The sequence below is a fragment of the Arthrobacter sp. MYb224 genome (assembly GCF_002975455.1).
Taxonomy (GTDB): domain Bacteria; phylum Actinomycetota; class Actinomycetes; order Actinomycetales; family Micrococcaceae; genus Glutamicibacter.
Window position 1 is genome coordinate 87,647 of the sequence record NZ_PCPU01000010.1, and the last position, 40,542, is coordinate 128,188.

37 protein-coding genes, 1 pseudogene and 1 riboswitch (1 of these 39 running past the window's edge) are annotated in these 40,542 nt (G+C 61.5%); of the genes and pseudogenes, 25 read left to right on the forward strand and 13 right to left on the reverse strand.

Going from position 1 to position 40,542, the window contains the following annotated elements:
- The 3 genes from CQ017_RS17945 to CQ017_RS15960 all read left to right on the forward strand — a co-directional run.
- Positions 1–421 carry the end of a choice-of-anchor G family protein gene (locus tag CQ017_RS17945; RefSeq protein ID WP_181150573.1) on the forward strand. 2,066 nt of this gene lie to the left of the window's left edge, so the window shows 421 of its 2,487 coding nt (coding positions 2,067–2,487); the start codon falls outside the window, past its left edge; it ends in the stop codon at positions 419–421.
- A 343-nt stretch (positions 422–764) separates the two neighbouring features.
- A complete protein-coding gene (locus CQ017_RS15955) occupies positions 765–1,511 on the forward strand; it encodes a DUF5819 family protein (RefSeq protein ID WP_105554523.1) in 747 nt (248 codons plus the stop codon).
- Positions 1,512–1,514: 3 nt separating this feature from the next.
- Positions 1,515–2,498 (forward strand): HTTM domain-containing protein, encoded by a 984-nt coding sequence (locus tag CQ017_RS15960; protein ID WP_105554524.1) that lies wholly within the window; start codon positions 1,515–1,517, stop codon positions 2,496–2,498.
- An 80-nt stretch (positions 2,499–2,578) separates the two neighbouring features.
- Here the strand turns inward: CQ017_RS15960 and CQ017_RS15965 are convergent, their stop codons facing one another.
- Positions 2,579–3,961 (reverse strand): NAD-dependent succinate-semialdehyde dehydrogenase, encoded by a 1,383-nt coding sequence (locus tag CQ017_RS15965; protein WP_105554525.1) that lies wholly within the window; start codon positions 3,959–3,961, stop codon positions 2,579–2,581.
- A 269-nt stretch (positions 3,962–4,230) separates the two neighbouring features.
- Positions 4,231–5,292: an aldo/keto reductase gene (locus CQ017_RS15970; RefSeq protein ID WP_105554526.1), complete on the reverse strand. Its 1,062-nt coding sequence runs from the start codon at positions 5,290–5,292 to the stop codon at positions 4,231–4,233.
- 257 nt (positions 5,293–5,549) lie between these two features.
- Here CQ017_RS15970 and CQ017_RS15975 point away from each other — a divergent pair, with 257 nt between their 5' ends.
- Complete coding sequence (locus tag CQ017_RS15975) at positions 5,550–7,139, forward strand: hypothetical protein (protein ID WP_146112514.1); 1,590 nt, start codon at positions 5,550–5,552, stop codon at positions 7,137–7,139.
- A gap of 154 nt (positions 7,140–7,293) precedes the next feature.
- On the opposite strand, the gene CQ017_RS18195 is transcribed toward CQ017_RS15975, so the two are convergent.
- Entirely contained in the window at positions 7,294–7,437 is a 144-nt protein-coding gene (locus CQ017_RS18195; protein ID WP_176484320.1) for a hypothetical protein, read from the reverse strand.
- Positions 7,438–7,609: 172 nt separating this feature from the next.
- Here CQ017_RS18195 and CQ017_RS15980 point away from each other — a divergent pair, with 172 nt between their 5' ends.
- Together CQ017_RS15980 and hrpB are read left to right on the forward strand one after the other, a co-directional pair.
- Positions 7,610–8,395: an alpha/beta fold hydrolase gene (locus CQ017_RS15980; RefSeq protein ID WP_105554559.1), complete on the forward strand. Its 786-nt coding sequence runs from the start codon at positions 7,610–7,612 to the stop codon at positions 8,393–8,395.
- A complete protein-coding gene (gene hrpB / locus CQ017_RS15985; protein ID WP_105554528.1) occupies positions 8,392–10,947 on the forward strand; it encodes an ATP-dependent helicase HrpB in 2,556 nt (851 codons plus the stop codon). The genes CQ017_RS15980 and hrpB overlap by 4 nt, the downstream gene beginning before the upstream one ends.
- A gap of 74 nt (positions 10,948–11,021) precedes the next feature.
- Here hrpB and CQ017_RS15990 read toward each other — a convergent pair whose 3' ends face one another.
- Complete coding sequence (locus CQ017_RS15990) at positions 11,022–12,254, reverse strand: acyl-CoA dehydrogenase family protein (RefSeq protein ID WP_105554529.1); 1,233 nt, start codon at positions 12,252–12,254, stop codon at positions 11,022–11,024.
- 83 nt (positions 12,255–12,337) lie between these two features.
- Positions 12,338–13,024, reverse strand: a complete 687-nt coding sequence (locus CQ017_RS15995; RefSeq protein WP_181150574.1) for a TetR/AcrR family transcriptional regulator — start codon at positions 13,022–13,024, stop codon at positions 12,338–12,340.
- Positions 13,025–13,174: 150 nt separating this feature from the next.
- On the opposite strand from CQ017_RS15995, the gene CQ017_RS16000 reads away from it, so the two are divergent.
- Positions 13,175–13,606, forward strand: coding sequence for a hypothetical protein (locus CQ017_RS16000; RefSeq protein ID WP_096289286.1), 432 nt, complete (start codon positions 13,175–13,177; stop codon positions 13,604–13,606).
- 102 nt (positions 13,607–13,708) lie between these two features.
- Positions 13,709–13,915 carry a hypothetical protein gene (locus CQ017_RS16005; protein ID WP_181150575.1) on the forward strand — a complete coding sequence of 69 codons (207 nt, stop codon included), beginning with the start codon at positions 13,709–13,711 and terminating at the stop codon, positions 13,913–13,915.
- A 76-nt stretch (positions 13,916–13,991) separates the two neighbouring features.
- Here CQ017_RS16005 and CQ017_RS16010 read toward each other — a convergent pair whose 3' ends face one another.
- From CQ017_RS16010 to CQ017_RS16020, 3 genes are all read right to left on the reverse strand, one after another.
- Positions 13,992–15,446, reverse strand: coding sequence for a DHA2 family efflux MFS transporter permease subunit (locus CQ017_RS16010; RefSeq protein WP_105554531.1), 1,455 nt, complete (start codon positions 15,444–15,446; stop codon positions 13,992–13,994).
- A gap of 60 nt (positions 15,447–15,506) precedes the next feature.
- Positions 15,507–16,505, reverse strand: a complete 999-nt coding sequence (locus tag CQ017_RS16015) for a PhzF family phenazine biosynthesis protein (RefSeq protein ID WP_105554532.1) — start codon at positions 16,503–16,505, stop codon at positions 15,507–15,509.
- Positions 16,506–16,594: 89 nt separating this feature from the next.
- Positions 16,595–16,972, reverse strand: coding sequence for a hypothetical protein (locus CQ017_RS16020; RefSeq protein WP_258133762.1), 378 nt, complete (start codon positions 16,970–16,972; stop codon positions 16,595–16,597).
- 368 nt (positions 16,973–17,340) lie between these two features.
- Between CQ017_RS16020 and CQ017_RS16025 the strand changes: the two genes are divergently transcribed.
- The gene (locus CQ017_RS16025; RefSeq protein ID WP_105554534.1) at positions 17,341–18,435 is read left to right on the forward strand and encodes a mechanosensitive ion channel family protein; all 1,095 of its coding nucleotides are present in this window, start codon (positions 17,341–17,343) and stop codon (positions 18,433–18,435) included.
- 13 nt (positions 18,436–18,448) lie between these two features.
- On the opposite strand, the gene CQ017_RS16030 is transcribed toward CQ017_RS16025, so the two are convergent.
- Positions 18,449–19,093: a YqaJ viral recombinase family protein gene (locus tag CQ017_RS16030; protein ID WP_258133763.1), complete on the reverse strand. Its 645-nt coding sequence runs from the start codon at positions 19,091–19,093 to the stop codon at positions 18,449–18,451.
- A gap of 64 nt (positions 19,094–19,157) precedes the next feature.
- Entirely contained in the window at positions 19,158–19,418 is a 261-nt protein-coding gene (locus CQ017_RS16035) for a thioredoxin family protein (protein ID WP_105554536.1), read from the reverse strand.
- 129 nt (positions 19,419–19,547) lie between these two features.
- Between CQ017_RS16035 and CQ017_RS16040 the strand changes: the two genes are divergently transcribed.
- The 3 genes from CQ017_RS16040 to CQ017_RS16050 all read left to right on the forward strand — a co-directional run bounded on the left by CQ017_RS16040 (position 19,548) and on the right by CQ017_RS16050 (position 22,822).
- A complete protein-coding gene (locus CQ017_RS16040) occupies positions 19,548–20,276 on the forward strand; it encodes an ABC transporter ATP-binding protein (protein WP_105554537.1) in 729 nt (242 codons plus the stop codon).
- The gene (locus tag CQ017_RS16045; RefSeq protein ID WP_105554538.1) at positions 20,273–21,604 is read left to right on the forward strand and encodes an FtsX-like permease family protein; all 1,332 of its coding nucleotides are present in this window, start codon (positions 20,273–20,275) and stop codon (positions 21,602–21,604) included. The genes CQ017_RS16040 and CQ017_RS16045 overlap by 4 nt, the downstream gene beginning before the upstream one ends.
- A gap of 174 nt (positions 21,605–21,778) precedes the next feature.
- On the forward strand, positions 21,779–22,822 hold the full coding sequence (locus tag CQ017_RS16050) for an ABC transporter substrate-binding protein (RefSeq protein ID WP_105554539.1): 1,044 nt from the start codon (positions 21,779–21,781) through the stop codon (positions 22,820–22,822).
- Between the two features lie 3 nt (positions 22,823–22,825).
- Here the strand turns inward: CQ017_RS16050 and CQ017_RS16055 are convergent, their stop codons facing one another.
- Complete coding sequence (locus CQ017_RS16055; RefSeq protein ID WP_105554540.1) at positions 22,826–23,626, reverse strand: MBL fold metallo-hydrolase; 801 nt, start codon at positions 23,624–23,626, stop codon at positions 22,826–22,828.
- A gap of 20 nt (positions 23,627–23,646) precedes the next feature.
- Here CQ017_RS16055 and CQ017_RS16060 point away from each other — a divergent pair, with 20 nt between their 5' ends.
- Genes CQ017_RS16060 through CQ017_RS16070 form a run of 3 tightly spaced genes read left to right on the forward strand, consistent with a single transcriptional unit; the run spans position 23,647 to position 27,617 of the window.
- On the forward strand, positions 23,647–24,690 hold the full coding sequence (locus CQ017_RS16060; RefSeq protein ID WP_105554541.1) for an iron ABC transporter permease: 1,044 nt from the start codon (positions 23,647–23,649) through the stop codon (positions 24,688–24,690).
- Positions 24,690–25,715, forward strand: a complete 1,026-nt coding sequence (locus tag CQ017_RS16065) for an iron chelate uptake ABC transporter family permease subunit (protein WP_105554542.1) — start codon at positions 24,690–24,692, stop codon at positions 25,713–25,715. The genes CQ017_RS16060 and CQ017_RS16065 overlap by 1 nt, the downstream gene beginning before the upstream one ends.
- A gap of 3 nt (positions 25,716–25,718) precedes the next feature.
- Positions 25,719–27,617 (forward strand): SIP domain-containing protein, encoded by a 1,899-nt coding sequence (locus tag CQ017_RS16070; protein ID WP_105554543.1) that lies wholly within the window; start codon positions 25,719–25,721, stop codon positions 27,615–27,617.
- A gap of 83 nt (positions 27,618–27,700) precedes the next feature.
- Here CQ017_RS16070 and CQ017_RS16075 read toward each other — a convergent pair whose 3' ends face one another.
- Complete coding sequence (locus CQ017_RS16075) at positions 27,701–28,150, reverse strand: MarR family winged helix-turn-helix transcriptional regulator (RefSeq protein WP_105554544.1); 450 nt, start codon at positions 28,148–28,150, stop codon at positions 27,701–27,703.
- Between the two features lie 105 nt (positions 28,151–28,255).
- Between CQ017_RS16075 and CQ017_RS16080 the strand changes: the two genes are divergently transcribed.
- Positions 28,256–30,088 carry an ABC transporter ATP-binding protein gene (locus CQ017_RS16080; protein ID WP_105554545.1) on the forward strand — a complete coding sequence of 611 codons (1,833 nt, stop codon included), beginning with the start codon at positions 28,256–28,258 and terminating at the stop codon, positions 30,086–30,088.
- Here the strand turns inward: CQ017_RS16080 and CQ017_RS16085 are convergent.
- Positions 30,085–30,573 carry a MarR family winged helix-turn-helix transcriptional regulator gene (locus tag CQ017_RS16085; RefSeq protein ID WP_105554546.1) on the reverse strand — a complete coding sequence of 163 codons (489 nt, stop codon included), beginning with the start codon at positions 30,571–30,573 and terminating at the stop codon, positions 30,085–30,087. The two genes, CQ017_RS16080 and CQ017_RS16085, sit on opposite strands and share 4 nt — an antisense overlap.
- A 151-nt stretch (positions 30,574–30,724) precedes the next feature.
- Here CQ017_RS16085 and CQ017_RS16090 point away from each other — a divergent pair, with 151 nt between their 5' ends.
- The 9 genes and pseudogenes from CQ017_RS16090 to CQ017_RS16130 all read left to right on the forward strand — a co-directional run.
- Entirely contained in the window at positions 30,725–31,300 is a 576-nt protein-coding gene (locus CQ017_RS16090; protein ID WP_105554547.1) for an NADPH-dependent FMN reductase, read from the forward strand.
- 141 nt (positions 31,301–31,441) lie between these two features.
- Positions 31,442–32,551 carry a glutathione S-transferase family protein gene (locus CQ017_RS16095; RefSeq protein ID WP_105554548.1) on the forward strand — a complete coding sequence of 370 codons (1,110 nt, stop codon included), beginning with the start codon at positions 31,442–31,444 and terminating at the stop codon, positions 32,549–32,551.
- Positions 32,552–32,711: 160 nt separating this feature from the next.
- On the forward strand, positions 32,712–33,608 hold the full coding sequence (locus tag CQ017_RS16100) for a ribonuclease HI family protein (protein ID WP_105554549.1): 897 nt from the start codon (positions 32,712–32,714) through the stop codon (positions 33,606–33,608).
- 58 nt (positions 33,609–33,666) lie between these two features.
- A complete protein-coding gene (locus CQ017_RS16105) occupies positions 33,667–34,815 on the forward strand; it encodes a serine hydrolase domain-containing protein (protein WP_105554550.1) in 1,149 nt (382 codons plus the stop codon).
- A complete protein-coding gene (locus tag CQ017_RS16110) occupies positions 34,812–35,603 on the forward strand; it encodes an SGNH/GDSL hydrolase family protein (protein ID WP_096283233.1) in 792 nt (263 codons plus the stop codon). Before CQ017_RS16105 ends, CQ017_RS16110 begins: the two co-directional genes overlap by 4 nt.
- 97 nt (positions 35,604–35,700) lie before the next feature.
- A riboswitch (glycine riboswitch) is annotated at positions 35,701–35,798 on the forward strand.
- Positions 35,799–35,963: 165 nt separating this feature from the next.
- Complete coding sequence (gene gcvP, locus CQ017_RS16115; protein WP_105554551.1) at positions 35,964–38,810, forward strand: aminomethyl-transferring glycine dehydrogenase; 2,847 nt, start codon at positions 35,964–35,966, stop codon at positions 38,808–38,810.
- A 9-nt stretch (positions 38,811–38,819) separates the two neighbouring features.
- Complete coding sequence (gene gcvT / locus CQ017_RS16120) at positions 38,820–39,947, forward strand: glycine cleavage system aminomethyltransferase GcvT (RefSeq protein ID WP_105554552.1); 1,128 nt, start codon at positions 38,820–38,822, stop codon at positions 39,945–39,947.
- 60 nt (positions 39,948–40,007) lie between these two features.
- Complete coding sequence (gcvH, locus tag CQ017_RS16125) at positions 40,008–40,388, forward strand: glycine cleavage system protein GcvH (protein ID WP_096283236.1); 381 nt, start codon at positions 40,008–40,010, stop codon at positions 40,386–40,388.
- Positions 40,388–40,542: pseudogene (locus tag CQ017_RS16130) on the forward strand (serine hydroxymethyltransferase); the annotation flags it as partial. The gene gcvH and the pseudogene CQ017_RS16130, both read left to right, overlap by 1 nt.

Genomic DNA, 40,542 nt, shown 5'->3' on the forward strand with positions numbered 1-40,542 from the left:
GATGCAACTGATGCTGACGCTACCGATGCTGATGCAACTGATGCTGACGCTACCGATGCTGATGCAACTGATGCTGACGCTACCGATGCTGATGCAACTGATGCTGACGCTACCGATGCTGATGCAACTGATGCTGACGCTACCGATGCTGATGCAACTGATGCTGACGCTACCGATGCTGATGCAACTGATGCTGATGCAACTGATGCTGATGCAACTGATGCTGACGCTACCGATGCTGATGCAACTGATGCTGATGCTGACGCTACCGATGCTGATGGCACCGATGGCACCGACGCTGATGGTTCGGATAACTCCAAGGACAACAATGACAAGAAGAACAATGACAAGAAGGATGGCCTGGCTAACACCGGCGCCAGCGCCCCACTGGTCATTGGTGGACTTGCACTGTTGCTCGTAATTGCAGGTGGAGCTATTACAGTAATCCGCCGCAAGAAGGCCTAATTGGCCATAAAGTAACACCGTAGTCTTGAGCTGGGCAACAGATACTTGTTGCCCAGCTCAAGACTTTTTATTTTCACGAGATTTGAATTCCACGAACTCCGTTAAGTTCAATTAACATAAAATAAGTACATAAAAGTAAGAGAAATGCTGCTGGCTGCGCAGAAGACTAAAATCCATTTTCGTGGACAGGAGCAGCAATCTCGACAGAGATACGATGTCGACATTTTTGCAGTCATGACCGGTGAGATTCCCGGCTGGGCCCGTACTCGGTCAGGGAATGATCGGGCGTTCGAGAGGTAATGATGGCCAAACAAGGTCAGAAGAAACGATTTATAGCAGTTCTCACGGCGTTGGTGATGGTGCTTGGTTACACAACCGTCGCACTATCGATGTCTGTCGAAGCGTCGAGCCCGATCAAAAGCACACTTTCGCCGTACTTCAGTCAGAAATGGAACGTCTTCGCACCTAATATTCAGAAAAAGGATTACTTTCTCGAGGTAAGAAGTCGAACTGTTAATGACGACGGGAAGACTATCGAGACCGACTGGATTCCAGTGACTGCCATTGAACGCAGAGGAAACAAGGGACAGCTGGCACCCTCACGTATTCAGAAACTCAGCCAGAACGTTTCGACTTCATACTTATCCAGGTATCACAAGCTGACATCTGATCAACGTGAGCAGGCACGAGAAGATTTCGTAACCAGATCAAATGGCAAGCGGAACGTCATGGATGACTCTGAAATCGTCAGTTCAATTAAAGGAAAACAAAAAAACTCGTCTTCCGTCGTACGCTTCGTGCGTATGGACTACATGCTAGTTAGATACGCAACTGTGTTTGCCGAAGCGCATTCAGGTAATCCAGCAAGCGAAGTCCAATGGCGTGTGGTCCGCAAACAGAACAATGACTTCGAGCATCGGTTCATGGAATCGGACCAGTTTAAAGACCGCATCACAACCTTCGGGTGGAGGGCCTCCGATGCCGGAGCCTATGAACCAGCAGTTGAGCACCTTGAACAAATGATTGATCGTCAGGAAGGTCACTAAACTATGATTTCAGTGACGAATAAGTTTGGAAGTTGGCTTCTTGAGTCCAAGCATTCTCTGATCAGCTTCTCCCTGTTGCGTATCATTTACGGCATCGGGATGCTGACGGTCCTAGTCCCGAGCTTCACTGATCGTTCACTTCTCTGGGGACCTGCTTCTTGGTGGGTAGATCCTGAGGCGAAGCGTCGCGGCTACTGGACTTTCGATACGGTTTTGAGCAAAAGTAATGAACTGTTTTTTGATATTGGATACGTTGCATTCATCGTGCTTGTCCTCATCTTCATTGCGGGTTGGAAGACTCGGTACATTACGCCGCTCATTCTCCTGATGCTAGTAGCGCTCCAATCCAACAACTCGTACCTCACCAACGGTGGGGATACATTGGGACGAATCACGTTGCTGTTCCTGATATTCGCGAATCTCAGCGAGTATTTCTCGGTGGATTCATGGCTCAGGCGACGTAAGACAACGATCCGCAGTAAGCCGAAGAGCAATGAGCTTTGGAACTTGTTGCACAACATTGCCCTTTTGCTATGCATGACGCAGATCGTAATCGTTTATTTGATCTCCAGTTATCTGAAGCTGATCGGAGAAAACTGGATTGACGGTACGGGCTTCTTCTACGCCATGAACCTACAGGCGTATCAGATCTACCCAATGATCAACGAGCTACTTTGGCAGTCGAGCCTATTTATCAAGATCTCCTCCTGGCTAACGCTCATTGCTCAGGGTGGTTTCGTATTCTTCGTTATCTGGCGCAAAACGCGGCCATGGGCTGTCGCAGTGCTGTTCACCATGCACGTAGGAATTGCGGCGCTTCTCGCCGGGCTATGGCAGTTCTCTTTGGTAATGATCGCACTCGACCTGCTGTTTATTTCAAACCGCGAGTGGGTGTCAATCAGGGGCTTCATCAATACGAAAGTCCTTCGTAAAGAAGCAATCGAACCCGAGGTAACTGTTCCTGACAAGGAGCTCACCAACGCTTGAGTGTCATTGCACTCAACATGATTAAACGCTAATGGTCCAGAGGAACTCCCCAGTTCCTCTGGACCATTAGCGTTATGTGTTTAGTCGCCGATGTAGAACAGGCGCTTGTTCACAAATTCTTCCATGCCCAGCGGCCCGAGTTCGCGGCCGAAACCCGAGCGCTTCACGCCACCAAACGGCATTTCTGCACCCTCGGCAGCAGCAATGTTCACGTTCGCCATTCCGGACTGCAACCCCATAGCGACCTTCGCGGCGCGGGCCTCGTCGGTGGAGTGCACCGAACCGCCCAGGCCGTAGATGGTGTCGTTGGCGAGCTCCAGCGCTTCGTCGTCGCTGGTGACCTTGTACACGACGGCTACCGGGCCGAAGAGCTCTTCATAGTAGGCGCGCATGTCCTTGGTGACACCGCTGAGTACCGCGGGGGAGTAGTAGGCGGTTGGCCCCTCGTGTAGCACGCCACCGGCGTGCAAGGTGGCACCCTTGGACACCGCGTCCTGCACCTGGGCGTCAAGGTCTTCGGCGGCCTTGCGTGAGGAGAGCGGGGCGAAGGTGCCTTCAAGTTCGGCCAGCGGGTCACCGGGGGTGAGCCCGTCGGCGCGCTTGGTCAGTTCGGCGACGAAACCGTCAAAGATATCGTCCATGACGATCATGCGCTTATTCGAGTTGCAGGCCTGACCGGTGTTGTCGATGCGGAAACCCCACGCGGTTTCGGCGATGCCGGCCACGTCATCGGAGTCGAGGACGACGAACGGATCCGAGCCGCCCAGTTCCAGCACGGCTTTCTTCAGGTTGCGTCCGGCCTGCTCGCCAATGATTGCGCCGGCGCGTTCGGAGCCGGTCAGCGATACGCCCTGAATGCGCGGGTCGGCGATGATCGTGGAGATCTGATCATGGGTGGCGAAGACGTTGTTGTAGACGCCTGTGGGCACGCCTGCCTCGTCCATGATTTCTTGGAGGGCCAATGCCGAACGCGGGCAGGACTCGGCGTGCTTGAGCACGATGGTGTTGCCCAGCATCAGGTTGGGGGCGGCGAAGCGGGCCACCTGGTAGAGCGGGAAGTTCCACGGCATGATGCCAAGCAGCGGGCCGACCGGGCGGCGCTGGACGACTGCCCGGCCTCCGGAGAAGGACTTGATCTCCTGATCTGCGGCCAAGGTTGGACCTTCGGTCGCAAAGTATTCGAAGATCTCCTTGCAGTATTCTGCCTCGCCCACGGCTTCGGACAGCGGCTTGCCCATTTCAATGGTCATGATCTTGCCAAGTTCATCTGCACGATCAGCGAAGAGCTGCGCGACCCGGTTGACGATCTTCGCGCGTTCGTTGATGTCGACGTTCTGCCACGATTCAAAGGCCGATTGCGCCGACGTGAGCGCCTGCTCGACCTGCTCATCTGTAGCTGCCGGGAATTCTTCAACGATCTGACCGGTCGCTGGGTTAAGTACCTTATAGGTCGGGGCGCTCATGATGCTCCTGTCTAGTCTGAGTTGAGGTCTGGTGTGGGTATGTGGATTCCACGATACGCACCACGTCCGTAAAATGAATGTGAATCACTTCACGAAGCGTCTTATTCGAGCATATCCTCAGTTCAAAAATTCAGCCACACGCAGATCCGTTGAAACGTCTGGAATTTATGACTGATTCCTCGCGAATGTCTCCCGTTCGCCGTGGAAAGCAAAACACCCACAAGATGTTCCGAGCAACGTCTTGTGGGTGTATTGGCCGAACGCAGGATTTAGCTGATCGCGGAGTTCTTCCACCAGTCGATTCCGGCGTCGCCCTGGGCGATCTCAGAGATCTCCTTGAGCTCGGACTCGGTGAACTGAAGGTTGTTCAACGCGCCCAGGTTCTCATCGAGCTGCTTGGTAGAGGAAGCTCCGATCAGCACCGAAGTTGCCGCGCCCTCGCGCAGCAGCCAGGCCAAGGACATCTGCGCCAGCGACTGGCCGCGGCGTTGCGCGATGTCGTTGAGCTTGTGGATCTTGGCCAGGTTCCCCTCGGTCAGTTGGGCTTCGAGGGAGCGGCGCCCGCCCTGGCGTTGCACTTCGGTGCCCTTGAGGTACTTATCCGTCAGCAGACCCTGCGCTAGCGGGGTGAACGCGATGGCTCCCATATCTTCCTTTTCCAAGGTAGCCAGCAAGCCATGCTCAACCCAAGGGTTCAAGATGTTGTAGGACGGCTGGTGGATTACCAGCGGGGTGCCCAGCTCGACTGCGATCGCCTTGGCCTGCGCGGTGCGTTCGGCCGAATAGGAGGAGATGCCCACATAGGTGGCCTTGCCCTGGCGCACCAGGGTATCGAGCGCGCCGATGGTCTCCTCCAGGGGAGTCTTCGGATCGTAGCGGTGCGAATAGAAGATATCCACGTAGTCCAGGTTCATCGCCTTCAGCGACGCTTCTGCCGACGCCAGCAAGTACTTGCGTGAACCGTAGGTGCCGAAAGGCCCGGCCCACATCTCGTAGCCGGCCTTCGAGGAGATGATCAGCTCATCGCGGTACGGCATGAAATCCTTGCGCATCATGCGCCCAAAGTTCTCTTCCGCCGAGCCGGCCGGAGGTCCGTAGTTATTCGCCAGGTCGAAGTGGTTGATGCCATGGTCAAACGCGTGGCGTAGGACTTCGCGCTGGGTTGCGAAGGGGCGGTTGTCGCCGAAGTTCCACCACAGGCCCAAAGACAGCGGAGGCAGCACGAGGCCGGAATCACCGACGCGACGGTAGCCGAAGTTCTCATAGCGGCTAGCTGCAGCGACATAGGGGCGGTGGCTGTCTGGATGCGGATTAACGAGTTCGTACTCCACGTAGAACCTTTCTGTAGAAAGACCTGTTGCTATCTGTGCACAACTCTATGGCAGAACTACCGGTTCATCACCGATTTAACGGCCGCGAATAAAAGTGAACCCGAGATCCAGGGGAGGGGCAGCCGAAAACTGCAGGGCATTTATTGGTATGCATCGCGGTTTCTTGTGCGGCGCAGAAGAAGTCACGTCAGCAGAGAATAAGCGCTCCCGCGATAGGGTGAAGTTTGGATATGCTGCAAATAACTGTGAGGACCTTCGTGATTTCCAAAGCGACAAAATCCCTTGCCGCCATGTTGATCTGCGGCCTGCTAGCCGGCTGCTCCTCGGGCGGGTCGGGGCAGAATCAGCAAGAACCCAACGCCTCAAATTCGGCTGTAGCTTCTCCGCCCAAGCCCACACCCGAGCCGCTGCCCGAGTTCGCGCAGGAGTTCAACAAGCGTTCCGATGGCAAGGCGGCCACCCTCACGGTGGGAGCCTCGAATCTCGGAACCAGCCTGAGCGATGACAATATCGGTGTGTCCTTCGAAGCAACCGAACTCAGCGACCCACGCTGGGACCCTGCAGCGGGCAATCTCGATGAAATGCTCATCGGGTTGGGGCAACCCGGATTGCGCTTCGGCGGCAATGTCCTGGATCGGGAAATGTTCTGGACCTCCACCGGTGAAAAAGCTCCCAAGGGCAAGACCCTGGTCACTCCACAAGACCTTGAGCGCGTGATGAAAACCGTCAAGAAGATCGACGCGAAGGTGACCATCGGCATCCCCCTTGGCACCTACGACCCGAAGCGCGGGGCCGATATGGCTAAGCACGCGGCAGAGATTTTCGGTGATCACCTGGTGGGAATCTCCATTGGCAACGAACCCAACGGCTATACCAATGATGCCCGCCCGGGACTCCGGATACGCGAACCTTCCCAGTGGAATGAGAAGAAGTTTGTCACCCAGGTGCGAGCCTATGCCAAGGCAATTGACCAGGAGACCGGGAGCGAGGTTCCGCTCGTTGGTCCCGGAGTCTTTGACGGTTCGTGGATGAGCGCATTTCTCGACGCAAAACTCCCCAACACCACCGCGCTGACCCAGCATTACTACGCGACCTACGATTGTTCCTCGGAGAAAATTCCCGGCCGCGGCCCCGAGTGGCAGAACCTCTTGGACCCGGTGGTGAGCAATAGCGCCAAGAAGATGATTGGCATCGGTTTGGACAAGGCCGAGGCGAAGAAGCTGCCGCTGTGGGTGGAAGAGACCGGTTCAACCAGCTGCCCGGGCACAAACAACACCTCCCGCACGCACGCGAGCGCGCTGTGGACGGTGGACCATATCTTTGACTCCGCACGTTTGGGCGTGGAGCGCATGAACATGCACTCGATGCTCGGAGCCTGCCGCGGAGGCGCGCCGATGTCTGTCGTTTGCTCCGCCGAAGGCACCGGGGAACTGGGCGCAGGGCAGGTGCTGGCCCAGCCGAACTATCTCGCCATGCGCTTGGCGCGCTTGAGCGTCGGTAGCCAGTTCATGAAGACGACGCTCTCCGGAGACAAAAACCTCCAGGCCTACGCCGTCAAGGCGAAAAACAGCCGAGTGCTGGTCACCGTAGTGAACAAGAACGATGCGGCGAAAATATCGAAGAACCCGGTCACGGTGAATGTTCCGCAGGGATACAAGGCCACACGGGCGGCACAGATCCATGCCCCAGAAAACGGTGCCATAAAAGCCACCGAGCTGACGGCCATAGCGCCATTCGCCGCCAAAGGCAGCGGCGTGGCCAAGAATGCCTCAGGGAAGCTGCAACTGGATGTGGCGGCAAGCAGCGCCACCACCATCGAGTTCACCAAGCAGCGCGCGGAGGATTAAAATGAAGAACCGATCCGCGGGGTCAAGGAGGTAACGTCCGCGCGGACCGGTTCTTCTAATTCACTCGCACCCTTGAGAAGGTAATAACCACTCTAGGAGGAGATCCTTACCGCCAGCTGGGTGCCAAGTTAACGCTTCCTAGGATTTAGCGTGCCTAGTAGTTTGATGGTGGGTCGGAGGCAGGGAATGATTCGTCTTCCCATTCCTCCACCATCTCCTCGTCATGATCGTGCTTCACGTGAGCTTTGGCTTGTTCTTGAGTCTCGGCGCCGACTTCTTCGTCTGGATGATTGCTCATGATGCTCCTTCCCTCGCAGGTCTAGGTGTCTGGGCGGTCAAACCGCCGACCACATACCTTCAGTGTCATACTTTTGCCGGTCAATGTCGATAGAAAACCGGCAGCGCCGCCCGCGCCGCGCGGACGTAAATTGCCCGCTGGCCCCCGACAGGATTTAATCGCTTATATGCCAATGATCAATAACCCCGCAGATAATTCCGAGATCTTCTTTGATGACGACGGTGCCGCGGGCGAGCCGATTCTTTTCCTGCACGGGTCGGCGCTATCTCGCTCGATCTGGCGCGGGCTGGGATACACCAAGGCGCTGGGCGGCAACCGCCGCACCATTCGCATGGACCTGCGCGGCCACGGCAAATCGGTGAAATCCCACCGGGCCGCCGATTACACCATGGAGAAAATCGCCGGCGATATCCATGCGGTGCTCGATCACCTAGGTATTGCTGCCGCACATGTCATCGGCTATTCCTTTGGCGCTCGCAGCGGGCTGCAGGTGGCGATGCAGAGCCCCGAGCGCGTGCTGTCCTTGACCATGCTCGGCGGCACCTTTGAGATCACCGACGGGGAAATCGGCAAGCTCTTCTTCCCCGGCTACCTCGACGTGCTGCGCCAGGGGGACATCGAAGGGTTTGTGACCGGTCAGGAAACCAGGGGACGGCTGGATCCCGCTACCAGGTTTGCGTTCCTTTCCAATGATCCGCTGGCCCTGGCCGCCTACTATGAGGCAGCGGAAACGGTGCAGAATATCGCGCTGAACCAGCTGGCTGAGATCACGGTTCCCACCTTGCTGCTCATCGGCACGCGCGACCAGCCGCGCTTCGAGCAGAATAAGATCATGGCTCGCGCCATGCCCAACGCCCGCATGGTGGCTCTGGCCGGGCGGACCCACGGCAGCACGCTCTACCCCATCGAACCGGTGGTGAGTGCGATCGAAAATTTCTGGACGGTACCGCGAGCATGAGCCGGGCAGCCTTCAACCTGGAACGCATCGCCGCGGGGTTGGCGTTCGGTCCCAGCCGCGCGGAACTGCACGCCGCGTTGTGTGCCCATCCAAGCCAGCCGCTGGTGATTCAGGCGCCACCGGGCTCGGGCAAAACCACCATCGTTCCACCAACGGTGGCCGAAGCGCTGGCGGCACAAGGACTCACCGGAAAAATTATCGTCACCCAGCCACGCCGGGTGGCGGCACGCGCCGCGGCCCGGCGCCTGGCCCAGCTCGATGGCTCGGCCCTGGGGGACCGGGTAGGTTTTGCGGTACGCGGGGAACGCCAAAGCTCCGCGAACACCCAGATTGAATTCGTCACCGCCGGCTTGATGCTCCGCCGGCTGCTGGGGGACCCCGACCTGGCGGGGGTCAGCGCGGTCATCATCGACGAGGTCCACGAACGGTCCATCGACACGGACCTGTTGCTGGCCATGGTCAACCAGGTCAGCGAACTGCGTGAGGATCTCAGCCTGATCGTCATGAGCGCCACCCTGCAAGCCCGAGAGCTGTCGCAGCTGCTGGCCCGGCAGACCCCGGCCCCGGTGCTCACCGCCAACACCGCGCAATTCGAGGTGGCCGAGCTCTTCGACAGCTTTTCCGGTAGGCGCAACTCCGAGCGCGGGTTGAGCGACGAGTACCTGCGCCATGTCGCTCAGGTGGCGGTGAAGCATTCGCGCCAGCAAAACCACGGTATCAAGGCAACGGTAGATACCTTGGTCTTCGTTCCCGGAGCACGCGAGGTCGACCGGGTCTGTGCCCAGATCGGCGCCTCGGGCATCCAAGCCTTTGCACTGCATTCGCAGATCCCCACCAAGGCCCAAGACGAGGTGCTCAGCGAGCCTTCGGCTGCACAGGGACCGCGAATTATCGTTTCCACCTCGATCGCCGAATCCTCGCTGACCGTACCGCGCGTCCACCTGGTGATCGATGCCGGCTATGCGCGCGAACCACGCAGGGACGCGGCACGTGGCTTTGGCGGCCTGGTGACGGTGGTCGCCAGCCGTGCCGCGGCTACGCAGCGTGCCGGCCGTGCCGGGCGGCTCGGGGCAGGAACCGTGGTGCGCACCCTTGACCCCAAGTCCTTCGCGGCCGCACCGGCTCATTCGGCCCCCGAGATTCAGACCGGAGACCTGGTGCAGGCCGCGCTTTCTCTGGCCGCTTGGGGTACCCCGCGCGGTGAAGGGCTCGCCCTGTGGGAGGAGCCGCCGCCGGGCACGATGCGCACCGACGAAGAGGTGCTGCGCAGCTTGGACGCGGTGGACGAGCAAGGAAAAATCACCGCCCTGGGCGAACGGATGGTGAAGATTCCGGCCGACCCGCGCACCGCCCGCGCCTTGCTGGCCGGTGCCGAGCATTTCGGCTCGCGTCCCACCGCGGAAGCGGTCGCACTGCTGGCGAGCACCGAACGCATCGCCAACGCCGATCTGAACGAGCTGCTGAGCTCCGTTCGCCGGCCTTCGCATCCGGGACACCGGGCCTGGGTGCAAGAAGCCAAACGTCTTGAACGCCTCGCCGGGCAGGTTCCGGCCGTGGATCCTGACGGGGCGCTCGCCGGAGTCTGCGCTCTGGCCTACCCGCAATGGGTGGCGCGCAAGGTCCAGGACAACGAATACCTGCTGGCCTCGGGCACACGCGCTTCGCTGCCCCGCGGAAGCCATCTGGCCCATTATGAATTCTTGGCCATCACCGAGGTGACCCGGGCCGGGACCAGTACCGGAGCGGTGATCCGCCGCGCCGCGGGTATCGAGTGGGAACAAGTGCTCGGACTGCTGGGCCACCTGCACCGGATCACCGAGAGCGCGAAACTGGTGGACGGGAAAATTTCGGCACGCAAGGTCGAATCCTTCGGCGCCATCGAGCTTTCCGCCCACCCGATCAAGGCCACCAAGGAACTCGGCCGACAGGCGGCGGCAACGGCGTTGCGCGAGCAATCGCTGACGCTCTTTGGCGAGCAGCCGGCCTTTGCGGCGCTGCGACGCCGGATGGCGGTGGCCCACCGATTACTGGGTGCGCCTTTTGTGCCGGTAGATGAGCCGACACTGGTGCAGACGGCGCACCAATGGCTGGCCTCCGGCCTAGAGCAGATCGCCGCGGGGAAGCCCGCGACGCAGGTCGACCTCGTCGGCGCGTTGCGCGCCCTGTTGCCGTGGCAGCATGCGCACGAATTTGACGGGTTGGTTCCCGAGCGATTGCAGGTCCCGTCCGGATCGCGGATTCGCATTGGCTATCCGCCGGTGGATGAAACCGGTCCGGCGGTGGTGGCGGTCAAGCTGCAAGAATGCTTCGGGCTCAGCGAATCTCCGCGGTTGGTGCGCGGGAAGCTTCCGGTGCAGTTCCATCTGCTTTCACCGGCCGGCAGTCCGCTGGCGGTGACCGAAGATCTCATCTCTTTCTTCAACGGACCCTATGCGCAGGTACGCGCCGAAATGCGCGGCAAGTATCCGCGGCATCCTTGGCCCGAAGACCCGTGGGAGCATCAGGCGACGGCCTACACCAAGAACCGCCTGCGCCGCGAAAGCTCAAAATAGCAGCTAACACCGCGTTGGCCGGCACCGCCAAAGCGGTGCCGGCCAACGCGGTTCTCGTTTTCCAGGAACGCAGGTTAGGCGAAGGCCGAGATGCCGGTGATGTTGCGGCCCATCAGCAGCGCCTGCACGGTTTCGGTGCCTTCGTAGGTGTGGATGGCCTCGATGTCGGCAAAGTGGCGGGCCACGCGGTTGCTGGTCAGGATGCCGTTGCCGCCGAGCAGGTCGCGTGCATTCGACGCGATCTGGCGCGCTGTACGCGTGGCGGTGTACTTGGCCAGCGAGGCCTGCGGACCGGTCAGTTCGCCGCGGGCTTCGCGTTTCGCGGACTGCACGGCGAGCAATTGGATGGTCGCCAGTTCGGACTGCATCCGAGCCAGGCGTTCCTGCACGATCTGGCTAGCTGCCAGGGGGCGGCCGAATTGGATGCGCTGCTTGGCGTAGAGCACCGCGGATTCGTAGCATGCGGTGGCATGGCCCACGGCCGACCAGGCGACCCCCAGCCGGGTGGCGAACAGCACCCGTGCGGTGTCCTTGAAGCTGTGCGAATCCTCAAGCACCTCCGCGTCGGCCACGAAGACGTTTTCCAAGCGTATATGCGCCTGCCAGATGGCGCGCAGCGAGAGCTTGTGCTTGATGGTCGTCGCGCTGTACCCGGCGGAATCCTGATCGACCAGGAAGCCGCGGACGTTGCCCTCGTCGTCGCGAGCCCAGAGAACGGTGATGCCACCAATGGAGCCGTTGCCGATCCACTTCTTTTCACCGTTGAGCACATAGCCGCCCGCAACCCGATGCGCGCGGGTTTCCAGACCAACCGAGTCCGAGCCGTGGGTTGGCTCGGTCAGCGCGAAGGAGCCGGCAAGCTCCCCGGCGAGCATCGGCAGGCCGTACTTGGCTTTCTGCTCCGGGCTGCCGCAGTACATGATCGAGCGCAGCGCCAGCCCGCCCTGGACGCCCACGATGGTGGCCACCGAGCCATCCCCACGGGCCATTTCCATATTGATCAGTCCGGCGGCCATGGGGCTCATGGCAGGCAGCCCGTCCACGTCCAGGCCATCACGCAGAAGGCCGTAGTCGCCGAGCTTCTTGATCAGATGCACCGGGTAGTCTGCCTTGTCCCAGTATTCGTGAATATCGTCCTTGACCTCTTCGAGGATGAACTTGCGGGCCCTGGCGCGCCAGTCGGCGTCGGCCGGATCGACCTCGGCCAGCACGCCGGTGGGGTCGATATCTACCCCGTCTGCCCAGAGGTCGTACTCGGGCTCCACAACACCGGCGGGAAACTCGAATTCGGTGTGCTGCTGGGTCATTTGGGGGCGCTCCTTTGCGGAAGGTCAAAAACTATTCTTCAACCAGCCTAATGGAACGCAGTGTCATGTCAAGAAACTAGGTGTCATTTTTTGTGTTCACGCAGGGCTTTTGCCACCGCATCGAGCACGGTCTGCTCATCGCTGCCTTCGTCGAGCACCGAGACCACCACCCGTGGCGACCTGGCCGAGGATTTCGGAGCATTGCTCGGATCCAGCAAGTCGACGAATCGGTCCAGGAATAAACGCACATCCCTGGCCAAGCGCTCCCTGTCGGTGGCCGAAGGGTCGCGCAGCCACAACCGCAGGTGGTCATTGTGGATGGCGACTAACCCTGCGCTGATGCCTAGGCAGAGAGCACGATGCGGCGCACTGGCGGCAAGCTCCCGGGCGGACAGGAAGTCGTAGAAGGCCCGCTCGTAGCGATGGGTGGAAACTAGTTCGCGTTCCCGCAGCGAGGGCACCGAAGACAGCAGGCGGTGACGCAGCTGCGCCGCCTCGGGATTCATGGTGTACTGGTCGAAGACCACATGCGCCGCATCGATCAGGGTCTGGGTTGCGCTGACCGAAGAAGCCGCAAGGGTCGTTTTGACGTGGGTGATGATCATTTCCTGATCCGCGAACACCATGTTTTCCTTGGAGCCGAAACGGCGGAAGAACGTGGAGCGCGACATTCCGGCGGTCGCCGCGAGCTCGTCGACACTTGTTGTGTCGAACCCTTGGGTGATGAGGAGGTCCAGGGCTGCTGAAGGTACGGCGGATGAAGAGATCATGATTCTTGAATTTAGCATGTTTCCACTTTTCAGCTCCGGCTCACGGGACTAAATGATTGTGATCATTCCCCGGGGTGACTACGCTGAGGTTCAAGGCCACTCATTTCAGGAGTGTGGCCGCAAAACAACTTGGAAGAGAAGTGAGGGCCCATGGGAATCTCTATCGCAAACGCCGCTCTACGTTTGGTCAGTGGCGCATTCATTCTCAACAGCGGAATCAACAAACTGCGCATCGATGAGGCCAGCGCCGCCGGACTGCAGCAGCTGGCCTCCAACGGCATTCCTCAGCTGGGCGAGTTGGAGCCTGCAGCATTCGGCAAGGCGGTCTCGGTATCCGAAATCGCGCTGGGCAGCGCCTTGCTGTTGCCCATCATTCCCTCGCGCCTGGCCGGCATGGGTCTCGGGGCTTTCTCGGGTGTCCTGCTGTCTTCCTACCTGCGTACTCCGGGAATGACCGAATCCGATGGCATTCGCCCAACGAGCGACGGTACGGCCCTGGCGAAGGATGTCTGGCTTGCCGGCATCGCCGTGGCCTTGATCTTTGGCCGCCGTGCAGTCAAGCAGGCTAAGAAAAAGAAGTAGTACTCTCAAGCTATTGAGCAGAGCATTGGGTTCGACGTAAGTTTGACTTAGGGCTGCAGGTTTTCAGTAGTCACTATCAAGTTCCTAACAAGAGGAGAACCCATGGGTTTCTTGGATAACGCAAAAAAGAAGCTGGGCGAAGCAGCCGAGAACGTCAAGGAATTCGCTGGTGATGCATCCGAGAACGTCAAAGAGTTTGCTGCCGACGCCACGGAGAATGTGAAGGACTTCGCTGCCGACGCGCAGGAAAAGATTGGCGAGACGGTCGAGAAGGCCAAGGGCGAGGATAAGCCGGACCAGTCCGCATAAGTTTCCTCAGGACCTGAACAGGTGCGGCTCCGCGTATAAAACGCGGAGCCGCACCTGTTTTTATTGTCTTGGATGGCTAGCCGGCCGGTTTCTTTTCTGCGGAATTCAAGAACACAACGACCAAGACCGCGGCGATGGCCACCAGGCCGGGCAGCATGAGGGCCTGGCCCAAGCCCACCGCGGTGGCCTCGCCTATCGCGTCGGCGCCCTGGGCCCGGACCTTGAGGATCTGTGCGGAAACGCGCGATTCCATCATCACGGCGATCAACGCCGAACCGAGCACCGAGCCGATCTGCCGGGTGGTGCTATAAATGCCCGAACCGGCTCCGGCGTCGCGCGGGGTCAGATCCTTCGTCGCGGCCAGCGAAAGCGAGGGCCAGATCATCGCGGAGCCAAGGCCCTGCACGGTAGAAGGGATCAGCAAGGTCCACAGCGGTGTCTCGGCATGCATCATGAACGCGTACACCACCGTCGCCCCACCGAGCAGTGCAAAACCGGGAACCGCAAGGGTGCGCGGATTGAGCCTATTAACCGTCTTGCCCAGCACCGGTGCGGCAAAGATCGCCACAATGGCCATCGGCGAGATCATCAAAGCCGACTGCGTGGGGGTCAAACCACGCACATTTTGCAAGAAGAACACCATCGGCAGGCTCATGGTCGCGATGCTCAGGCCCATGCAGCTAATGGCGAGGTTCGCCAAAGAGAAATTGCGAACGGCGAACAGGCGCAGCGGAACCAGGGGTTCCTTGGCCGTTTTCGATTGCCACCAGATGAAGACGCCAAAGAGGACTATGCCCAGAGATATCAGATGCCAGGAGGATAGCGGGCCGATAAACGGTTCCCAATTCGTCGCCTCGCCCTCCTGGATGCCAAAGACCAGCGCAAACATGGCAACCGCCGAAAGCAGCACTCCGACCCAATCGAAGGAGTGCGCCTGCGGTGCCAAGCGGGGCACGTATTTCAGCAGCATGATGAAGCTCAGGACCGCAATGGGCAGGTTGATGAAGAAGATCCATTCCCAGCCGATGGAATCCACCAGCAGCCCGCCGGCAATCGGGCCGACCAAGGTGGCGATACCGGCCACCGCGCCCCATAAGCCCATCGCAGCTCCGCGGTGCTGGTAGGGGAAGAGTCTGGTAATCAGCGTCATTGCCTGGGGTGAGATCAGTGCCGCACCGAAGCCCTGAACCGCTCGGGCAAAGGTCAGCGAGGCCAACGAGGTTGACAGTCCGCACCAGAGGGAGGCGAGCGCGAAAATCAGCAACCCGATCAGGTAGATATTACGCGGACCAAAACGGTCACCCAGGCGGCCGGTGATCAGCAGCGGCACCGCGAAGGTGAGCAGATAGGCACTGTTGATCCACAAGATCCCCGAGATGTCTGCATCCAGGGATTCCATGATCGCGGGCATGGCCGTGGACACGATGGTGGTGTCCAGCAGGATCATGAAAAAACCGATGACCAGAGCCCAGAGGGCGTTCCACGCGGTTTTTCTATCAAAGTCCGATTCGGGGCTCACAATTTTTGGCACTGACCAAGAATAATGCTTGCATGGTGAAACTAAAATAGCTGGGTGGGCTTGGCGTCGGAATCAGTCGAAGCTCACAGTGCCGTCGATACGGGTGGCCACATCGCCACTGACCCAAACCCCATATTCGGTCGCCTCGATATGCAAGATGGCTTCACGGCCCACACGCGTTCCCTGGCGCACCGTGTAGCGCTGCGGGGCAAGGCCGGATTTAGTCAGCCACACGCCAAATCCGGCATTGAGCGAACCGGTCGCCGGGTCCTCTTGTATGGCTTCGCCCGGAACGAAGGCCCGGACCTCGAAGTCTGCCGGAGGCTGCAGCACCACCGAGCCGAAGCGCTCCTCCGAACGCGTCTGATCGGAGTAGTCCAGGGGACGTAATTCTTCGCGGGTTCCGGAGATCCGCGGCAGCACGGTGGCGTGAGGCTGCCAGACACCCTGAGTCACGTTTGACGCGGTGTACGGGCCAATGACTCCGAGCTCCAAGCCGTCCAGGGCCGCGTAGTCCGGTTCGATCCCCAGCACCAGGTCGGCGTCGCGCAGCACCAGCCCTGCATGGTGCGGGCCGTTGACCAGCCACTGGTGCGCGATGACGTCTTCTGCGTTGATCCCTAGCCCGGAGATCGCCCACTGCAGCACGTCGGCTTCCAGCGGTCCGCTGCGAGTCAGCGGGGGAGCGAGAAAGGCGAGGCGGCGTGCGTGGTTCTCGCCGGCCTCGCGTTCGATCCGAACCTGGATCAGCCCTGCATCGCATTGCTGAATCAGATGCCCGTTCGGGCTGGCCTCGCCGCCCGCCTCGATCCAGGCGTGCGCGGCTCCAAGAGTTGGGTGCCCGGCAAAGGGCAGTTCGGTGGTCGGGGTGAAAATGCGTATCGCGTAGTCGGCTTCGGCGTTGCTGGGGGTAACGAAGAAGACGGTCTCGGAAAGGTTCAGCCACTGGGCAAAGCGCTGCATCTGCTCGGAGTCCAAATGATCTGCCTCAAAGACAACGCCGAGCCCATTGCCATTGAAGGCAGTGGGGGCAAAAACGTCAACCTGCTGATAAGCAAATGTGCGATACATATAAGCATCGTGGCACATTATTCAGCAGGTTGACACGGTGTTACGCGGTTGCACCCGTCATGACGGCAGGCTCATAGCGCGAGCACAGGTTAGTACCAATAGTGAGCTACATCGATCACCAATCGCGATCCCTGATCCGGGCCGGAGAGGACGAAGACCCGCATGGGCAGCCTTGCCCGCGTGGACATTCCGACCTTGGTTTGGCCTTCAAAACTTCCCAGCCAAACTTGCTGGCGGAAGGTCTGATAGTTCAGCGTCTTGACGGTGGCGCCCGGGTTGTAGCTCGGGCTGGCGCCGGCCTTCAGCAGAATTTCTAGTCGAGCCCCGCCTGTGGTGCTCACTTCCTTCCCCGATCCAATACCGGTAAGTTCGCTGACGTATTTCACCGAGTAGCCGGCCGGGTTGCCGTTCAGGTCCAGGACCATCCGGTCAAAGCAGGTGTGGCGTCCGGTACGGATATTCGTCATTGACGACGTAGTTGAGCTGGTTGAGGTTTTGGCTAGAGAACCCCAATATACGGTTTCGCAAGCGGTCGCTGGGCTAGCGGCCGGGGCGGCTGCCGCCACGGGTGCCACCGAGAGCATCGTTGCTGCAGTGAGCGCTGTGAGTAATCCGAGTTTGGTGCGGCGCATGTGAACCACCGGCTTTCTATCGATTGCGCCCTGGAGCCCGGTTCGAGCCCTTGAGACTACTAAAACCCCGTCGCCAACGCGGTGCAATAGCCCGAAGCGAACTGGAATTCATCTGGTGCGCTTCTGTAATACGTCTGGGCTCTTCGGGGTTTACTCAAGGTGTCGCACAGCCGTCGGCTAGGGTCTTGTGACATGCTTTAAGGATGTTGCCAAGCCCATCCGCACCAATCGATGACACTGTCGACGAAGTTATTGAAGTCTCCAGCTTCCTACCCGAATCGTTGCAATTTCTGGTGGTTATCGCCGTTGGATTAACCATTGCCGCGATCCTCGCCTTCGTGATCAGCGGGCTGACCCACCGCATTTTCCAACGCACCGGGCTCGGGGAGATCAACGTCAAGGGCGCGCGGATTCCGATATTCGGCACCTTCGCCTCGATCATCCTCAAAACCTCGATCCTTGCCTTCCAGCGGGAAGCCGCTGGCTACAAATTCTGGCAGTTTGCGCTGCTGATCTGCCTGGTCTTCTTCCTCACCTGGCTGATTATCGTGCTGGTGAAGATCGTCGAAGAAGTGGTGCTGGCAAGAATACGAAGCCGCTTCGGCCCGGGCCGCCGGCTGGCCAAGGTGCAGACCCAGGTGGGACTGCTGCGCCGCGTGCTGATAGCGGTCTTGTGCATCATCGCGGTAGCCGCCGTGCTGCTGACAATCGAGCAGGTCAGGGCGTTGGGCGCAGGTATTCTTGCCTCAGCCGGCCTGGCCTCGGTAGTTGTTGGCCTGGCCGTGCAGTCCTCGCTGGCCAACGTGTTCGCCGGGCTGCAGATTGCCTTTACCGATTCGGTTCGCGTGGATGACATCGTGGTGGTGGAAGCCGAACGCGGCACGGTAGAGGAAATCACGCTGACCTATGTGGTGGTGCTCCTGATCGACGGTCGCCGCATGATCCTGCCCTCGACCTACTTCACCACCACGCCATTTGAGAACTGGTCGCGGCGCAGCACCGAAATCGACGGAAATATCACCCTGCAACTGAAGCTCAATGCACCGATCGATTACCTCCGTACCCGCACCACCGAATTGCTTGAATCCTCGGATTGGTGGGACGGCCGAACTAACAGCCTGCTTGTGACCGACACCTACGGCGGGTTGCAAACGGTGACCATTTATTTATCTTCCAGGGACCCGGGGGATCTGTGGAACCTGCGCAATATGCTGCGTGAGAAGCTCTTGAGCGAGCTGGTGCAGGGCTACCCGGAATGCCTGCCGGATCCGCGCACCATGCAAAATCCCAATATGTAGTGCGGGCTCCGGCTCAGAGGCGCAGCGCCGCCGGGCCGTAGTCGAGGTACTGCTGCTCGCGGGAGGTCGACTCGCGCAACGCCTGGATGAGCAGTTCGGCCTTGTCGATGAGGTCCTGGATCATCGTATCGTCGCGTTCGATCCAGATGAACTCGGGGACGGCCTGCACCGGGACGAAGTTATGGTGCTGTTCCCAGACGAATAAGGTCCGCTGCGCGCCGATGACATGCTGCTGCCAGAGCACCTGGCGCAGGTAGTTCTTCGGGATCTTCTTAAACGGCTTATTGGTGGTCTTGATTTCGGCGAGCACCGGAGAACCGTCCTCGTCGAATCCCAAGCCGTCGGGGGTTGCCAGGTGCAGCCTCGAATGCTGCGCATGGAATAGCTGGGAGGAGGGGAAGATGTTGAAGTTCTCCTGCACCCAGGCGGCGATCACCGGTTCGCGGCGCCGTCCGTGGTCGGTGTAGGTATTTCCGGAGAACCCCGAGCCATAGAGCTTGTCCCAGGCCGCATTGCGGATGGACTTCTCCGTGGATAGCTTGGCGACGTCGGTGGCGGTGATGCCCTGTGCCCGTGCCCGCAACCATTCGATGCGGTTGGTGGAATCTGCCAACACTCGTTGGAGGCATTCATGGTCAATCCGAGGCACGCTAGTCACCTGATCCATTGTTCCCCATAAAGGGCCCGAACGCGTGCAGCATCGCTGGCGACGGTGCGTGAGCCTAGTCGCTGACGTGGGCGATGGCCGCTAATAATTGCTGCAGTGTAGGGGTGTCGGTGCCCCGGAACTTCTCTTCGCCGTTGGTGAGCAAACGGATCACCGGTGTTGAAGCCACACCCATTTCCTGGCCGCGGCTGACCTGTTCGACGACATCGATCTCTTCGACGGCCAGCTGCGGAAGCAGCTTCGCGGCGCGCAGGACTACCTGCCGGGTCCGCACACATGGGGCGCAGAAAGGCTGGGTATACAGTTCAAGCTTCATCGCCTTCGAGCCTACTGCGAAATGGCCCCGAATGCGGTGAGCTGGCTCCTACCGCGGGATGAGATCGCCCACCAAGAACTCCATCGGTGCTCCGAGGCACCAAGCGGGAGAACTTGGGAACATTGAAATATGCTTCAGAACTCGAAGGTTTCCAACCCACTTATTTCGGCCAGAGGGCTCACCCGCAGCTATGGCACCACGCACGCGCTGGACGGCATCGATGTTGCTCTGGGACTCGGGACCGCGGTGGCCATCATGGGCCCCTCGGGGTCGGGAAAGTCCACCTTGCTCCATGCTCTGGCCGGCATCGAACTGCCGGACTCAGGCACGGTGACACTCAACCTTCCCGGCCAGGGGCCAATACAGGTCGAGCAGCTCAAGGACGCCGCGCGCACCAAGCTGCGCCGCGAGGCGTTCGGATTCGTCTTTCAGTCGGGTCTGCTGATTCCCGAGCTCACGGCCGAGGAAAACGTGGCCATGGCCCTGATGATCAATGGCGTGCCACGCGGCGCAGCAATCGCGCGCGCCGTGGACGCCTTGCAGCAATTGGGCCTCGCCGGAATGGAGCAACGCCGGATCGGCCAGCTCTCCGGCGGCCAATCCCAGCGCGTGGCGATCGCCCGGGCCCAGGTTACCGGGGCCAGCGTGGTCTTTGCCGACGAACCGACCGGTGCCCTGGATTCGGTCACCGGCGCCGAGGTGCTGGACACCTTGCTGCGCTGCACCGTCGGGGCAGGGAAGACTCTGGTCATGGTCACCCATGACCGGCAGGTCGCCGCGCGTTGCGATCGCGTGCTAACGCTGCACGATGGAAAGATCACCGCAGATGATGCACTGGTTGAGGGGCACCGCTCATGAATATCCTGCATATGGCGTGGCTGCTGGGGCGGCCCACCAGCGCCAGCCGCATCCCGCAGCTGCTCACCGTAGGCGCCTATACGATGGTCAGCGCCATGGTGCTCATCGTGCTCGGCGGGGCCTGGTCCTTCACCAAGCTGGACGGCGAAGCGCAAAGCTTCTATGTGCCGCTGGCGGCGTTCGCCTTGGTGCTGCTGATCGTTCCCTTGCTCGTGCTTGGTTCCTCGGCCGCGAAGCTTTCGGCGCGGGCCCAGGACCGGGCCCTCTCGTCCCTGCGACTGCTGGGGGCCACCGGATTCCAGGTGCGCGCCGTGGCGGTCACCCAGGCGGCCGTGACCGCGCTGGTCGGGGCCCTGGCCGGAGTGCTGCTGTATCTTGCGCTGGCTCCGGCCGTGGCGCTGGTCCCCTTCCAGGGCCAAGCCATCGGCACGGGGATCTTCTTGCCGGCCGGTGCCGCGGCCTTGGCGGTCGTGGCCGTCGTGCTGCTTTCGGTGATCAGCGCGCTGGCCGGACTGCGCAAGCTGGTAATCACCCCGCTCGCCGTGGCGACCCGGCGTGTGGCTCCGGTGCCCAGCTGGCTGCGCGCGGTGATTACGGTGGGCAGCATCGTGGTGCTCTATTCGCTGTTCACCAATGTGGGTTTGCTTCCGGTGGATTTGGGCGTGCTGATCGCGATCATCATCGGTGGATTCGCGCTGGGCTTGCTGGCGCTGAACCTCATCGGACCGTGGCTGGTGGCCAAGGTGGGTAAATCGAAGCTGAACAAGGCAAACAATGCGGAGCAGCTGCTGGCGGCCCGGATGATCCTGGAATCTCCGGTGGCCGCCTGGCGCCAGGTCTCCGGAGTGGCCATGGCCTCCTTCGTGGCGGTGATCGGCGGCACCGGGGCGGCCATGTTCGGCTTCGGCGAAGCCCAGGCGACCGGAACGTGGGAAGACTATCTCGGCACAGATGTGCTCACCGGCGTGCTGGTGACCCTCGGCCTGGCACTGATTTGCGTGGCTATCTCCGCGGCGATCAGCCAGTGCGCCGGTACCTTGGACCGCGAAGAGCTGTATTCCGGGCTGGGCAAGCTGGGAATGGACCTGGCGGTGATCAACGCGGCCCGGGTGAAAAGCCTGATGATCCCGGCGCTCACCGTGGCGATCGGCTTCGCGGTGGCGTCCGTGGTGCTGGTGCTGCCATTCGCCTCGCTGGCGCTGCTGATGAAACCGCTGACGGTGGGCACGGTGCTGGTGGTGCTGGTGGCCGGGCTGCTGATGATCCGGGTGTCGCTTAACATTGCAGACCCCCGCCGATTGTTGCTGGCTGGTTCACGTCGTGACTAATGAACCGGGAAAATGTTAGGTGCCGCTAAAGCGATTCTGCGCCGTGAGGCGTGGATTACATGTCCTTCGTGTTGCGTATTGAATCACAATCAGCGTAATGTTGCATGCGGTTCGCATAGGCTAACCTAAGTAACCGTTATCTCATGACAACTCGCAACGTCTGGATTATGACCCATGAACATTTCGCGCCGTGCTGGCCTGCTGGCAGCATCCTCCGCAATTTTGGCACTCGGCCTCAGCGCCTGTGGCTCAGCTTCTTCTACGGAACCAACCGCCTCTGCGACCGCAGAGACGAGTTACGCACCGGTGAGCATCGAGCACATCTACGGTGAAACCGAGATCACCAAGAAGCCAAGCAAGGTAGCCACCATTTCATGGGTCAACGCAGACGCGCTGCTGGCGCTGGGCACCGTTCCGGTGGGCATGGATATCGACGCCTATGGGCAGAACGCCAACAACTCGACCGACTGGAAGGACGCGAAGCTCGAAGAGCTGGGCGCTTCCATCGGCTCGGAGAAGGCCCCGACCCAGTACGACATCGCCGACGGCGTGAACTTCGACGAGATTGCCCGATCCAAGCCAGACGTGATCTTCGCCGCCTACTCGGGACTGACCCAGGAACAGTACGACAAGCTCTCCAAGATCGCCCCGACCGTGGGACCGCTGAAGGCCAACTACCTCACCAGCTGGCAGGACACCACCGAAGCGGCCGGCGAACTGCTGGGCAAGAGCGAGCAAGCCGAGAAGCTGGTCTCGGATCTGGAAGGCGAACTATCGGCGCAGGCGGAAAAGTTCCCGGCGCTGAAAGACGCGACCTTCGCTTCGGTAGATCTCTCCAGCCCGAAGACCATGTACGTCTACGCCACGGGGGACAACCGCCCGCGTTTCCTGACCTCGCTGGGCATGAAGCAGGCGGAGATCGTCACCAAGAACACCCCCAAGGACGCGTTCTTCTTCGAATGGTCCCCGGAGCGCGCTAACGAGTTGGATGCAGACGTCGTCTTTGCCTCGGCGCTCGCCGGGGACGACCTCGACGACGTGGTCAAGAGCAATAAGCTCTACGGCCAGCTTCCTGCGGCAGCGACCGATTCGGTAGCGATCCTCGGCGACGATCAGGCAGTTCTCTCGGTTTCGGCGGCATCCCCGCTGTCCATCGAATGGGCAATCGACAACGTGGTGCCCACCATCGCCAAGGCCGCAGAGAACGCGGCTAAGTAAGCCTCAAGAATTCACCGCCAAGTAGTGCAATTGCGCTTCCAGGGAGCTGCTAGCCGCGCCGGCCAGGCGCGGATCCAGGTCGGGGTAGACAAGATCCAGCAATTCCGCTGGCTCGGCGTCTGCCCCGGCCTTGCCGAGTTTGGCCAGGGCAACGCGGACCTGCTCCAGACGAGACTCGCGGTGCTCCCGGTAGGCGGTCAGCAATTTATGCGAGCCAGCATGCTGCTCGCCATGGGCCGGGTGCAGCGGCATGTCTGCCAAGGCCGAAAGCCGTGCCAAGGAGTCCAGATAGTCGGCCAGCGTTCCATCGGGATGCTCAAGAATAGTGGTTCCGCGGCCGAGCACGGTATCTCCGGTGAACAACGCACCTTGCTGGCCTTCACGGACAAAGCACACCGAGTCCGAGGTGTGGCCCGGGGTGAACAGCACGCGCAGGGTGGTTGCGCAGAATTCGAGCCGCTCGCCATCGCTCAACGGTGCGGCATTCCGGCAGAATTCCGCGAGCCGGGCCCGCACCGGTGCTCCGGTCAGCTCATGCAGCAGCGGGATCCCTCCGGAATGATCCCCATGGCGGTGCGTCAACAAAATCATTTGGACATCAAAGGCCGCCAACGCGTGCAGATGCGCTGGCATGTCGGGCCCCGGATCCACCACCACAATTTCGGTGTCGTGGCTCAACTGCGTGGTCTGCGGGTCGAAGAGCAGATAGGTATTTGTCCCCTCCAAGGTCATTTCCGAGGGATTATCCGCGCGCAGCACGGCAATACCGGGGGACAAAACGGTGGGAAAAGCAAGATGTTCCATGACAACGAGTGTAGGAAGCAATGACGGCCACCGAAAGCACCAAGCGCAGCAGCGCGCCGAAGATGAAGCTGGGACGTAAGATTGCCGCCTGCCTGGGCCTGCTGGCCGTGCTGGGGATTGCGGTGATCGCCTCGCTGATCTTTGGTGCGCGACCGGTTGCGCTGGGGACCCTCGCGGATTCTTTTACGAACTTTGACGACGGCGTCTCGGACCATGTGGTCGTGCACTCTCGCATTGCCCGGACGGTGGGTGGAATTGTTGTCGGCGCCGCCCTTGGACTCTCCGGTGCCGCCATGCAGGGGTTGACCCGCAACCCGTTGGCAGACTCCGGAATTCTTGGCTTGAATGCCGGCGCGGCCCTAGCGGTCGTTACGGGTATCGCCTTCTTTGGAATGACTTCCCTGACCGGCACCATGATCGCCGCCTTCCTCGGCGCCGCGGTGGTGATGGCCTTGGTGTATGTGGTGGCCAGCGTGGGTCGTGAAGGCGCCACGCCGATCAAGCTTGCCCTATCCGGCGCGGCCCTCTCGGTGGGATTCACCGCGGTGACCAGCGCGGTGCTGATGGTCTCAACGCTGGCCCTGGACGAGTTCCGCTTCTGGCAAATCGGCACGCTGGCGGCCCGAGGCGTGGAAACCTACCTGCTGGTCATCCCGGTCGTTGCCGTCGGTGCGTTGATCGTGCTGGGCACCGCGCGGGTCTCCAACGCGGTGGCCATGGGCGACGATTCGGCGACCGCGCTGGGCTTCCGGCTGGGACGGGCGCGAGTCCTCGGATCGGTGGGCATCGTCTTGCTGGTCGGAACCGCCACCGCGGTGGCCGGGCCCATTGCCTTTGTCGGGCTGATGATTCCGCATGCGGTGCGGCTGCTCGTCGGGTCGGACTATCGTTGGTTGATGCCGGCGAGCATCATCGCCGGGCCGATCCTGCTGCTGGTCGCGGACACCTTGGGGCGGGTGATCAATCCGCCGGGTGAAATCCAGGTCGGCGTGATGTGCGCAATTCTTGGAGCGCCACTGTTCATTATCATGATGCGCAGCGGCATGAAGTCGGTGACCCTGTAATGGCACCAGTACAAAGCGCGCTGCCCGCCCGGCGCAGGCAGCGAGTGCTCTCCAGCGTGCTCTGGCTGACGCTGGCTTTCGTCGCAGCCTCCGTGGCCTATATTTTCTGGGGCCGGGACAGGCTGCCCGCCGAAGAGATCTTCGCGGTCTTTTCCGGTGAAACGGTGCCCGGAACCAGCTTCATCCTGCTAGATGACCGGTTGCCGCGCATTGCGGTGGGCGCCCTTGCCGGGGCCGGGCTGGGAATTTCTGGTTCGCTCTTCCAGCGGTGGCTTGCCAATCCGCTGGCGAGCCCGGACGTGATCGGCGTGGGCTTCGGGGCGGCCACCGGCGCCATCGTGGCGCTGATCTACTTCGGCACCACCGGATGGCAGCTGAATGCCGCCGCGCTGGCCGGCGGCTTGGCCGTGGCGGCCCTGATCTACTGGCTGTCGGCTTCGGGCAAGCGAACCGGTTCCCGGCTCATCCTGGCCGGTCTGGCCATCGGTGCGATGCTGCAGGCAATCATCCAGTATCTGCTCACCCAGGCTCAGCTGAACACCGCCGGAGATGCGATGCGCTGGCTGACCGGGTCGCTCGCGCCGAGCACCTGGGAACGTGCCACGATCCTGCTGGCAAGCCTGGGAATCCTTGCGCTCTGCTTGCTTCCGATTGTGGTGCGGCAGCTGAAGCTGCTGGAGCTCGGCGATGATGCGGCCGCGGCGCTGGGCCTGAACGTGTCCCGGGCGCGCATCTTGCTGGTGTTCGTGGCCGTGGCATTTGGCGCCATCCCCATTGCGGTCACCGGACCGCTGTCTTTTGTTGCGTTTCTCGCCGGCCCGATCACCGCCGCGCTGACTCGCGGGGCGATAAATATTTGGCTCGCCGGGCTGACCGGAGCGGTCATCGTGGTCGTTGCAAACTTTTTCGCCGCAAATCTGTTTTCGGATTTGTCGCTGCCGGTGGGCGTAATCACCGGTGCATTCGGCGCACCATTCCTGATTTGGGTGCTGGTGCGTTCCAACTCAACAGGAAGCGGGGGATAACCCATGGCCCAACTCCAGGCAACCGACCTGACCCTGGCCTATGACAAGGTCACCATCGTGGACGAGCTGTCCCTGGACATCCCCACCGGGCAGGTGAGCATCGTTGTCGGGGCCAACGGCTGCGGCAAGTCCACCTTGCTGCGGGCGCTGTCGCGTCTGATGCGCCCGGCCGGTGGCCAGGTGCTGCTCGACGGGCAGGATATCCACACGCGCCCGGCCAAGGAGGTGGCCCGGACGCTCGGGCTGCTTCCGCAGTCGCCCACCGCGCCGGACGGAATTACCGCTCGCGAGCTCATCAGCCGTGGCCGCTACCCGCATCAGGGGCTGTTCAAGCGCTTCGGACCCGAAGACGAGGCGGCGGTCAACCGCGCCCTGGACCTGACCGGCACCATGGAGCTGGCGGACCGCGCGGTTGACGAGCTCTCCGGCGGACAACGCCAACGCGTGTGGATCGCCATGGCCCTGGCCCAGGAGACCGAGCTGCTGCTGCTCGATGAGCCCACCACCTTCCTGGACGTAGCCCACCAGCTCGAAGTGCTGGACGTGATCAGCGAGCTGAACCGCACCCGTGGGATCACCGTGGTCATTGTGCTCCATGACCTGAACCTCGCCGCGCGCTATGCCGATCACCTCGTGGCCCTGCGCGGGGGAAAGATCTACGCCGCCGGCCACCCCAACGACGTGGTGACCGAACGCACCGTCAAGGACGTGTTCGGCATGCCCAGCCGGGTGATCCCGGACCCGGTAGCCGGCACCCCGCTGGTGCTCCCGATCGGCCGCCACCGCGTGCTGCGCACCGAGAACGTGCTGGCCGCACAGGGGATCGTGCGCTCCGCCGAGAGCGCCCAGGCCCCTAAGCCGGCGGCGCAACCGCCGAAGCCTGCGCAAGCCGAGGCGGAACAGGAGACGCGGATGCGTCCGGGCTCCGAGCATCTGGCAACCCTGGCCTACCAGTGCAGCGTCTTGCGCACCCAGGATCTGGCGCCCTCCTTCCGGCGGATCACCATCGGCGGCGCCGACCTGGCGCACTTCGGAACGAACAGCCACCCGTTGGATATGCGGATCAAGCTGCTGCTGCCGCCTGCCGGCGGTTCGGCATTGACCCCGCAGATCGCGGCTCTGCGTCCACGGTCCCTATCCAGCCCGGCGGAGCAGGAGGGCTGGTACCGTCGCTGGCTGTCGATCGACCCGGCGACTCGCGGATATATGCGCACCTACACGGTGCGCGCCTTCCGGGAGATGGGGCACCGCGACAACCTCGGGGATACCGCCGAGCTGGATATCGACTTTGTGATGCATGGCGAGGTTGTCGATGGCCGCCTGCGCGGCGGCCCGGCGACCGAATTCGCCGATCGCGCGCAGATCGGCGACGAACTGCTGCTGCTGGGGCCGAACCGGGCGTTGAGCGATGAAACCTACGGTGGAATCGAATTCCGTCCGGGAGGCGCAGGCCGCGTGGTGCTGGCCGGCGACGAGACCGCGGCCCCGGCAATTTGTGCGATTCTCGAGGCGCTGCCGTCCAATGTGACCGGCCACGCCCTGATTGAGGTTCCGGAGACCACCGACATTCTGGGCGCCTCCACCCGCTCCGGAGTATCGGTGCAATGGCTGACGCGTGGCACCAGCGAGCATGGGGTGCTGCTTGCGGCGGCGGTGCGCGACGTGGTGGCTATTCCGGCGGCCGGCGCGGTGCATACCGACGCGGATCCCGAAGACATTGACGTGGACGCGCAGATCCTGTGGGAAACCGGCGCCGCAGAATCCGCACCGTTCTATGCCTGGATTGCCGGCGAGGCGGGCATGGTCAAGGACCTGCGCCGCTATCTGGTGCGCGAGGCAGGCATTGACCGAAAGCAGGTGGCCTTCATGGGGTACTGGCGTCGCGGAAAGACCGAAAACTAGGCGAAGCAGTTAGAGATGAGGGCGGTTTCCCGGGACTTTTATCCTGCGGGAAACCGCCCTCTTTTGTGCTCAATGACCTTGGATTAGCACCGCGGACTGCCTGCTGCATCTGCAACGAGCAGCCCCAATATCCGGGTGAGCTCGCTGCGGTCCTCCGCACCGAGGCTCGCGAAGAATTCCTCGTGGCTTTGCTTGCGTTCGGCATGCAGAATTTGCAGCAGCTCGCTGCCCGACGGGGTCAGCGTGATCAAGCTGGCGCGGCGATCGGCGGGATCCGCGGTGCGTGTGGCTAGCTCCTTGGCGACCAGCTGGTCGATGACCTCGGTGGTGGAGCGCGGGGCAATGTGCAGCCTTTCGGCTAATTGCGAGTTGCGCATTCCCTCGGTTCCTTCGCGTCCCAGCAACATCAACGTTCGTACTTGATGCGGGGTGATGCCGTAGGGCGTGAGGGTATGGCGCCACTTGCCGCGAAGCAAACGCGAACTGCGGTTGAACAGGTCGACCAAGTCAGGGCCGGACTCTTGGGTAGGCATGATTAAAGAATAGGGTGTTCTTCCCGACAAACTCAAGATGGAACCACATAGTGAGGTAACCTCTGTTATTCTGGTTTGTGAACATAGAGATAAATGGAGGTGCGCATGATTCCCATGGCAATGGGTGGCCCCGGCGGCGGCGGGCGCCCGGGTGATGCAAAACAGGATAAGGAATGGCTGGCGGAGCATCCGGTCTCGCTGCACCGGGTGGCCGGGCTTTTTCGCCCGCACCTGAGAACCGTCATCGTGGTGATATTGCTGATCGTGGCCTCATCGCTGATTGGGCTGGCGCAACCATTTATCGTCCGTGAACTCATTGACGTGGCTATTCCCGAGCAGGACGTCAAGCTATTGCTGGCGCTTGCTGGCGGGCTGGTCCTCATTGCCTTGATCAACGCGGTGCTCGGCGTGATTCAAACGTGGCGAGCGACTCTGATGGGCCAGAAGGTGATGCATGGATTGCGCACCGGACTGTTCGCCCACCTGCAGAAGCAGTCCCTGGCCTTTTTCACCAATGCTCGCTCGGGGGAGGTGCAGTCTCGGCTGACCAATGACGTCGGCCAGATGCAGTCGGTGATCACCAACTCGGCGACTTCGATCGCTTCAAATCTGACCACCGTGGTGGCCACCGCTTGCGCGATGGTAGCCATTTCCTGGAAGTTGAGCCTGATCTCGCTGGTGGTCCTGCCGCCGGCCATCATCCTGGCCAGGCAAACCGCCAAGCTGCGGCGCAAGATCACCGGAGCGCGGCAGCGGGAAATGTCCACGCTCACCTCGATTATCGAAGAACGCTTGAGCATCTCCGGAGTTCGCCTGGCCAAGGTGATGGGTACCGGCACGCTCGACGCGGAGCAGTTCACCGATTCCAGTTCGAAGCTCATCGATCTGGAGATGCGTAGCGCTTTGGCCGGTCGCTGGCGCATGGCCGCGATGTCGATCATCTTCGCCGCGGTGCCGGCGGTGCTCTACATCGTGGCCGGGCTTCCTGTCACCGGGGAGGGCATGAGCATCGGCACCTTGGTGGCCTTTACCGGACTGCAGGCCGGGATCTTCCGCCCGGTGCTGGGGCTGATGAGCATCTCCATCCAGTGGGTCTCGGCGATGGCGCTATTCAGCCGAGTCTTTGAATACCTCGATGCCGATCAGGCGCTCCCGGTCCCGAAAAACCCGCGCCAGCTCGTGGCCAGCGAGGTGCGCGGAGAACTGGAACTCAAGGATGTGAGCTTCCGCTATCCCGGGGCGCGCACCGATACCTTGCGGGACCTCAACCTCAAGCTAGCGGCCGGTACGATGACTGCAGTCGTGGGCGCCACCGGTTCGGGCAAATCAACGCTGGGCTCATTGCTGCCGCGGCTATTGGATCCGAGCTCTGGCAATGTCACCTTGGACGGCGTGGATCTTCGCGAGGTGAAGCCGCAAGAGATCGCCGCGGTGGTCTCCATGGTGGCGCAGGAAAGCTATCTGCTGCATACCAGTGTGCGCGAGAACCTGCTCTGGGCCGCACCGCACGCCAGCGAGGGAGAATTGTGGGAAGCCTTGGAGGCGGCGCAGATTGCGGAGCTGATTCGCGGGCTGCCCGAGGGGCTGGATACCCGCGTCGGGCAACGCGGCCACCGCTTCTCCGGCGGTGAACAGCAGCGGCTGGCGATCGCACGCACCATGCTGCGCAGGCCCAAGGTCCTCGTCCTGGACGAGGCAACCAGTGCCCTCGATACGGTGACCGAGGCGCTGGTGCAGCAGGCCCTGGATCAATTGGCCGTTGGGCGCACCACGCTGCTGATTGCGCACCGGCTGAGCACGGTGATGCGCGCAGATCAGATCGTGGTGCTCGATGAGGGGCAGATTATTGAGGCCGGGAGCTTTGCGCAACTGGTGGAGCTCGACGGTAAATTTGCCCGCCTAGTGAGCAATAGCGAGTTCGCCCAGCAGTCGGGCTAGTCGCATTGCGGCGTGGTTGGTGCGTGCGGTGCGATTGCGGCTAAAATTTTAGGCAACGCAGTCTCCAGGGCGGCATGTTCCGCTGGCGTGAGCGAATCGAACAGCGTTTGGCGAATGAATTCAACGTGCTTCGGAGCCGCTTCGCGAATCGCCTGCCAGCCGAGTTCGGATAAGCCGATCTGGTGGCCGCGGCGATCCGAGGCATCTGAGCAGCGGGTAATCAGGGACTTGGCCTCCATGCGGCGCAAGAGGTGCGAGAGCCGGGAGCGGTCCCAGCGCAGCTCCTCGGCCATCTCGGCGGGGCGAAGCGAGGACTCTTCGGCCTCGGAAAGTACCGCGAGGACCGAGTATTCTCCGGACTGCATGGCGGAGTCCTGGGTGAGTTGACGATCCATGGCGCTGGGGAACTGCCAGAGGAACTCGCGAATGGTCCGCCAGAGGTCTTGCTCGCGGTCGTTGAGCCAGCGGGTATTTTCGGTTCCCATGTTTTCTATTCTCCTGAAGCGGTAAATGCTGCGGGGCACGCCAGCAAAGTTGTTGACACATCAATTATCTCGTGTAATGTAGTTTTTAGCAAGATTTGATGACGTGTCAACCATAAAGGTTGGGCGTACCACCACTTAGGGGAGCAAAAACATGCTGAAGATCGCTATCATTACCGGTTCCACCCGCCCAGGACGCAATAACGCTGGAGTGGCGCAGTGGGTGCTCGAGCAGGCGCAGCAGCGCAACGACGCAAGCTACGAGCTGGTGGACATCGCCGACTTCAACCTGCCGCTGCTGGACGAGGCCTTCCCGGCCGCGTACCAGAACTACCAGAACGAAGCCACGAAGAACTGGTCGGCAAAGATCGCCGAATTCGACGGATACATCTTCATCACTCCGGAATACAACCACTCGATCGCACCGGCCCTGGCTAACGCACTGTCCTACCTGAACGCGGAATTCTCCAACAAGGCAGCCGGAATTGTCGGCTACGGCTCGGCCATGGGAGCGCGTGCGGTGGAACACCTGCGCGGCATTCTTTCCGAACTGCAGCTGGCCCACGTGCAGAAGACCGGCATGTTCTCGCTGTTCACCGACTTCGAAAACTTCTCCGTCTTCAAGCCGACCGAACAGTCCGCCGCCTCGGTCCAGCCGATGTTCGACCAGCTGATTTCTTGGACGACCGCCATGAACACCGTACGCGCCGGTGCCATGGCCAACGCCTAAGTTTTCATCAAGAGAACCGCGAGAAGCTGGCAATCAAACTTTTCGTGGTTCTGCGCAAATGACTACTCTTAGCCAACCCAGCGAGTTAGCCTGAGAGCTAAGAGCCGCACAGGAACTACGCCAAAAGCTTCAAGGGGAGAAATGACCAAAGAATTTTCGACCAAGGGTGCCTACGTCACCGGAGGCGAATTCAGCCGGGATACCAATTACATCCAGGACCGCATCGTGGCAGATCCGCGCCCCGAAGCTTTTGCCGCTGGTGTGCCCAATAGCTCGATCGGCCACCCGCAGGCCGGACTCGGCGACGGGGCGCAGCTGTGGCCGGTGGAAGCCGGGCGCTACCGCCTCGTGGCCGCACGTGCCTGCCCCTGGGCCAACCGCACGCTGATTGTGCGCCGCCTCCTCGGCCTGGAGGACGCGATATCGGTCGGCCTGCCCGGCCCAACCCATGACTCGCGCAGCTGGACCTTCGACCTAGACGCTGGCGGCAAGGACCCGGTGCTGGGTACCGAGCGTGTGCAGGAAAACTACTTCAAGCGATTCTCGGACTACCCGCGCGGCATCACCGTCCCGGCAATCGTGGATATTCCCACCGGTGCAGTGGTGACCAACGACTACCCGCAAATCACCTGGGACATGTCGACGCAATGGAAGGAATTCCACCGCGAAGGTGCGCCGAATCTGCTGCCCGAAGATCAGCTTGAACAGATGCTGCCCCTGATCAAGCGCATCTTCACCGAGGTGAATAACGGCGTCTACCGCGCCGGATTCGCCGGCGACCAGCAGGCCTACAACGATGCCTATGACCGGCTCTTTGACACCCTGGACTATCTCGAAGAGCGTCTAGCAACCCGCCGTTTCCTCATGGGCGACCACATCACCGAGGCCGACGTGCGCCTGTTCACCACGCTGGCCCGCTTCGACCCGGTCTACCACGGTCACTTCAAGACCAACCGCAACAAGCTGATCGACATGCCTAACTTGTGGGGCTACGCCCGCGACCTGTTCCAGACCCCAGGGTTTGGCGATACCACCGACTTTGAGCAGATCAAGGCGCACTACTACGTGGTTCACGAAGATATCAACCCCACCGGGATCGTGCCGAAGGGGCCGGAGCTGAGCAACTGGCTCGAAGCCCACGGGCGCGAAGAGCTGGCGGATTCCGGACCGTTCCTCGACGGTACCGCACCGGGCGAGGTGCGCGCCGAAGAGCGCGTGGCCGCGGGGCATAACCCGATGTACCCGGCCTGAATGAATCGAAGGCAAACCCGCTGAACCGACGCATCGAGAGGTCCTGGCACTGTCCCGGCGAGAACTCACGGAGTTTTCACCGGGACATTGCCCGTTAAAAAACGAACATGGCACACCTGGTCATCTGCACTTGTGGGGTGGACATGGCAGGATTATTCATATGACGATCATTGCGGCAGCTGACGGTTCTGCACTCGGTAACCCAGGACCTGCCGGTTGGGCCTGGTATATCGACCACGAAAACTGGGGAGCCGGGGGCTGGGACCACGGAACCAACAACATGGGCGAGCTTCAAGCCGTGCTCGAGCTCTTCCGCGCCACGGCCAAAGAACCCGAAACCGAACTGAAAATCCTGTGCGATTCCCAGTACGCCATCAACTGCATCACCAAGTGGATGCCGGGATGGAAGAAAAAGGGCTGGAAGAAGTCCGACGGCAAGCCGGTGCTCAACCAGGACATTCTGCGAGAACTAGACGCGGTGATCGTTGGACGCAAATACACCTTTGAATGGGTCAAGGGCCATGCCGGCCACGAACTCAACGAGGAAGCCGATGACCGGGCCCGAGCCGCCGCCACCGCACATCAAAGCGGGAAGGACCCGGACGCCGGGCCCGGCTATACCGGCTCCTCGGGCACGATTGCTGGCAACGAACCGGGCCAAGCCCCGCCTCCGGTGGTTGAGGCCGCCACCGAACCAGCCGTGGACGTGGCAAGCACCGTCTTCGAATTGGAGCAGGGTCTGCTCGACGCGCAGGTGCGCGCGAACTTCACCGAGGTCAGCGATTTTCTGCACCCGAGCTACCAGGAAGTCTGCCGTGACGGTTCGCTGCTGGATGTCTCCACCGTGCGCTCGATCCTCGACGCCGGCGGCGCGCTTCCGGCCACCGGTCCGGTGCAGCTGCTCACCGCACGTCCGCTGGATTCCAAGCTGGTGCTGATCGCCTATCGGATGAGTCCGGAAGGCTCGCAGGTTTTGGTCTGCTCCTCATGGTGGCAGCAGACGGAACGGGGCTGGAAATTGCGTTTCCGCCAGGAAACAATCGAGAGCCGCGCTTAGCTTTTTCCCCTTTCGCACTAGTGTTAGTTGACAAGCAGCAAGCACTTTAAGGATTTTCATGGATTCGGTCATTACAGAAGATTTCGCGCCCCTCGCCGAAGCGCTTGACGCCCGAGCGGCGGAAGAAGAGGGCTATTCGGCCCAGCTCGCGATTTATCACCGCGGGCAGCTGGTGCTCAGCCACGCGGTCGGCGAGCATCTCGCCGGCGACGCGGTGACCTGCGTCTTCTCCTGCACCAAGGGCCTGGGTGCGCTGGTCATCGCGATGCTGATTCAGGACGGCTTGCTCGATCCGGCCAAGCCGATCGGAACCTACTGGCCCGAATTCGCCAGCGGCGGCAAACAGCGCCTGACCCTGGGCGAAGTACTCAGCCACCAAGCCGGCGTGCTAGGCGTCCCCGGGGGAGTTCCAAGCGAGGTTCTGCTCAACTCGGCCGAATACGCCAAGGTGCTGGCCTCCATGCCGAGCATCTGGCCGCAGGGACAGAATATCGTCGGCTACCACGCCATCACCATGGGCGTACTCATGGAAGAACTGGTACGCCGGGTCACCGGCCAGGAACTCAAAGAAGTCTACGAACAGCGCATCCGCAAGCCGCTGGGAGTCGACGCCTTCATCGGCCACGGCGCAGAACTCGAACCGCGCTACCGCGACGTGCTACCCGCGCTGGATGAAGCACCTGCCTTCATGGACCCGTTCTCGCCGTCCGGGCTCTCGGTCAACTCCACCTCGGGCTTCGCCCTGGAATCCGGACCGGTGTACAACTGGCACGAACTGGCGAACTCGCCACAGGTCCGGCAGCTGGGTCCGGCCTCCATGGGCGCGGTGGCCAACGCCCAGGCGCTCGCCGGGATCTACGCCGCGTCCTTCGGCGCGGTGCCGGAGCTCGGTGCCACCGAGGGGCTGCTCAGCGCAGATACCTGGGCCGAGGTTTCCACCGAACTCGTCTACGGACCGGACCGCACCAACGGTCAATTGCAGGCCTTCGCCGTCGGTTTCATGAAACCCACCGCGCGCAAGGACTACGGCTCGATCTTCGCCTATGGGCATGACGGGGCGAATTCGTCGCTGGCCTTCGCCGACCCGGCCTACCAGCTGGGCTTCGGCTACATCCCTTCGCGCAATGAAGGAGAAAAGGATATCTCGACCGGCGTGCGCCTGAGCCAGCTGGCCCGCCAGCTCATCTTGGCCAAGGGAGCGAAATGAAATTCCTTGCATTAGGGGATTCCTTCACCGAAGGTGTCGGAGATATCAGCATGGTGCGCCCTAACCGGGTGCGCGGTTGGGCCGACCGGGTGGCCGAGGTGCTGGGCACCCAGGGCGACTGGGAATACGCGAACCTTGCCATTCGCGGCAAGAAGATCTCCCAGGTCATCAACCAGCAGCTCGACGCCGGGCTGGCGTTGGAACCCGATCTGGTGACCATCTATGCAGGGGGCAACGACATTCTGCGCCCCAGCGCCGATCTGGACGCGCTCATGCGCGGTTATGACGGGATGGTCCGCCGATTTGCCGAGTCCGGCAGCACCGTGGTGCTGTTCACCGGGTTCGACACCGTGGATTCCCCGCTATTCAACAAGACCCGTCCGCGGACCGCCATCTACAACGAGAAGATCCGCGAAATCGCTGACACCCATGGTGCGCTGGTGGCCGACTACTGGCGCTGGCGGGAATTTTCGGACCTGCGCTACTGGGCGGGGGACCGGCTGCATATGAACGAATTCGGCCACGCGTTGATGGCGCGCAAGGTGCTCGAACTGCTCGGCAGGCACGGCATCGTTGAGCCCGAATGGGCCGGGCAGATCAATCTTCCGGGGTTGCCGCAGCTGCCGGTCAACTCCCGTGGCGAGAGATTACGCGAGGATATGGGCTGGGTGAAGGAGCATTTGGGACCCTGGATCAAGCGCCGGCTGACGGGCACGTCCTCGGGAGACTCCTTGCCAGCGAGATATCCCGCCTATGTAAAACTCGCTCAAGGCTCCAGTGCAAGTTAATTTGTGAATCGAACCGAGCCGCCGGTCTTGGATAGAAGCATGCGGTGCAGGTAAGATGGTGATGTGTTTTGGATCATCAGATCCACGGCACAGCCTTCGACGGATGGCGGGAGAGACCCGTTCACACCATGGATGGGCGCCGTAGGAGCAATTCCTCCCCAGGAAACTCTCAGGCCCCCGTACCGCCATCACGAGGCAACTCTGGAAAGAAACCGGCCCGTTCCGGTTCACCGAAGGTGCAAGCGCCCGGCTTTGTAGGTCGGATGCGTAAAACTCTCAGGTTATGCAACAGGGATGGGGAGGGACAGAGACCTTCCTTTGGCATGCGCCAAGACAGATCCCCCTGGAGATAACTGCACCATGACTATTACGCAGACCTCGGCATCAACGAGTAGCGAATTCGTGTCCCGCCACATTGGCCCACGTCCGGCCGATGCAAACCACATGCTCCAGACGCTGGGTTACTCCAGCCTCGACGAGCTGATCGACACCGCAGTTCCGGCCGACATCCGCCAGGGTGCGGCATTGGATCTTCCTGCTGCCCTGAGCGAAACCGAAGCGTTGGCTCACCTGCGCAACCTGGCATCCAAGAACGTGATGAAGACCCAGATGATCGGCCAGGGCTTCTACGACACCTTCACGCCAGCGGTGATTCGCCGCAACATCGTGGAAAACCCGGCCTGGTACACCGCCTACACCCCGTACCAGCCAGAAATCTCCCAGGGCCGCCTCGAAGCGCTGCTGAACTTCCAGACCATGGTCATGGACCTGACCGGCCTGCCCATCGCCAACGCCTCGATGCTCGATGAGTCCTCATCGGCGGCCGAAGCCGTGCTGATGATGCGCCGTTCGAATAAGAAGAAGGCCAGCGGCAAGACCGTGCTGGACTCGAACATCTTCCCGCAGACCATCAAGGTCATCGAAGGCCGCGCCGACGCGCTCGGCTTCGAAATCGAAGTTGTTGACCTCTCCCAGGGTCTGCCGGAAGGCGACATCTCGGGTATCGTGCTCCAGCAGCCGGGCAACGACGGCTCGATTGCCGACCACAAGCAGATCATCGCCGCCGCCAAGGACGCCGGCGCGATGGTCACTGTCATCGCCGACCTGCTCTCGCTGACCATGATCACCCCTCCCGGTGAACAGGGCGCGGATATCGCAGTGGGCAACACCCAGCGCTTCGGGGTGCCGCTGTTCTTCGGCGGACCGCACGCTGCCTACCTCGCCGTCGGCGCGGGCCTGCAGCGCTCGATGCCCGGGCGCCTGGTCGGTGTCTCCACCGATGACGCCGGCACCCCCGCCTACCGCCTGGCACTGCAGACTCGCGAGCAGCACATCCGCCGCGAAAAGGCCACCTCCAACATCTGCACCGCACAGGCGCTGCTGGCCATTTGCGCCTCGATGTATGGCGTCTACCACGGCCCGGCGGGCCTGAAGCAGATCGCGACCCGGGCGCACAACCACGCTCGCGTCATCGCCAGCTCGCTGGTTTCCGGCGGCTTCACCCTGGCGTCCGACTCCTTCTTCGACACCGTTGTGGTCAACGTCGAGAACGCGGAAGCGGTCATCGCCAAGGCGGCCGAAGCCGGCATCAACCTGCGCAAGGTTTCCGAAACCCAGGTGGGCATCTCCACCGATGAGGCAACCACCGCGGATATCGTGCGCACCCTGGTCGAGGTCTTCGGCGTTGAGCTGTCCGTACCGGAGGGCTTCGAGATCCCCGAGGCGCAGGTGCGCACCAGCGCCTACATGACCCACCCGATCTTCAACACCATCTCCTCCGAGACCCAGATGATGCGCTACCTGCGTCGCCTCTCGGACCGCGACCTGGCCTTGGACCGCACCATGATCCCACTGGGCTCATGCACCATGAAGCTGAACTCGGCCGCCGAGATGGAATCCATCACCTGGCCGGAGTTCGCCACGATCCACCCCTACGTTCCCGCCGAGCAGTCCATCGGCTGGCGCGAACTGATCACCGACCTTGAAGGCCGGTTGACCGCCATCACCGGTTACGCCGGCATCTCGATCCAGCCCAACGCCGGCTCGCAGGGCGAATACTCCGGGTTGCTTGCCATCTCCGGCTACCACGCCTCGCGCGGCGAATCCCAGCGCAACGTCTGCCTGATCCCGGCTTCGGCCCACGGCACCAACGCGGCTTCGGCCGTGCTGGCAGGGATGAAGGTCGTCGTGGTGAAGACCGCAGCGGACGGCACCATCGACGCAAACGACCTGGATGCCAAGATCGAGGCCAACAAGGACGTCTTGTCGGCCATCATGATCACCTACCCATCCACCCACGGGGTCTACGACGCCGACGTGCGTGAGGTCTGTGACAAGATCCACGCCGCGGGCGGCCAGGTCTACATCGACGGCGCGAACATGAACGCCCTGGTGGGCCTCGCGCAGCCGGGCCAGTTCGGCGGCGACGTCAGCCACCTGAACCTGCACAAGACCTTCTGCATCCCGCACGGCGGTGGCGGACCGGGTGTCGGTCCGGTCGCTGTCGCCGAGCACCTGGTGCCATTCCTGCCCGGCGACGCTTCGGGCAGCTACACCGAACGCGACGGTGTGCCGGTAGTGTCCACCGCTTTCGGCTCCGCCGGCGTGCTGCCGATCTCCTGGGCCTACATCGCGATGATGGGTGGCGACGGGCTGACCGAAGCAACCAAGACCGCGATCCTGAACGCAAACTACATTGCCAAGCGCCTGAACGAGTACTTCCCGATCCTGTTCACCGGCAACAAGTCCCTGGTGGCCCACGAGTGCATCCTGGACCTCCGCGAACTGACCGCGAAAACCGGTGTGACCGCAGAAGACGTGGCCAAGCGCCTGATCGACTTCGGATTCCACGCACCAACGCTGTCCTTCCCGGTCTCCGGCACCCTGATGGTGGAGCCAACCGAGTCCGAGGACCTGGCGGAAATCGAACGCTTCATCGAAGCGATGATCACCATCCACCAGGAAATGCAGGAAGTGCTGTCCGGGGTCTACACCATCGAAGAGTCGCCGCTGCGCAACGCACCGCACAGCGCCACCGCACTGATCTCCAGCAATTGGGACCGCAAGTACAGCGTCGAGCAGGCCGCCTTCCCGGTAGCCAGCCTCAAGCGCGACAAGTACTTCCCGGCCACCGGGCGCATCGACGGCGCAGCCGGTGACCGAAACCTGATCTGCTCCTGCCCAGCTCCTGAAGCCTTCGAAGACTAGGACATCGCGATGACTGAGACAAGCACCGATATCAAGCACACCGCGCTGCACGGCAAGCATGCCGAGCTTGGCGCTTCGTTCACCGACTTCGGCGGCTGGGATATGCCGCTGAAGTATGGTTCGGAACTTGCCGAGCACAAGGCCGTGCGTTCCACCGCGGGCCTGTTCGACCTGTCCCACATGGGCGAGGTATGGCTCACCGGTCCCCAGGCCGGCGAGGCGTTGAACACCGCGCTGGCCGGCAACCTGTCCATCATGAAGGTCGGCAAGGCGAAGTACTCGCTGATCCTCAACGAAGCGGGCAAGATCCTTGACGACTTGATCGTCTACCGCCTCGGCGAAGAGCGCTTCCTGGTCGTGCCAAACGCCGGCAACGCGCCGGTTGTGGCGGCCGCACTGGCCGAGCGCGCAGCAGGTTTCGACGTCGTGGTGGATGATGCCTCGGCACGCACCTCGCTGATCGCCGTACAGGGCCCGAACGCCGAGGCGATCGTGGCATCGCTGGCGGCCGATGAGCAGACCGCAGCCGCGGTGCAGGAACTGAAGTACTACGCGGCCATCGAAGTGGTTCTCGGCGGAATCGACGTGCTGCTGGCCCGCACCGGCTACACCGGCGAAGACGGCTTCGAGCTGATCATCGCCAACGAAGACGCCGCCGCCATCTGGGACAAGACCGTCGCAGCCGGCACCGGCCACGAACTGGTCCCTTGCGGGCTGGCTTCGCGTGACTCCCTGCGTCTGGAAGCCGGCATGCCGCTCTACGGCAACGAGCTTTCCGTCGAGCGCACCCCCTTCGATGCCGGCTTCGCACCGGTGGTGTCCTTCAAGAAGACCGAGAACTTTGTCGGTCGCGAAGCGCTGGAGGCACTGCGCGGACAGACACCGCCACGCAAGCTGGTGGGCCTGAAAGGTCTGGGCAAGCGCGCCGGCCGAGGCGGGTACGCCATCGTCAAGGATGGGGCGACCATAGGTGAGATCACCTCCGGCCAGCCATCGCCGACCTTGGGCTACCCGGTAGCACTAGGCTACGTGGATGTTGCATTTAGTGAAGTGGGAACCGAGCTAGATGTCGACCTTCGTGGCAAGACATTGCCATTTGTGGTCGTAGAACTGCCGTTCTACACCCGAGCAAAGTAACGTTTAACCTAAGCGGGCGTTCGTAAGACGCCCACCATTTCCCTTGGGAGAGGAATTATCGTGAGTAAAGTTCTTTCATCGTTGCGCTACTCGGCCGAGCACGAGTGGATCGATGCAGCATCGCCAGCCAAGATCGGTATCACACAGATCGCCGCCGACGCACTGGGCGACGTGGTCTACGTTGACCTGCCAGAAGTTGGCGACACCGTGACCGCGGGCGAGACCTGTGGCGAAGTCGAGTCCACGAAGTCGGTTTCCGACCTGTACTCGCCAGTGACCGGCACCATCGTCGAGATCAACCAGGAAGCTGCAGACAATCCTGCAATCCTGAACGAAGATCCATACGGCAACGGCTGGCTGTTCACCGTTGAAGTTGAGTCCGAAGGTCCGCTGCTTTCGGCAGCAGACTACGCCAGCGCGAACGGTGGAAACGTCGAGTAATGAGCAACAAGACTTTTGAATCCCTAGCCCCTGCATCATTGACTCAGTCCCTGGCGCAGCTCGATCCTGAGGTTGCCCAGCGGATCGATGCCGAGCTCGCTCGTCAGCAGCGTGGTCTGGAGATGATCGCTTCGGAGAACCATACCGCGCAGGC

What these genes read in the sequence shown, in the direction of transcription:
- CQ017_RS16100 (WP_105554549.1), top strand. Translation starts at nt 32,712, where the DNA reads ATGACGATCATTGCGGCAGCTGACGGTTCTGCACTCGGTAACCCAGGA.
- gcvT (WP_105554552.1), top strand. Translation starts at nt 38,820, where the DNA reads ATGACTGAGACAAGCACCGATATCAAGCACACCGCGCTGCACGGCAAG.
- CQ017_RS16090 (WP_105554547.1), top strand. Translation starts at nt 30,725, where the DNA reads ATGCTGAAGATCGCTATCATTACCGGTTCCACCCGCCCAGGACGCAAT.
- CQ017_RS15995 (WP_181150574.1), bottom strand. Translation starts at nt 13,024, where the DNA reads ATGATCTCTTCATCCGCCGTACCTTCAGCAGCCCTGGACCTCCTCATC.
- CQ017_RS16095 (WP_105554548.1), top strand. Translation starts at nt 31,442, where the DNA reads ATGACCAAAGAATTTTCGACCAAGGGTGCCTACGTCACCGGAGGCGAA.
- CQ017_RS16000 (WP_096289286.1), top strand. Translation starts at nt 13,175, where the DNA reads ATGGGAATCTCTATCGCAAACGCCGCTCTACGTTTGGTCAGTGGCGCA.
- CQ017_RS15960 (WP_105554524.1), top strand. Translation starts at nt 1,515, where the DNA reads ATGATTTCAGTGACGAATAAGTTTGGAAGTTGGCTTCTTGAGTCCAAG.
- CQ017_RS16035 (WP_105554536.1), bottom strand. Translation starts at nt 19,418, where the DNA reads ATGAAGCTTGAACTGTATACCCAGCCTTTCTGCGCCCCATGTGTGCGG.
- CQ017_RS16050 (WP_105554539.1), top strand. Translation starts at nt 21,779, where the DNA reads ATGAACATTTCGCGCCGTGCTGGCCTGCTGGCAGCATCCTCCGCAATT.
- CQ017_RS16065 (WP_105554542.1), top strand. Translation starts at nt 24,690, where the DNA reads ATGGCACCAGTACAAAGCGCGCTGCCCGCCCGGCGCAGGCAGCGAGTG.
- CQ017_RS16055 (WP_105554540.1), bottom strand. Translation starts at nt 23,626, where the DNA reads ATGGAACATCTTGCTTTTCCCACCGTTTTGTCCCCCGGTATTGCCGTG.
- CQ017_RS16040 (WP_105554537.1), top strand. Translation starts at nt 19,548, where the DNA reads ATGCTTCAGAACTCGAAGGTTTCCAACCCACTTATTTCGGCCAGAGGG.
- CQ017_RS16080 (WP_105554545.1), top strand. Translation starts at nt 28,256, where the DNA reads ATGATTCCCATGGCAATGGGTGGCCCCGGCGGCGGCGGGCGCCCGGGT.
- hrpB (WP_105554528.1), top strand. Translation starts at nt 8,392, where the DNA reads ATGAGCCGGGCAGCCTTCAACCTGGAACGCATCGCCGCGGGGTTGGCG.
- CQ017_RS16110 (WP_096283233.1), top strand. Translation starts at nt 34,812, where the DNA reads ATGAAATTCCTTGCATTAGGGGATTCCTTCACCGAAGGTGTCGGAGAT.
- CQ017_RS16025 (WP_105554534.1), top strand. Translation starts at nt 17,341, where the DNA reads ATGTTGCCAAGCCCATCCGCACCAATCGATGACACTGTCGACGAAGTT.
- CQ017_RS18195 (WP_176484320.1), bottom strand. Translation starts at nt 7,437, where the DNA reads ATGAGCAATCATCCAGACGAAGAAGTCGGCGCCGAGACTCAAGAACAA.
- CQ017_RS15980 (WP_105554559.1), top strand. Translation starts at nt 7,610, where the DNA reads ATGATCAATAACCCCGCAGATAATTCCGAGATCTTCTTTGATGACGAC.
- CQ017_RS16075 (WP_105554544.1), bottom strand. Translation starts at nt 28,150, where the DNA reads ATGCCTACCCAAGAGTCCGGCCCTGACTTGGTCGACCTGTTCAACCGC.
- CQ017_RS15990 (WP_105554529.1), bottom strand. Translation starts at nt 12,254, where the DNA reads ATGACCCAGCAGCACACCGAATTCGAGTTTCCCGCCGGTGTTGTGGAG.
- CQ017_RS16015 (WP_105554532.1), bottom strand. Translation starts at nt 16,505, where the DNA reads ATGTATCGCACATTTGCTTATCAGCAGGTTGACGTTTTTGCCCCCACT.
- CQ017_RS16020 (WP_258133762.1), bottom strand. Translation starts at nt 16,972, where the DNA reads ATGACGAATATCCGTACCGGACGCCACACCTGCTTTGACCGGATGGTC.
- CQ017_RS15965 (WP_105554525.1), bottom strand. Translation starts at nt 3,961, where the DNA reads ATGAGCGCCCCGACCTATAAGGTACTTAACCCAGCGACCGGTCAGATC.
- CQ017_RS16060 (WP_105554541.1), top strand. Translation starts at nt 23,647, where the DNA reads ATGACGGCCACCGAAAGCACCAAGCGCAGCAGCGCGCCGAAGATGAAG.
- CQ017_RS16005 (WP_181150575.1), top strand. Translation starts at nt 13,709, where the DNA reads ATGGGTTTCTTGGATAACGCAAAAAAGAAGCTGGGCGAAGCAGCCGAG.
- CQ017_RS16085 (WP_105554546.1), bottom strand. Translation starts at nt 30,573, where the DNA reads ATGGGAACCGAAAATACCCGCTGGCTCAACGACCGCGAGCAAGACCTC.
- CQ017_RS16045 (WP_105554538.1), top strand. Translation starts at nt 20,273, where the DNA reads ATGAATATCCTGCATATGGCGTGGCTGCTGGGGCGGCCCACCAGCGCC.
- CQ017_RS15955 (WP_105554523.1), top strand. Translation starts at nt 765, where the DNA reads ATGATGGCCAAACAAGGTCAGAAGAAACGATTTATAGCAGTTCTCACG.
- CQ017_RS16105 (WP_105554550.1), top strand. Translation starts at nt 33,667, where the DNA reads ATGGATTCGGTCATTACAGAAGATTTCGCGCCCCTCGCCGAAGCGCTT.
- CQ017_RS16070 (WP_105554543.1), top strand. Translation starts at nt 25,719, where the DNA reads ATGGCCCAACTCCAGGCAACCGACCTGACCCTGGCCTATGACAAGGTC.
- gcvP (WP_105554551.1), top strand. Translation starts at nt 35,964, where the DNA reads ATGACTATTACGCAGACCTCGGCATCAACGAGTAGCGAATTCGTGTCC.